This window comes from Hydrogenophaga sp. RWCD_12 (assembly GCF_046604225.1).
Taxonomy (GTDB): domain Bacteria; phylum Pseudomonadota; class Gammaproteobacteria; order Burkholderiales; family Burkholderiaceae_C; genus Hydrogenophaga.
The window spans coordinates 1,118,039-1,174,725 of record NZ_JBKIXC010000001.1; the positions used below are offsets into that span (position 1 = coordinate 1,118,039).

General features: G+C 66.7%; 49 protein-coding genes (1 of these 49 cut by a window edge). 31 read left to right on the forward strand and 18 right to left on the reverse strand.

Annotated features, from left to right (window positions below; genetic code table 11):
- From dapE to dapC, 4 genes are all read right to left on the reverse strand, one after another.
- Positions 1 to 295, reverse strand: the 5' end (the start) of a protein-coding gene (gene dapE / locus ACLIJ1_RS05295; protein ID WP_411364422.1) for a succinyl-diaminopimelate desuccinylase. The gene continues 878 nt to the left of window position 1, outside the view; the window shows 295 of its 1,173 coding nt (coding positions 1–295); it begins with the start codon at positions 293 to 295; the stop codon falls past the left edge of the window.
- Complete coding sequence (locus tag ACLIJ1_RS05300) at positions 295 to 1,455, reverse strand: PilT/PilU family type 4a pilus ATPase (protein WP_411364423.1); 1,161 nt, start codon at positions 1,453 to 1,455, stop codon at positions 295 to 297. The genes dapE and ACLIJ1_RS05300 overlap by 1 nt, the downstream gene beginning before the upstream one ends.
- A 137-nt stretch (positions 1,456 to 1,592) precedes the next feature.
- Complete coding sequence (gene dapD, locus ACLIJ1_RS05305) at positions 1,593 to 2,426, reverse strand: 2,3,4,5-tetrahydropyridine-2,6-dicarboxylate N-succinyltransferase (protein WP_411364424.1); 834 nt, start codon at positions 2,424 to 2,426, stop codon at positions 1,593 to 1,595.
- A 35-nt stretch (positions 2,427 to 2,461) separates the two neighbouring features.
- Entirely contained in the window at positions 2,462 to 3,688 is a 1,227-nt protein-coding gene (gene dapC / locus ACLIJ1_RS05310) for a succinyldiaminopimelate transaminase (RefSeq protein ID WP_411364425.1), read from the reverse strand.
- Between the two features lie 149 nt (positions 3,689 to 3,837).
- Here dapC and smc point away from each other — a divergent pair, with 149 nt between their 5' ends.
- The 7 genes from smc (at position 3,838) to ACLIJ1_RS05345 (ending at position 17,108) form a co-directional block, all read left to right on the forward strand.
- On the forward strand, positions 3,838 to 7,359 hold the full coding sequence (gene smc, locus ACLIJ1_RS05315; protein ID WP_411364426.1) for a chromosome segregation protein SMC: 3,522 nt from the start codon (positions 3,838 to 3,840) through the stop codon (positions 7,357 to 7,359).
- A gap of 39 nt (positions 7,360 to 7,398) precedes the next feature.
- Positions 7,399 to 8,550, forward strand: a complete 1,152-nt coding sequence (locus tag ACLIJ1_RS05320) for a cell division protein FtsZ (RefSeq protein ID WP_411364427.1) — start codon at positions 7,399 to 7,401, stop codon at positions 8,548 to 8,550.
- Positions 8,550 to 10,604: an NAD-dependent DNA ligase LigA gene (gene ligA / locus ACLIJ1_RS05325; protein ID WP_411364428.1), complete on the forward strand. Its 2,055-nt coding sequence runs from the start codon at positions 8,550 to 8,552 to the stop codon at positions 10,602 to 10,604. The genes ACLIJ1_RS05320 and ligA overlap by 1 nt, the downstream gene beginning before the upstream one ends.
- Positions 10,605 to 10,738: 134 nt before the next feature.
- A complete protein-coding gene (gene def, locus ACLIJ1_RS05330; protein WP_411364429.1) occupies positions 10,739 to 11,278 on the forward strand; it encodes a peptide deformylase in 540 nt (179 codons plus the stop codon).
- 85 nt (positions 11,279 to 11,363) lie between these two features.
- Positions 11,364 to 12,794 (forward strand): efflux transporter outer membrane subunit, encoded by a 1,431-nt coding sequence (locus tag ACLIJ1_RS05335; RefSeq protein ID WP_411364430.1) that lies wholly within the window; start codon positions 11,364 to 11,366, stop codon positions 12,792 to 12,794.
- On the forward strand, positions 12,791 to 13,939 hold the full coding sequence (locus tag ACLIJ1_RS05340; protein ID WP_411364431.1) for an efflux RND transporter periplasmic adaptor subunit: 1,149 nt from the start codon (positions 12,791 to 12,793) through the stop codon (positions 13,937 to 13,939). The genes ACLIJ1_RS05335 and ACLIJ1_RS05340 overlap by 4 nt, the downstream gene beginning before the upstream one ends.
- Before the next feature lie 10 nt (positions 13,940 to 13,949).
- Positions 13,950 to 17,108, forward strand: a complete 3,159-nt coding sequence (locus ACLIJ1_RS05345) for an efflux RND transporter permease subunit (protein WP_411364432.1) — start codon at positions 13,950 to 13,952, stop codon at positions 17,106 to 17,108.
- Here the strand turns inward: ACLIJ1_RS05345 and ACLIJ1_RS05350 are convergent.
- Together ACLIJ1_RS05350 and map are read right to left on the reverse strand one after the other, a co-directional pair.
- The gene (locus tag ACLIJ1_RS05350) at positions 17,069 to 19,759 is read right to left on the reverse strand and encodes a [protein-PII] uridylyltransferase (protein ID WP_411364433.1); all 2,691 of its coding nucleotides are present in this window, start codon (positions 19,757 to 19,759) and stop codon (positions 17,069 to 17,071) included. The genes ACLIJ1_RS05345 and ACLIJ1_RS05350 overlap by 40 nt on opposite strands.
- Positions 19,760 to 19,775: 16 nt before the next feature.
- The gene (gene map, locus ACLIJ1_RS05355) at positions 19,776 to 20,597 is read right to left on the reverse strand and encodes a type I methionyl aminopeptidase (RefSeq protein ID WP_411364434.1); all 822 of its coding nucleotides are present in this window, start codon (positions 20,595 to 20,597) and stop codon (positions 19,776 to 19,778) included.
- Between the two features lie 125 nt (positions 20,598 to 20,722).
- On the opposite strand from map, the gene ACLIJ1_RS05360 reads away from it, so the two are divergent.
- The 6 genes from ACLIJ1_RS05360 to ACLIJ1_RS05385 all read left to right on the forward strand — a co-directional run bounded on the left by ACLIJ1_RS05360 (position 20,723) and on the right by ACLIJ1_RS05385 (position 30,041).
- Complete coding sequence (locus ACLIJ1_RS05360) at positions 20,723 to 21,373, forward strand: hypothetical protein (protein ID WP_411364435.1); 651 nt, start codon at positions 20,723 to 20,725, stop codon at positions 21,371 to 21,373.
- Positions 21,374 to 21,466: 93 nt separating this feature from the next.
- A complete protein-coding gene (gene purL, locus ACLIJ1_RS05365) occupies positions 21,467 to 25,474 on the forward strand; it encodes a phosphoribosylformylglycinamidine synthase (protein WP_411364436.1) in 4,008 nt (1,335 codons plus the stop codon).
- A 4-nt stretch (positions 25,475 to 25,478) separates the two neighbouring features.
- Positions 25,479 to 26,303, forward strand: coding sequence for a phytanoyl-CoA dioxygenase family protein (locus ACLIJ1_RS05370; protein ID WP_411364437.1), 825 nt, complete (start codon positions 25,479 to 25,481; stop codon positions 26,301 to 26,303).
- A gap of 9 nt (positions 26,304 to 26,312) precedes the next feature.
- On the forward strand, positions 26,313 to 27,278 hold the full coding sequence (locus ACLIJ1_RS05375; RefSeq protein ID WP_411364438.1) for a DUF808 domain-containing protein: 966 nt from the start codon (positions 26,313 to 26,315) through the stop codon (positions 27,276 to 27,278).
- A gap of 124 nt (positions 27,279 to 27,402) precedes the next feature.
- The gene (locus tag ACLIJ1_RS05380) at positions 27,403 to 27,933 is read left to right on the forward strand and encodes a hemerythrin domain-containing protein (protein WP_411364439.1); all 531 of its coding nucleotides are present in this window, start codon (positions 27,403 to 27,405) and stop codon (positions 27,931 to 27,933) included.
- 149 nt (positions 27,934 to 28,082) lie between these two features.
- Entirely contained in the window at positions 28,083 to 30,041 is a 1,959-nt protein-coding gene (locus ACLIJ1_RS05385) for a M66 family metalloprotease (RefSeq protein ID WP_411364440.1), read from the forward strand.
- Between the two features lie 9 nt (positions 30,042 to 30,050).
- Here the strand turns inward: ACLIJ1_RS05385 and ACLIJ1_RS05390 are convergent, their stop codons facing one another.
- Entirely contained in the window at positions 30,051 to 30,965 is a 915-nt protein-coding gene (locus ACLIJ1_RS05390; protein WP_411364441.1) for a hypothetical protein, read from the reverse strand.
- Positions 30,966 to 31,032: 67 nt separating this feature from the next.
- On the reverse strand, positions 31,033 to 31,404 hold the full coding sequence (locus tag ACLIJ1_RS05395) for a hypothetical protein (protein ID WP_411364442.1): 372 nt from the start codon (positions 31,402 to 31,404) through the stop codon (positions 31,033 to 31,035).
- 40 nt (positions 31,405 to 31,444) lie between these two features.
- Here ACLIJ1_RS05395 and ACLIJ1_RS05400 point away from each other — a divergent pair, with 40 nt between their 5' ends.
- The 4 genes from ACLIJ1_RS05400 to ACLIJ1_RS05415 are packed head-to-tail and all read left to right on the forward strand — an operon-like array spanning position 31,445 to position 34,057.
- Positions 31,445 to 32,227 carry a DUF3011 domain-containing protein gene (locus ACLIJ1_RS05400; protein WP_411364443.1) on the forward strand — a complete coding sequence of 261 codons (783 nt, stop codon included), beginning with the start codon at positions 31,445 to 31,447 and terminating at the stop codon, positions 32,225 to 32,227.
- A gap of 18 nt (positions 32,228 to 32,245) precedes the next feature.
- On the forward strand, positions 32,246 to 33,160 hold the full coding sequence (locus tag ACLIJ1_RS05405) for a transporter substrate-binding domain-containing protein (RefSeq protein WP_411364444.1): 915 nt from the start codon (positions 32,246 to 32,248) through the stop codon (positions 33,158 to 33,160).
- Between the two features lie 4 nt (positions 33,161 to 33,164).
- Positions 33,165 to 33,521, forward strand: a complete 357-nt coding sequence (locus tag ACLIJ1_RS05410; RefSeq protein WP_411364445.1) for a hypothetical protein — start codon at positions 33,165 to 33,167, stop codon at positions 33,519 to 33,521.
- Entirely contained in the window at positions 33,518 to 34,057 is a 540-nt protein-coding gene (locus tag ACLIJ1_RS05415) for a DUF4234 domain-containing protein (protein ID WP_411364446.1), read from the forward strand. The genes ACLIJ1_RS05410 and ACLIJ1_RS05415 overlap by 4 nt, the downstream gene beginning before the upstream one ends.
- Positions 34,058 to 34,066: 9 nt before the next feature.
- Here ACLIJ1_RS05415 and ACLIJ1_RS05420 read toward each other — a convergent pair whose 3' ends face one another.
- The gene (locus tag ACLIJ1_RS05420) at positions 34,067 to 36,064 is read right to left on the reverse strand and encodes a peptidase U32 family protein (protein WP_411364791.1); all 1,998 of its coding nucleotides are present in this window, start codon (positions 36,062 to 36,064) and stop codon (positions 34,067 to 34,069) included.
- A gap of 55 nt (positions 36,065 to 36,119) precedes the next feature.
- On the opposite strand from ACLIJ1_RS05420, the gene ACLIJ1_RS05425 reads away from it, so the two are divergent.
- Together ACLIJ1_RS05425 and ACLIJ1_RS05430 are read left to right on the forward strand one after the other, a co-directional pair.
- The gene (locus ACLIJ1_RS05425; RefSeq protein WP_411364447.1) at positions 36,120 to 36,881 is read left to right on the forward strand and encodes an alpha/beta fold hydrolase; all 762 of its coding nucleotides are present in this window, start codon (positions 36,120 to 36,122) and stop codon (positions 36,879 to 36,881) included.
- A complete protein-coding gene (locus tag ACLIJ1_RS05430; RefSeq protein WP_411364792.1) occupies positions 36,881 to 37,645 on the forward strand; it encodes a DUF1624 domain-containing protein in 765 nt (254 codons plus the stop codon). Before ACLIJ1_RS05425 ends, ACLIJ1_RS05430 begins: the two co-directional genes overlap by 1 nt.
- A 6-nt stretch (positions 37,646 to 37,651) precedes the next feature.
- Here ACLIJ1_RS05430 and ACLIJ1_RS05435 read toward each other — a convergent pair whose 3' ends face one another.
- The 6 genes from ACLIJ1_RS05435 to ACLIJ1_RS05460 all read right to left on the reverse strand — a co-directional run bounded on the left by ACLIJ1_RS05435 (position 37,652) and on the right by ACLIJ1_RS05460 (position 42,815).
- Entirely contained in the window at positions 37,652 to 38,296 is a 645-nt protein-coding gene (locus ACLIJ1_RS05435; RefSeq protein WP_411364448.1) for a GntR family transcriptional regulator, read from the reverse strand.
- Between the two features lie 9 nt (positions 38,297 to 38,305).
- Positions 38,306 to 39,697, reverse strand: a complete 1,392-nt coding sequence (locus ACLIJ1_RS05440) for an aspartate aminotransferase family protein (protein ID WP_411364449.1) — start codon at positions 39,695 to 39,697, stop codon at positions 38,306 to 38,308.
- Positions 39,698 to 39,707: 10 nt separating this feature from the next.
- Positions 39,708 to 41,051 (reverse strand): glutamine synthetase family protein, encoded by a 1,344-nt coding sequence (locus ACLIJ1_RS05445; protein WP_411364450.1) that lies wholly within the window; start codon positions 41,049 to 41,051, stop codon positions 39,708 to 39,710.
- Positions 41,052 to 41,209: 158 nt separating this feature from the next.
- A complete protein-coding gene (locus ACLIJ1_RS05450; RefSeq protein ID WP_411364451.1) occupies positions 41,210 to 41,989 on the reverse strand; it encodes a peptidylprolyl isomerase in 780 nt (259 codons plus the stop codon).
- Complete coding sequence (locus tag ACLIJ1_RS05455) at positions 41,986 to 42,270, reverse strand: BolA family protein (RefSeq protein ID WP_411364452.1); 285 nt, start codon at positions 42,268 to 42,270, stop codon at positions 41,986 to 41,988. The genes ACLIJ1_RS05450 and ACLIJ1_RS05455 overlap by 4 nt, the downstream gene beginning before the upstream one ends.
- The gene (locus tag ACLIJ1_RS05460; RefSeq protein ID WP_411364453.1) at positions 42,267 to 42,815 is read right to left on the reverse strand and encodes a septation protein A; all 549 of its coding nucleotides are present in this window, start codon (positions 42,813 to 42,815) and stop codon (positions 42,267 to 42,269) included. Before ACLIJ1_RS05460 ends, ACLIJ1_RS05455 begins: the two co-directional genes overlap by 4 nt.
- A gap of 160 nt (positions 42,816 to 42,975) precedes the next feature.
- Here ACLIJ1_RS05460 and ACLIJ1_RS05465 point away from each other — a divergent pair, with 160 nt between their 5' ends.
- The gene (locus tag ACLIJ1_RS05465) at positions 42,976 to 43,431 is read left to right on the forward strand and encodes a hypothetical protein (protein WP_411364454.1); all 456 of its coding nucleotides are present in this window, start codon (positions 42,976 to 42,978) and stop codon (positions 43,429 to 43,431) included.
- A gap of 165 nt (positions 43,432 to 43,596) precedes the next feature.
- Entirely contained in the window at positions 43,597 to 44,103 is a 507-nt protein-coding gene (locus tag ACLIJ1_RS05470; protein WP_411364455.1) for a hypothetical protein, read from the forward strand.
- Positions 44,104 to 44,160: 57 nt separating this feature from the next.
- On the opposite strand, the gene ACLIJ1_RS05475 is transcribed toward ACLIJ1_RS05470, so the two are convergent.
- On the reverse strand, positions 44,161 to 45,297 hold the full coding sequence (locus ACLIJ1_RS05475) for an iron-containing alcohol dehydrogenase (RefSeq protein WP_411364456.1): 1,137 nt from the start codon (positions 45,295 to 45,297) through the stop codon (positions 44,161 to 44,163).
- A gap of 120 nt (positions 45,298 to 45,417) precedes the next feature.
- Here ACLIJ1_RS05475 and ACLIJ1_RS05480 point away from each other — a divergent pair, with 120 nt between their 5' ends.
- The 4 genes from ACLIJ1_RS05480 (at position 45,418) to ACLIJ1_RS05495 (ending at position 49,980) form a co-directional block, all read left to right on the forward strand.
- A complete protein-coding gene (locus ACLIJ1_RS05480) occupies positions 45,418 to 46,395 on the forward strand; it encodes an alpha/beta hydrolase (protein WP_411364457.1) in 978 nt (325 codons plus the stop codon).
- A 51-nt stretch (positions 46,396 to 46,446) separates the two neighbouring features.
- Positions 46,447 to 47,166 carry a ZIP family metal transporter gene (locus tag ACLIJ1_RS05485; protein WP_411364458.1) on the forward strand — a complete coding sequence of 240 codons (720 nt, stop codon included), beginning with the start codon at positions 46,447 to 46,449 and terminating at the stop codon, positions 47,164 to 47,166.
- Positions 47,167 to 47,200: 34 nt separating this feature from the next.
- Positions 47,201 to 48,067, forward strand: coding sequence for a YbgC/FadM family acyl-CoA thioesterase (locus ACLIJ1_RS05490; RefSeq protein ID WP_411364459.1), 867 nt, complete (start codon positions 47,201 to 47,203; stop codon positions 48,065 to 48,067).
- Positions 48,068 to 48,216: 149 nt separating this feature from the next.
- A complete protein-coding gene (locus ACLIJ1_RS05495; RefSeq protein WP_411364460.1) occupies positions 48,217 to 49,980 on the forward strand; it encodes a DUF1566 domain-containing protein in 1,764 nt (587 codons plus the stop codon).
- A gap of 5 nt (positions 49,981 to 49,985) precedes the next feature.
- On the opposite strand, the gene ACLIJ1_RS05500 is transcribed toward ACLIJ1_RS05495, so the two are convergent.
- On the reverse strand, positions 49,986 to 50,834 hold the full coding sequence (locus tag ACLIJ1_RS05500) for an NRDE family protein (RefSeq protein ID WP_411364461.1): 849 nt from the start codon (positions 50,832 to 50,834) through the stop codon (positions 49,986 to 49,988).
- 20 nt (positions 50,835 to 50,854) lie between these two features.
- Positions 50,855 to 51,790 carry a YgfZ/GcvT domain-containing protein gene (locus ACLIJ1_RS05505; RefSeq protein ID WP_411364462.1) on the reverse strand — a complete coding sequence of 312 codons (936 nt, stop codon included), beginning with the start codon at positions 51,788 to 51,790 and terminating at the stop codon, positions 50,855 to 50,857.
- Between the two features lie 104 nt (positions 51,791 to 51,894).
- Here ACLIJ1_RS05505 and mltG point away from each other — a divergent pair, with 104 nt between their 5' ends.
- From mltG to ACLIJ1_RS05535, 6 genes are all read left to right on the forward strand, one after another.
- A complete protein-coding gene (gene mltG, locus ACLIJ1_RS05510; RefSeq protein WP_411364463.1) occupies positions 51,895 to 52,905 on the forward strand; it encodes an endolytic transglycosylase MltG in 1,011 nt (336 codons plus the stop codon).
- A gap of 7 nt (positions 52,906 to 52,912) precedes the next feature.
- Positions 52,913 to 53,602 (forward strand): dTMP kinase, encoded by a 690-nt coding sequence (gene tmk / locus ACLIJ1_RS05515; RefSeq protein WP_411364464.1) that lies wholly within the window; start codon positions 52,913 to 52,915, stop codon positions 53,600 to 53,602.
- The gene (locus ACLIJ1_RS05520) at positions 53,599 to 54,633 is read left to right on the forward strand and encodes a DNA polymerase III subunit delta' (protein WP_411364465.1); all 1,035 of its coding nucleotides are present in this window, start codon (positions 53,599 to 53,601) and stop codon (positions 54,631 to 54,633) included. Before tmk ends, ACLIJ1_RS05520 begins: the two co-directional genes overlap by 4 nt.
- 43 nt (positions 54,634 to 54,676) lie before the next feature.
- A complete protein-coding gene (locus tag ACLIJ1_RS05525) occupies positions 54,677 to 55,048 on the forward strand; it encodes a PilZ domain-containing protein (protein ID WP_411364466.1) in 372 nt (123 codons plus the stop codon).
- A 62-nt stretch (positions 55,049 to 55,110) separates the two neighbouring features.
- The gene (locus ACLIJ1_RS05530; RefSeq protein WP_411364467.1) at positions 55,111 to 55,920 is read left to right on the forward strand and encodes a TatD family hydrolase; all 810 of its coding nucleotides are present in this window, start codon (positions 55,111 to 55,113) and stop codon (positions 55,918 to 55,920) included.
- Positions 55,921 to 55,979: 59 nt separating this feature from the next.
- The gene (locus ACLIJ1_RS05535) at positions 55,980 to 56,591 is read left to right on the forward strand and encodes an ankyrin repeat domain-containing protein (protein ID WP_411364468.1); all 612 of its coding nucleotides are present in this window, start codon (positions 55,980 to 55,982) and stop codon (positions 56,589 to 56,591) included.
- Positions 56,592 to 56,687: the final 96 nt, after the last annotated feature.

A 56,687-nucleotide genomic window follows, 5' to 3' on the forward strand; every position in this document is an offset into this window, starting at 1 on the left:
CATAGAGCTTGCCGTTCCGGTGGCTGGGCACAAAGGGGTCGGTGGTCCAGCCGTCCAGCGGACCGGTTGGCACCACGTCGGTGTGGCCGGCCCAGACCAGGGTCGGTCTCTGCCCGCTGCCCAGACGTGCCCAGAGGTTGGCCACGCGGAAGCTGTCGGGGCCGCTGTCCATGCGCTCGCAAGCAAACCCGAGCGGACTCAGGCGGCCGGCAATGACTCCCAGACAGCCGGCGTCGTCCGGCGTCACCGAGGGACGGGCAATCAGTTCTTCGGCGAGGCGCAGCGTGGCAGTCATCAGAATTTGACGTCGAGCGTGAACTCGGTGAAGGTGGCGGCGTCGCTCTGGTCTTCTTCGTTGGGCATCGCCGCCTGATTGGACTTGGATGCGTTGAAGTCGTTTTGCAGGCGCCACATCAGGTTGTTGGGCGAGTCGGCGTGCGACAGGGCTTCGTTGCGCGACACCAGTCCGTCGACCACCAGCCGTGCCAGATCCTGCTCGAAGCTCTGCGAGCCCACCGCCAGCGACTTCTCCATCGCCTCGCGCACGGCGGAGAAATCGGCTTTCTGGATCAGGTCGGCGACCAGGGCGGTGTTGAGCAGCACCTCCATCGCCGGTACGCGGCCACCGGTGTGGGTGCGCAGCAGTCGCTGGGACACCACGGCGCGCAGCGCGGCCGCGAGATCGCCCAGCATGGTCGGGCGCACTTCGACCGGGTAGAAGTTCAGGATCCGGTTGAGCGCCTGGTAGCTGTTGCTGGCGTGCAGTGTGGCCATGCACAGGTGACCCGACTGCGAGTAGGCAATGGCGGCCGACATGGTCTCACGGTCGCGGATTTCACCGATCAGGATCACGTCGGGCGCCTGGCGCAGCGCGTTCTTCAGGCCGATCTGCAGCGACGCGGTGTCGCGGCCCACCTCGCGCTGGTTCACCACCGAGCGCTTGTTGCGGTAGACGTACTCGATCGGCTCCTCGATGGTCAGGATGTGCCCGGTGCTGTGCTCGTTGCGGTGGTCGATCATCGAGGCCATCGTGGTTGACTTGCCCGCGCCGGTCGCGCCCACCATCAGGACCAGCCCCCGCTTTTCCATCACGATGTCGCTCAGGATCGGCGGCACGTTCAGCGAATCCAGGGATGGCACGTCGGCCGGCACGAAACGGATGACCACCGCGTAGTTGCCGCGCTGGCGCATCGCACTGACCCGGAAATTGCCGACGCCGTCCAGCGGCACCGCCATATTCAGCTCGCCGGTCTCGACCAGCTCTTCGATCATGTTGGCCGGAACGATTTCCGAGAGCAGGTTGCGCGGCGCATCCGGCGGCAGCATCTGGCTGTTGATCGGGATCGTCTGGCCGTTGATCTTGATCATCGCCGGCGCGTGTGCCGACAGGTACACGTCCGAGGCCTTCTTTTCGGCCATCAGGCGCAGGATGCGCTCCATCGTTCCGCTGCTCATGCCAAATCCTCACAAGAATTCAGAAACACACATCCCATCGGCGACCGTGCCTTAGTCCAGAACACCGTGGATCTGGCTTTGCCAGTCCGCAGGTGTTGCCCCTTGAGGGGCGGAGCGCAGCGACGGGGGTGGGCCATTCAGTCGCGAAGCAGGTCGTTGATGCTGGTCTTCGAACGCGTCTGGGCGTCGACCCGCTTGACGATGATGGCCGCGTACATGCTGTAGTCGGCGCCATTGGCGGCCTTCTTGGGCAGGTTGCCGCTGACCACCACCGAGCCCGAAGGCACGCGGCCGTACGTGATCTCGCCGGTGGCGCGGTCGAACAGGGGGGTGCTCTGGCCGATGTAGACGCCCATGCCGAGCACGGAGTTTTCTTCCACGATCACGCCTTCGACCACTTCCGAGCGGGCGCCGATGAAGCAGTTGTCCTCGATCACGGTAGGGTTGGCCTGCAGCGGCTCCAGCACGCCGCCAATGCCGACGCCGCCGGAGAGGTGCACGTTCTTGCCGATCTGGGCGCAGGAGCCGACCGTGGCCCATGTGTCGACCATGGTGCCCGAGTCGACGTAGGCGCCGATGTTCACGTAGCTGGGCATCAGGATCGCGCCCGAAGCGATGTAGCTGCCGCGGCGTGCCACTGCCGGCGGCACCACGCGCACGCCGGTGGCCTTGAGTTCGGCGTCGGAAAGGTGCGCGAACTTGGTCTGCACCTTGTCGAAGAAGGCCAGGTCGCCGGCCTTCATGACCGCATTGTCCTTGAGGCGGAACGACAGCAGCACGGCCTTCTTGATCCACTGGTGCACGGTCCACTGGCCCACGCCCTGACGGGTGGCCACGCGCAACTTGCCGCTGTTGAGTTCGGCGATCACGTGTTCGACCGCGTCCAGCACTTCCTTCGGAGCGGAGGCAGGCGAGAAGTCGGCGCGGTGGTCCCAGGCGGTGTCGATCAGGGTTTGCAGTTGTTGGGTCATGATGCTGGTCAGCGTTGGAGTGAAAGAGGGTCGGGTCAGCGGGTCTGTTCGCGACAGAAGCGCACGATGCGTTCGGCGGCTTCCAGGCATTCGGCGGGTTCGGCCACCAGGGCCATGCGCACACGGCCTGCACCAGGGTTGGCGCCACCACTGGCGCGCGCCAGGTAGCTGCCGGGCAAAACCGTCACATTGTATTGAGCCAGCAGCTCACGGGCGAAGGCCTCGTCGGCACTGAGGCCAGCGATTTTCCCCTCGAACGACACTGGCACGCCGGCCCAGAGGTAAAAAGCCGCATCGGGCAGTGCCACGTCCAGCACCTGAGCGAGCAGCGGCGTGACGGCGGCAAACTTCTCGCGGTACTGGCGCCGGTTGTCGATCACGTGCTCTTCGTCGCCCCAGGCCGCCACGCTGGCGGCCTGCACGGCCGGGCTCATGGCGCCGCCATGGTAGGTGCGGTAGAGCAGGAAGCTCTTGATCAGTGCTGAGTCACCCGCCACGAAGCCGCTGCGCAGCCCCGGCACATTGCTGCGCTTGGACAGGCTGGTGAACATCATCAGGTTCCTGAAGTCGGTCCGGCCCAGCTGCACGGCGGCTTCCAGCCCGCCCAGCGGCGGCTCGTCGCGGAAATAGATCTCGCTGTAGCACTCGTCCGAGGCGATCACGAAACCGTGGCGGTCGCTCAGCGCGAACAGTTGTTTCCATTCGGCCAGTGGCATCACTGCGCCGGTCGGGTTGCCCGGCGAGCAGACGTAGATCAGCTGCGTGCGCGACCAGACTTCCTCGGGCACGCTGTCCCAGTCGACCGCGAAGTTGCGCGACGCCACGCTGGGCACGTAGTAAGGCTGCGCGCCACCCAGCAGGGCCGCGCCTTCGTAGATTTGGTAGAACGGGTTCGGAAAGGCCAGCGTGGCGCCGGGCTTCGAGGCGTCCAGCACCGTCTGGGCGAAGGCGAACAGGGCCTCGCGCGAGCCGTTGACCGGCAGCACCTGGTTCGCCGGATTCACGGTGACGCCATAGCGGCGTTGCATCCAGTCGGCACAGGCCTGGCGCAGGGTGGGTTCGCCCGCGGTGGCCGGGTAGCCCGTCAGGCCCGTGTCCAGCGCGGCGGCCAGGGCGTCTTTCAGCATCTGCGGCGTAGCGTGCTTGGGTTCGCCGATGCCCAGGCTGATCGGGCGCAGGGCAGGGTTGGGCGTGACGCCGGCAAACAGCTGGCGCAGCCGCTCGAAGGGGTAGGGCTGCAGGAGGGACAACTTGGGATTCATGGGGGAGGATTATCCCAAGGCCCCGCACCGTGCTCGCCGGTGCGTCTGGCGACAGGTCGACACGGTATCATGCGCGTTGCGGTCCGGCCCCGTGTTGGGGAGGATTTTTCTTATAAATCAACCAGTTAGCTTTCCGAGACCGAGTCACCGTGCGCCTCAATTCGATCAAGCTGTCGGGCTTCAAGTCCTTTGCCGAGCCGACCAACTTCATGCTGCCGGGGCAACTGGTGGGCGTGGTCGGTCCCAATGGCTGCGGCAAGTCCAACATCATGGACGCCGTGCGCTGGGTGCTGGGCGAATCCAAGGCGTCCGAACTGCGTGGCGAGTCCATGCAGGACGTGATCTTCAACGGCACCAACAACCGCAAGCCGGCCAGCCGTTCCAGCGTAGAGCTCGTGTTCGACAACAGCGACCACCGCGCCGGCGGCCAGTGGGGCCAGTTCCTGGAAATCGCGGTCAAGCGCGTGCTGACCCGCGACGGCACCAGCAGCTACTACATCAACAACCAGCCGGTGCGCCGCCGCGACGTGCAGGACGTGTTCCTGGGCACCGGCCTGGGGCCGCGCGCCTACGCCATCATCGGCCAGGGCACGATCAGCCGCATCATCGAATCCAAGCCCGAGGAACTGCGCCTGTTCCTCGAAGAGGCCGCCGGCGTGTCCAAGTACAAGGAACGCCGCCGCGAAACCGCCAACCGCCTGGCCGACACGCGCGAGAACCTGACCCGGGTGGAAGACATCCTGCGCGAACTCGGCGCCAACCTCGACAAGCTGGAGAAGCAGGCCGAGGTCGCTGCGCGCTACAACACGCTGCAGTCGGGCGCCACGCTCAAGCAGCACCAGCTCTGGTTCCTCAAGCGCAGCGAGGCCGAGGCCGACCAGGTCAAGGTCAAGAACGACGCCGCGCAGGCGCTCAACGACCTGGAGTCGCGCACCGCCGACCTGCGCCGCGTGGAATCCGAACTCGAAACCATCCGCCAGGCGCACTATGCCGCCGGCGACCAGGTCAACCAGGCGCAGGGCAAGCTGTACGAAGCCAGCGCCGAGGTCGGCAAGCTCGAGGCCGAGATCCGCTTCGTGGTCGAAGGCCGCCAGCGCGCCGAGCAGCGCCTGGCCCAGCTCAAGGAACAGATCGCCTCGTGGTCAACCCGCAGCCAGGACGCCGGCGTCGAGCTGGAGCAACTGGCGGAATCCATCGTGGCGGCCGAAGAGCGCTCGATCGAGTTGGCGGCGCAAGGTGAAGAACAGGCCGGCAGCCTGCCCGCGCTCGAAGACGCCTTGCGCGCGGCGCAGAACGCCGCCAACGAGCAGCGTGGCAGCGTCAACCAGGTGCAGCAGCAGATTCAGGTGCTGGCCGCCGAGCAGCGCAACATCGAAGAACAGAGCCGCCAGCTCAACCAGCGCCGCGAGCGACTGACTGCCGACCGCAACGCCCTGGCCGCGCCCGACGAAGCCCGCGTGGCGCAGTCGCAGGCGGCGTTCCAGCAGGCCGAACAGGCCGCCGAACTGGCCGAGGTCGTGCTGCACGAACTGCAGGAGAGCGTGCCCGAGCTGGACGAACAACGCCGCACCGCACAGGCCGCAGTCAACCAGGAATCGGCGAAACAGTCCGATCTGTCGGCCCGCCAGGACGCCCTCAAGGCCTTGCAGGAAAAGGTTCGCACCGACGGCAAGCTCAAGCCCTGGCTGGCCAAACACGGGTTGGATGGGCTTCAGGGCCTGTGGAGCCGCATCCATGTCGAGCCTGGCTGGGAAAACGCGCTCGAAGGCGCATTGCGCGAACGCCTGAGTGCGCTGGAAGTGTCCCGGCTGGAAATGGTCAAGGCCTTCGGTCAGGACGCGCCACCGGCCAAGCTCTCGTTCTACAGCCCGCCGGCCGCCGAGGTGCCCGCAGCGGACCGCGCCGGCCTCAAGCCGCTGACCGACTGGCTGCGCCTGAACGACGCGGGCCAGAAGGCGTTGCTGGCCGAGTGGCTGCAAGGCTGCTGGACCGCTGCCAATCTGGACGAAGCCATGGCGCAGCGCAGCCTGCTGCAGGCGGGCGATGCAATCTATGTGCCGGCTGGCCACGTGGTGAGCGCGCACAGCGTCAGCTTCTACGCGCCCGACAGCGAACAGGCCGGCCTGCTGGCCCGTGCGCAGGAAATCGAGAATCTCGACAAGCAGCTCAAGGCCCAGGTGCTGATCGCTGAACAGGCGCGTGCCGCGCTGGTGCGCGCTGAAGCCGCCTACACAGACGCCTCGCAGCGCCTGGTGAGCGCGCGCCGAGAAGGCGCCGAGACCCGCGGCCGGGCCCACGAGTTGCAGGTGGAAATGCTGCGCCTGACGCAGCTGGCTGAACAGACCCGCGCCCGCAGCGAGCAGATCGCCGCCGATCTGGCCGAGGTCGACGGGCAGCTGGACGAATTGCAGGAACGACGCGTCACCGCCGAAGCCCGCTTTGAAGAACTGGACATGCAGCTGGCCGACAGCCAGGAGCGGCATGCGCAACTCGACGACAAGGTGATCTCGGCCGAACGCGGCCTGAACGATGCCCGCGAACAGCAACGCAGCCTGGAACGCCAGGCGCAGGAAGCGACGTTCACGCTTCGCAGCCTGCAGGCGCGCCAGGGCGAACTTCAGCGTTCTCTGGACACCGCCGCGACGCAGGAAAAGTCGCTCGCCGACGAGGCCGAACGCGCCAGCGACGAACTCACCCGATTCACCGCCGCTGCCGCCGAAGCCGGCCTGCAGTCGGCGCTGGCCATGAAGCTGGAGCGCGAGCAGGCGCTGGGCGCGCTGCGCAGCCAGTACGACGACCTGACCGCCAAGCTGCGCGCCAGCGACGAACGCCGCCTGCAGCTGGAGCGTGAGCTCGACCCGCTGCGCCAGCGCATCACCGACTTTCAGCTCAAGGAACAGGCCGCGCGTCTGGGGGTCGAGCAGTACAGCCAGCAACTGGCCGAGGCCCAGGCCGACCTGGCCGCGGTGGCGCAGAGCATCACCGAAGGCAATGTGCGCCTGACCGGGCTGCAGAGCGAGATCGACCGCTTCCACCGCGAAATCCAGTCGCTGGGCGCCGTCAACCTGGCGGCGCTGGACGAACTGACCGCCGCGCGCGAACGCAAGACCTTCCTGGACGCGCAGTCGGCCGACCTGGTCGAGGCGATGAACACGCTGGAAGACGCGATCAAGAAGATCGACGCCGAAACCCGTGACCTGCTGGGCAATACCTTTGCCACGGTCAACCAGCACTTTGGCCAGATGTTCCCCGAGCTGTTCGGCGGCGGCAACGCCAAGCTGGTCATGACCGGCGAAGAAATCCTGGACGCGGGCGTGCAGGTGCTGGCCCAGCCACCGGGCAAGAAGAACCAGACCATCCACCTGCTCTCCGGCGGCGAAAAGGCGCTCACCGCGATTGCCCTGGTGTTCGCCATCTTCCTGCTCAATCCGGCGCCGTTCTGCCTGCTGGACGAGGTGGACGCGCCTCTGGACGATGCCAACACCGAACGTTACGCACGTCTGGTGACCAGCATGAGCAAGAAGGGCACGCAGTTCCTGTTCATCAGCCACAACAAGATCGCCATGGAAATGGCCGAACAGCTGATCGGCGTGACCATGCAGGAGCAGGGCGTTTCCCGCATCGTGGCGGTGGACATGGAGTCCGCCGCCGGCATGCTCGAATCTGCCTGAGAACCCCCACCACAGACCTCTTCGACCGCTTACCACCCCATGAGCACCCTGCAAATCAGCCTGGCCATCGTCGGCGGTCTCGTTCTCGCAGGCGTTGTGGCCTACAACGCCTGGGTCACCCGCCGCAGCGCACCGCGCACCGCGCGTGGATTGCCGGAGGCCGAGGCCGCACCGCAGCCGGATGCCGGTGACACGGAGCCGGTCGGTGCGGTCGATCCGGTGATGGGTGACGACCCCGTCGATGGTGGCGAACGGATCGAACCTGTTCTGCGCGACGAGCCGTTCCAGGCGGTGTCGGTGCGCGAAGACATCCGGCCGGCGCCTGCCGTCGCCGTGACGCTCAGCCATGTGGTGACCACGCCCGAGAAGAAGCCCGGCCTGGATGCGCTGATCGACGTGATCGCGCCGCTGCAGCTGGACGGCCCGGTGTCGGGTGATGCGGTCATTGCGGCGCTGCCCGGTACACGCCGCGTGGGCAGCAAGCCGTTCGCGGTGGAGGGTCTGGTCGACGACGGTGGCGAATGGGAGGCGCCGCGCCTTGGCCAGCGCTACAAGGCGCTGCAGGTGGGCGTGCAGCTGGCCAACCGGGCCGGCGCGCTCAATGACATCGAGTTCTCCGAGTTCGTGATGAAGGCGCAGGGCTTTGCCGACACCATCGGCGCGATGCCCGATTTCCCCGACATGCGGGGTGAAGTGGCGCGAGCCCGCGAGCTGGATGCCTTTGCGAGTGGACACGATGCCCAGCTGGGCCTGACCCTGCGGGCGCGCCGCGCCGCCTGGAGCCCCGGTTATGTGTCGCAGAACGCGGCGCGCTTCGGTTTTGTGGCCGGTGTGTTGCCCGGGCGCATGGTGCTGCCGGGCAGTGTGGTCGGTCAGGCGCCGATCCTGAGCCTGTCTTTTGATCCGCAGGCCGCCATGGCCGAGGATCCGGAGCAGAGCGCCCTGCGCGAAGTTTCGCTGTCGCTGGAAGTGACCCATGTGCCGCGCTCCGAGCAGCCCTACGTCAAGCTGCGCCAGGCGGCCTCGGCTTTGGCCGAAGCCATGGATGGCGTGATCACCGATGACGCCGGTCAGCTGCTGGGCAGCGACACCATGGACCGCATCGGCGCCGACCTGGAGGCGCTCTACGACGCGCTGGACAGCCACGATCTGTCCGCCGGTTCCCCGCAGGCCCGCCGCCTGTTCTCCTGATGAACCAAGACCTGTTTGCCGCCGAGCCCACGCCGGCGGAGCGCGCGGCCGCGTTGCACGCGCAGCTGCACCACCACGCCCACCGCTACTACGTGCTTGATGACCCGGAGGTCCCGGACGCCGAGTACGACCGCCTGTTCCGCGAGCTGCAGGCTATCGAGGCGGACCACCCCGACCTGCTGACCCCCGATTCGCCGACGCAGCGTGTGGGCGGCAAGATCCTCGACGGCCTGACCCCTGTGCGCCATGCGGTGCCCATGCTGTCGATCCAGACCGAGACCGACACGACAGCCGCAGGCGCCGAGGCCTTTGACGCCCGGGTGCGGCGAGAACTGGAGCTGGCGCCGGAAGCGCCGGCCGTGCAGTACGCGGCCGAACTCAAGTTCGACGGTCTGGCGATCAATCTGCGCTACGAGCGCGGCGTGCTGGTGCAGGCGGCCACCCGGGGGGACGGCGAAACCGGCGAGGATGTGACACAGAACATCCGCACCGTCGGTCAGATCCCCTTGAAGCTGCAGGGTGACGCCCCTGAAGTCCTCGAAGTCCGCGGCGAGGTCTACATGCGCCGCGACGACTTCGACCAGCTCAACGAGCGCCAGCGCGGGAAGGGCGAGAAGACCTACATCAACCCACGCAACACCGCCGCCGGCGCGGTGCGCCAGCTCGACCCGTCGGTGACGGCGCAGCGCCCGCTGTCGTTCTTCGCCTACGGACTGGGTGAGGTGCGTGGCTGGACGCTGCCAGAGACGCACAGCGGGCTGCTGGACGCGCTGGCTGCGTTTGGCCTGCCGGTCTGTGCCGACCGCTGCGTGGCCGACGGCGCTGCCGGCCTGGTGGCATTTCACGATGCGATCGAGGCCAAGCGCGATGCGCTGCCCTTCGACATCGATGGTGTGGTCTACAAGGTCAACAGCCTGGAATTGCAGCGCCGCATGGGTTTCAAGACCCGCGAGCCGCGCTGGGCGGTGGCGCACAAGTACCCTGCGCAAGAGCAGCTGACGACGGTGCAGGCGATCGACGTGCAGGTCGGCCGCACCGGCAAGCTCACCCCGGTGGCCAAGCTGGCGCCGGTGTTCGTGGGCAACGTGACGGTGACCAACGCGACGCTTCACAACGAAAACGAAGCGCGCCGCAAGGACGTGCGGGTCGGCGACACGGTGATCGTGCGCCGCGCGGGCGACGTGATTCCCGAGGTGGTCGCGGTGTTGCCCGAAAAGCGGGTCGACGGCGCCGAGCCATTCACCATGCCCGCGCATTGCCCGGTCTGCGGCAGCGTTGCGGTGCGCGAAGAAGGCGAGGTCGACCACCGTTGCACCGGCGGCCTGTTCTGCAGCGCCCAGCGCAAGCAGGCGATCCTGCACTTCGCCCAGCGGCGCGCGGTCGACATCGAAGGTCTGGGCGACAAGCTGGTGGACCAGCTGGTCGACGGGGACGTGGTCAAGACGCTGCCGGACTTGTACCGCATGGGGCTGATGGCGTTGGCGAACCTGGACCGCATGGCCGAAAAGTCGGCGCTGAACGTGCTCGACGCGCTGGAGAAATCCAAGCAGACGACCCTGCCGCGATTCCTGTTCGGTCTGGGTATCCGCCATGTCGGCGAGGCCACGGCCAAGGAGATGGCACGGCATTTCGGCGGGCTGGACGCGATCATGGACGCCAGCGTGGAGCAGTTGCTCGAGGTGCGCGACGTCGGGCCGGTGGTGGCCGAGAGCATCCACACATTTTTCGAGCAGCCGCACAACCGCGAGGTGGTCGAGCAGTTGCGCGCCTGTGGCCTCGTCTGGGAAGAGGGTGCGCCGGTCGAGCGCGCCGCCCAGACGCTGGCGGGCAAGACCTTCGTGCTGACCGGCACCTTCCCGACGCTCAAGCGCGACGAAGCCAAGGAGCTGCTGGAGGCCGCGGGCGCCAAAGTCTCGGGCTCGGTGAGCAAGAAGACCGACTACGTGGTGGCGGGCGAAGAGGCCGGCAGCAAGCTGGACAAGGCGCGCGAGCTGGGCGTGGCGGTGATCGACGAGGCCGGCATGCTGGCGCTGCTGGCGGCGCCGGCAGGCTGATTTCGTCGCCGCAAGCGCCCGGCCGGCGCCGGCACTGCTGACAACGGATTGTCAGGAATGCTGGTGGGGGTTGTGGCAGTCGCGGCAAGTCGGTCGACAATTGCGGATCTGCTGAAAAGCCACCTCCGACTCCCATGGCCATCCGACCCCTTCTCAAAATGGGCGACCCCCGCCTGCTGCGCGTGGCGCAACCGGTGACCGCCTTCGACACGCCCGAGCTGCATGCCCTGATCCAGGACATGGAAGACACCATGGCCGACGCCAACGGCGCCGGGCTGGCGGCGCCGCAGATCGGCGTCGACCTGCAGGTCGTGATCTTTGGCACTGGGGCACCCAACCCGCGTTACCCCGATGCACCGGTCGTGCCGCGCACGGTGCTCATCAATCCCGTGATCGCGCCCCTGGGCGACACGGAAGAAGAGGGCTGGGAGGGTTGCCTTTCGGTGCCGGGGCTGCGAGGTATGGTGCCGCGCTGGCAGCGCATCCGCTACCAGGGGTTCGCCCCCGACGGCGGTAGGGTTGACCGCGAGGCCGAAGGTTTTCATGCTCGTGTGGTTCAGCACGAGTGCGATCACCTGCAGGGGATGCTGTATCCGATGCGGGTGCGCGACTTTTCGCGGTTTGGCTACACCGACGTGATGTTTCCCGAGCTGACCGCAACTGAAAAAAACTGAAACAAAAATCGGCCTGGCCATGCAGTCAGCGTCGATATGCTCTCGGGTTTGCTGCGCCGCAATGCAGCGGGAGTTCCTTGTTCCAATGAAGAATTTATTGATCCTGGCAACCGCCGCGGGCCTGACGGCCTGCGGCAGCATGGGCCCCGCGCCCGCCGCTGCCGTGCGCAGCGCCGACACCGGCGCGCCCGCCGGCTGGTACGCGCCGCCGCTGCCACACAACGGGCAGACCACTTCTCTGGCCGACTGGTGGTCGCGCCTGGGCGATGCGCAGCTGCCCACCCTGATCGCCGAATCCCAGAAGGGCAGCGCCAGTGTGGCTGCTGCGCGGGCGCAGGTCTATGGCGCACGCGCCGCTCTGGCCGGGGCCGACAGCGCCAGCCTGCCGCAGGTTGGCCTGACGGCGGGTGTCTACCGAGGCGTCAGCGCCAGTGCGCCGCTGGGCACCGGGATGAACGCGGGCCTGCAGGCCTCGTGGGCGGTGGACCTCTGGGGCCAGAATGCCTCGTCGGTGCGGCAATCCGCCGCCGAAGCGGCCGCGGCGCAGTCGGGCTGGCACCAGGCCCGGGTGCTGACGGCGGCCGAAACGGCACGCCTCTACCTTGGCTGGCGTTCCTGCCTCGCGCAACGTGCCGTGATCGACAACGACTTCCGGTCTCGCGAAGTCACGGCGCGCAGCGCCGCCGACACCGAACGCGCCGGCCTGCTCGCGCCCGCCACTGCCGCGCTGGCCCGCGCCGGCCAGGCCGACGCGCGAGCCCGCCTGGCGCAGCAGACGCGCAGCTGCGAACAGCAGTTCAAGGCGCTGGTGGCGCTGACCGGGGTGAGCGAACCGCAGTTGCGTGAGCGCTTGGGCAACGGCGCGAACCTGCCCGATCCGGCGCAGGCCGGTTCTTCACTGGCGGTTGCGGCCGTGCCGATGGACGTGTTGCGGCAGCGGCCGGATGTGGCCCGCGCACAGCAGGAACTGATTGCGGCGGCCGAAGGCGTGGGCGTGGCCCGAGCGGCGCTCTGGCCCAGCCTCAGCCTGAGCGGCAACGTGCTGCGCAACCGCTTCACCACCGGCGGTGAAAGCACCAGTTTCAACAGCTGGTCGGTGGGTCCGCTGGCGCTGAACCTGCCCCTGATCGGCCGTGGTGGCCTGAACGCCTCCGCCGACGCGGCGACCGCCCGCTACGAAGCCGCGGCGCTGGCCTATGCCGGTGTGCTGCGCAGCGCGGTGTCGGACGTCGAACAGGCGCTGGTGGCGCTGGACGCGCTGAAGACGCAGCTGTCTGCCAGTCGCCAGGCCGTCGCCGACTACACGCGGTCGTTCGAAGCAACCGAGGCACGCTACCGCGTGGGTCTCGCCAACCTCAACGAACTGGAAGACGCTCGCCGCCTCAAGCTGAACGCCGACAGCGGCGCCGTCGCGCTGCAGCTGGACCACATCAACACCTGGATCGCCCTGTATGTCGCCCTGGGCGGCGGCTTCGATCCCCAGACCGCACCGGAGCCGGTGCGCCAAGCCTCATGAAGACCATGCACCCTTTTCATCTGAACCTGACGGGCCGCACGGCGGCCGCCCTGTTGCTTACCTCGGTGCTTGTGGTCGCGTGCGGCAAGGACGACAAGCACGCTGCCAAGGACGGCAAGGAAGGCGCTGCCCCTGCGGCGACTGCAGGAGCTCCCGCTGCAGCGCCAAAGCCCGCCATGACGGTGACCACGGCCAAGCCCGAGTCGGCCAGCCTGTCGCTGATGCTGCAAGCCAACGGCAACATCGCCGCCTGGCAGGAGGCCAGCGTCGGCGCCGAGGTGCCCGGGCTGCGGCTGGCGACCGTGAACGTCAACATCGGCGATGCGGTGAAGAAGGGACAGGTGCTGGCTACCTTCGCCCGCGAAACCTCTGAGGCCGAAAACCTGCAGGGCAAGGCTGCCCTGATGCAGGCCGAGGCTGGCTTCGAGAACGCCAAGGCCGACGCAGACCGCGCGCGTTCGATCGAGAACACCGGCGCGCTGTCGAAGTCGCAGATCGCGCAGTACCTGACGCAGGAAAAGGTGACCCGGGCGCAGTTCGAAGCGGCCAAGGCCGCCTATGGTGCGAGCCAGATCCGGCTGGGCAACACGCAGGTGCGCGCGCCCGACGACGGCGTGATTTCGGCCCGCACGGCGACGGTCGGCGCCGTGGCAGGCGCGGGGCAGGAACTGTTCCGTCTGGTGCGCCAGAGCCGCATGGAGTGGCGCGCCGAAGTGACGCCGTCCGAAGTCGGCAAGGTCAAGGTCGGGCAGAAGGTCGACGTCACCGCCGCCAGCGGCCTGAAGGTCACCGGTACGGTGCGTGCGATCGCGCCGACCGCCGACCCACAGACCCGCAATGTGCTGGTGTTCGCCGACCTGCCGAAACACGGCGAGCTCAAGGCAGGCACCTTCGCGCGCGGCCAGTTCCAGCTCGGCGCCAGCCAGGCGCTGACCGTGCCAGCCCAGTCCATCGTCGTGCGCGACGGCCACAACTACGTGTTCGTGGTCGGTGCCGACAACAAGGCCTCGCAGCGCAAGATCGAGACCGGCCGCCGCACGGGCGAACGGGTCGAGGTGCTCGACGGCCTCAAGGCCGAGGAGTCGGTGGCGGTGCAGGGCGCGGGCTTCCTCAACGAGGGTGACCTCGTGAAACTGGCCAAGTGAAGGACCCGCGATGAACGTTTCCGCGTGGTCCATCAAGAACCCGATTCCGGCGGCGATGCTGTTCGTCATGCTGACGCTCGCCGGTCTGTTTTCGTTCTCGTCGATGAAGGTGCAGAACTTCCCCGACCTGGACGTGCCCAACATCACCATCGTCGCCAGCCTGCCGGGCGCCGCGCCCAACCAGCTGGAGAACGATGTCGCGCGCAAGCTGGAGAACAGCCTGGCGTCGCTGCAGGGTCTCAAGCACATCTACACCAAGGTGCAGGACGGCACGGTGTCGATCACGGCCGAGTTCCGCATCGAAAAGAGCACGCAGGAAGCGCTGGACGACGTGCGCTCGGCGGTGGCCAAGGTGCGCGGTGACCTGCCGACCGACCTGCGCGAGCCCATCATCAACAAGCTGGAGCTGGCCGGTGGCGCGGTGCTGGCCTACACCGTCCACTCCGACAAGATGGACGACGAGGCGATCTCCTGGTTCGTCGACAACGACGTGGCCAAGCTGCTGCTGTCGGTGCGTGGCGTGGGCGCGGTCAACCGCGTCGGCGGCGTCAACCGTGAGGTGCAGATCCTGCTCGACCCGCTCAAGCTGCAGTCGCTGGGCGCGACCACGGCCGACATCTCGCGCCAGCTGGCGCGGGTGCAGATCGAGAGCGCGGGCGGCCGGGCCGACATCGGCGGCAGCCAGCAGCCGCTGCGCACCCTGTCGTCGATGAAGTCGGCCGAAGAACTGGCCGCGCTCGAACTCTCGCTGTCCGACGGGCGCAGGGTCCGCCTGGACCAGATCGCGACCGTGAAGGACACGATCGCCGAACCCACGGCGGCGGCTTTCCTGGACGGCAAGCCGGTGGTCGGTTTTGAAGTGGCGCGCAGCCGCGGCGCCAGCGAGGTGGAAGTGGGCCACGGCGTGCGCGCCAGGCTCAAGGAGATGCAGGCGGCCCGTCCGGACCTGCAGATCACCGAGTCCTTCGACTTCGTGACGCCGGTCGAGGAGGAATACAACGCCTCGATGACGCTGCTGTACGAGGGCGCGCTGCTGGCGGTGCTGGTGGTCTGGCTGTTCCTGCGCGACTTTCGCGCCACGGTGGTGTCGGCGATTGCGCTGCCGCTGTCGGCGATCCCGGCCTTCATCGGCATGCACTACATGGGCTTCACCATCAACGTGGTGACGCTGCTGGCGATGTCGCTGGTGGTCGGCATCCTGGTGGACGACGCCATCGTCGAGGTGGAAAACATCGTGCGTCACATGCGCATGGGCAAGTCGCCTTACCAGGCCGCGATGGAAGCGGCCGACGAGATCGGCATGGCGGTGATCGCGACCACCTTCTCGCTGATCGCGGTGTTTCTGCCGACGGCCTTCATGGCCGGCATTCCCGGCAAGTTCTTCAAGCAGTTCGGCTGGACGGCGGCGCTGGCGGTGTTCGCCTCGCTGATCGTGGCGCGGGCGCTGACGCCGATGATGGCGGCCTACATCCTCAAGCCGGTCGTGACCGCCAAGGACGAGCCGGGCTGGGCGCGCAACAACCGCGTTCTGGGCGCGATCTGGACCTGGATGACCAACCAGAACGAACCGGGCTGGCTGCACACCTACCAGGGCTGGGCAGCCTGGTGCATCCGCCACCGTTGGATCACCATGATGGGTGCCGGCCTGTTCTTTGCGGGCTCGGTGATGCTGATTCCGCTGTTGCCGCAAGGCTTCGTGCCGGCCGACGACAACTCGCAGACACAGGTCTACCTGGAGCTGCCGCCGGGCAGCACGCTGCAGCAGACCGTGGCCACGGCCGAACACGCGCGGGTGCTGGTCGCGGGCGTGGAGCACGTCAAGTCGGTCTACACCACCATCGGTTCCGGCTCGGCCGGCTCTGACCCGTTCGCCCCGCAGGGCGCGCAGGAGTCGCGCAAGGCGGCGCTGACGATCCAGCTCGATCCGCGCCATCAGCGGCCGCGCAAGCAGGTGATCGAAAACCAGCTCCGGGACGTGATGTCCGGCATCGCCGGGGTGCGATACAAGGTCGGCCTGGGTGGTTCGGGCGAGAAGTACATCCTGACCCTGACCGGCAACGACGCCAACGCGCTGTCGACGGCGGCCCGTGCCATCGAACGTGACCTGCGCACCATACAGGGTGTGGGCAGCATCCAGTCGTCGGCCGCATTGGTGCGCACCGAGATCAACGTGACGCCCGACTTGCAGCGTGCCGCCGATCTGGGCGTGACCAGCTCGGCGATCGCCGAGACGTTGCGCATTGCCACGGTGGGCGACTACGACAGCGCATTGCCCAAGCTGAACCTGCCGCAGCGCCAGGTGCCGATCGTGGTCAAGCTCGACGGCGCCGCGCGCCAGGATCTGGAGGTGCTGGGCCGGCTGTCGGTGCCCGGCGCCAAAGGGCCGGTCATGCTGAGCCAGGTCGCGACGCTGAGCTTCGGCGGTGGCCCGGCCGTGATCGACCGTTACGACCGTGCGCGCAACATCAACTTCGAAGTTGAACTCGCCGGCATTGCCCTGGGCGACATGAAGACGGCGGTCGAGCAGCTGCCGAGCATCCGCAACCTGCCGCCGGGCGTGCAGGTGCTGGAGATTGGGGACGCGGAAGTGCAGGGTGAGCTGTTCGCCAGCTTCGGCCTGGCGATGCTGACCGGCGTGCTGTGCATCTACATCGTGCTGGTGCTGCTGTTCAAGGCCTTCCTGCACCCGTTCACCATCCTGACCGCGCTGCCGCTGTCGCTGGGCGGCGCCTTCGTGGCGCTGCTGCTGACCAACAAGGCGTTCTCGATGCCTTCGCTGATCGGCCTGATCATGCTGATGGGAGTGGCGACCAAGAACTCGATCCTGCTGGTCGAGTACGCCATCGAGGCGCGGCGCGTGCACGGCCTGAACCGGCTGGACGCGATCCTGGACGCCTGCCACAAACGGGCGCGCCCGATCGTGATGACGACCATCGCCATGGGTGCGGGCATGTTGCCCATCGCTGCGGGATGGGGCGAGTCCGATGGCAGCTTCCGCTCGCCGATGGCGATTGCCGTGATCGGCGGCCTGATCACCTCGACTTTCCTGAGCCTGCTGGTGATCCCGGCCGTGTTCACGATCGTCGACGACGTGTCGCTGTTTTTCGGGCGGCTGTTCAGGCGGCGCGCTCAGCCCTCCAGCGTCTCCAGCAGCTCGGTCTCGATCTGAATCTGGCGCTTGTTGACCTGCAGCTCGGGGCCACTGATCAGGAAGGTGTCCTCCACGCGCTCGCCCAGCGTGGTCACCTTGGCCAGCTGCACACTGAGTTCGTGGCGTGCGAGCACGCGCGAAATGCAGTAGAGCAGGCCGGCGCGGTCGCTGGCGGAGACACTGAGCAGCCAGCGCTGCGCCTTTTCGTCGGGGCGCAGGTCCACGCGGGGCGTGATCGGGAAGCTCTTGACCCGGCGTGAGAGGCGGCCCTTGCTCGGTGGTGGCAACGGGCCGCGCTCGTCGATCGTCGCGGCCAGATCGTTTTCCACCATGGCCGTCAGCTCGCGGTAGTGGTCCGAGAGCGTGGGCGCGACGACCTGGAAGGTATCCAGCGCGTGGCGAGTCAGGGTGGTGTGGATGCGGGCGTCCAGGATCGAGAAGCCGGCGTTGTCGAAGTAGCCGCAGATGCGGGCAAACAGGTCGCTCTGGTCCGGCGCGTAGACCAGCACCTGCAGGCCTTCGCCTTCCGGAGACAGCCGGGCGCGCACGATGGCGGCGTCGGGCGCGGTGGCCTCACCGGCCGGCGCGGCGGCCACGCCGGTTTCGCTGCGGGCGTTGATCGCCAGCTGGCGCGTCAGCACCCGCGTGTGCCAGGCGATCTCGTCGGCCTGGTGGCGCATGAAATAGCCCACGTCGAGTGTGTCCCACAGCGTCTTGTGCGCCAGGTGGGGCAGGGCGTGCAGGGCCAGCATCGACAGCGCCTCGCGCTTGCGGGCTTCGACGACGGCGTCCGGATCGGGTGCGCGGCCGCCCAGCGCGCGCAGGGTGTAGCGGTACAGGTCTTCGAGCAGCTTGCCTTTCCAGGCGTTCCAGACCTTGGGGCTGGTGCCTCGGATGTCGGCCACCGTCAGCAGGTACAGCGCGGTCAGGCGGCGCTCGTCGCCCACCCGTTTGGCGAATGCTCCGATCACGTCCGGGTCGCTGAGGTCTTCCTTCTGCGCGATGCGGCTCATGGTCAGGTGTTCCGAGACCAGGAACTCGATCAGGCGGCTGTCTTCGCGCTCGATGCCGTGCTGGCGGCAGAAGCGGCGCACGTCCTTGGCGCCCAGCTCGGAGTGGTCGCCGCCGCGGCCCTTGGCGATGTCGTGGAACAGCGCGGCGACGTAGAAGATCCAGGGCTTGTCCCAGCCGGCGGCCAGCTGCGAGCAGAACGGGTATTCGTGCGAGTGTTCGGCGATGAAGAAGCGCCGCACGTTGCGCAGCACCATCAGGATGTGCTGGTCCACGGTGTAGACGTGGAACAGGTCGTGCTGCATCTGTCCGACGATGTGGCGGAACACCCAGAGGTAGCGGCCCAGCACCGAGGTCTGGTTCATCAGCCGCATGGCGTGCGTGATGCCGTCGTTCTCCTGCAGGATCTGCAGGAAGGTGGTGCGGTTGACCGGGTCGGCGCGAAAGGCGCCGTTCATGATCGGCCGCGCGTTGTAGAGCGCTCGCAGCGTGCGCGCCGACAGGCCCTTGATGCCCAGCGTGGTCTGGTAGAGCAGGAAGGTTTCCAGGATCGCGTGCGGCTGGCGGATGTAGAGGTTGTCGCTGGCGACCTCCAGCATGCCGGCCTTGTCGAAGAAGCGCTCGTTGATCGGGCGCAGGGCTTCCGGCCCGATTTCGTCGCTGTTCAGACGCTCTTCGATGTTGAGCAGCAGGATCTGGTTGAGCTGGGTCACCGCCTTCGCGGCCCAGTAGTAGCGGCGCATCAGCTCTTCGCTGGCGCGCCGGGTGGTGCGGGCGGCTTTCGACGGCCGGGTGTCCGGGGCAGGCAGTTGCGACTTGTAGCCGAACGACTCGGCCACGGCGGTCTGCAGGTCGAACACCAGCCGGTCTTCACGGCGGTGCGCCAGCAGGTGCAGGCGTGCCCGGATCAGGCTGAGCAGGGCTTCGTTGGCCTTGATCTGGCGCACCTCCAGCGGAGTCGCGAGACCCTTGCGCGCCAGCTCGTCCCAGCTGCGTCCCAGGCCAGCGGCCTTCGAGACCCAGAGAATGACCTGCAGGTCTCGCAACCCGCCGGGTGACTCCTTGCAGTTGGGTTCGAGCGAGTAGGGCGTGTTTTCGTACTTGGTGTGGCGCTGGCGCATCTCCAGCGTCTTGGCGACGAAGAAGGCCTTGGGGTCCATCACCTCGCCAAGCTGGCGCACCAGGGCCGAGAACTGCTGCCGTGCGCCGACGATCTGCCGGCATTCGAGCAACGAGGTCTGCACCGTCACATCGCGCACGGCCTCCTCGACGCATTCGGCGATGGTGCGCACGCTCGACCCGATCTCCAGGCCCACGTCCCAGCAGGAGCCGATGAAGGCTTCGAGCCGGGCCTTGAGCGCTTCGTCCGTGTCGGGCGTGACGCCGTCGGGCAGCAGCACCAGCACGTCGACATCCGAATGCGGGAACAGCTCGCCGCGGCCGTAGCCGCCGACCGCGATCAGCGCGAACCCGGGGCCGAAACCGGCGAAGGTCCAGAGCTGACGCAGCGTGTCGTCGGTCAGGCGGGCCAGCTGCTGCAGGGCATGCCGCACACCGCGCATGGATGCGCCCTGCTGGTTGATCCGCTCCAGCAGGGAGGTCTTGTCTTGCTTGTAGCGCTGGCGCAGCGCGACGACGTCGCCGGGAACTTCACCCATGCGCAGGCTCCCGGATTCAGCAGGACGTGGTGGTGACGAACGAAGGCAGCGGCGGGCTGCCGGCTGAGAGGGTCAGCACCTCGTAGCCCGTCGGCGTGACCAGCACGGTGTGTTCCCACTGGGCCGAGAGCGAGCGATCGCGCGTGACGATGGTCCAGCCGTCGCCCATCTCCTTGATGTCGCGCTTGCCGGCGTTGATCATGGGCTCGATGGTGAAGGTCATGCCGGGCTTGAGTTCTTCCAGCGTGCCGGGGCGGCCGTAGTGCAGCACCTGCGGGTCTTCGTGGAAACGCTGGCCGATGCCATGTCCGCAGAACTCGCGCACCACCGTGTAGCCGTTCCCTTCGGCAAAGGTCTGGATCGCGTGGCCGATGTCGCCCAGGCGAACGCCGGGCTTGACCATCACGATGCCCTTCCACATGGCTTCGAACGTCACCTGGGTCAGACGGCGGGCCTGCACGCTGCAGGCGGCTTCGCCACCGATCAGGAACATGCGGCTGTTGTCGCCGTACCAGCCCTCGGGCGTGATGACGGTGACGTCGACGTTGAGGATGTCGCCCTTCTTCAGCGGCTTCTCGTTGGGAATGCCGTGGCAGACCACGTGGTTGATCGAGGTGCAGAGGTGGCCGGGGTAGGGCGGGTAGCCGGCGGGCTGGTAGCCGACCGTGGCCGAGCGCGTGCCCTGCTGCTTCATGTACTCGGCCGACAGGCGGTCGATTTCCAGCGTGGTCACGCCGGGCTGGATGTGGGGGGTCAGGAAGTCCAGGACCTCGGAGGCCAGTCGGCAGGCGGTGCGCATGCCGGCGATCCCGGCCTCGTCTTTGAAAGTGATGCTCATGGGGCAGGATTATCCCGTGACCCGCAACCGTTTGAAACGAAGGGTGAAATCGCCACTTCTTGCTCTGGGCCACTTCTATACTGCGCCGCTCTCCCTTCCCACGATTGAATGAAAGAGGCGTTTGCATGAAGAAGCTGCATGTCGCGGGCCTGAGCCTGCTGGTCCTGTCCGGTTCCGCCATGGCGCAGGGTGTTGGTGTGTACGGCGTCGCCGGCTCCGGCGGTCTGGGCGTGGGTGTGAACCTGCCGGTCGGCCCGGCGGTTGCGCTGCGTGGCGAGATCGCCCAGCTCAAGCAGTCCGACACCTACACCGAGGACCAGATCACCTACAAGGGCGACGTCAAGCTCAAGGGCAATGGCGTGTTTGTCGACTTCCGCCCGTTCCTGGGGGCGTTCCGCCTGGTCGGCGGCGCGACCTTCGGCGGTACCTCGGCCTCGCTGCAGGCGCAGGCCACCGACGGCACCGTGACGATCGACGGTCAGCGCTTCAACGCCGCCGGCAACGCGCTGCGCGCCGACATCAAGTACCCGAGCACCATGCCTTACCTGGGCGTCGGCTGGGGCCACGGCCGATTCAACGAACGCGGTCTGACCCTTGCATTGGACCTGGGCGTGAGCATCGGCAAGCCCAAGGTCACGCTCACCGGCTCCGGCGGCCTGCTGGCGCAGCCCGGCGCGCAGTCGGCGATCGCCGCCGAGCAGAGCAAGGTGCAGGACGACCTGAACGGCACCAAGGTGCTGCCAGTGATCAAGTTCACCGTCGGATATCAGTTCTGACCGGTCGGTGCGCCGCAGGGCGGCGGGTAAAATCGCGGGTTTCCCCCATCCCCGGGACGCGCCCCGCGCCCGCCAGCCCCAAGGCCACCCACCGTGACCCTGCATCTGCGCTTTTTTGACGGCGGCAATGCCGTCAGCGACTTCAAAGTCCAGCAAATCCTGCCCCGTCTGCAGGGCATCTCCGACAAGATCACCGGCCTCTCGGCCCGCTTCGTGCACCTGGCGTCATTCGACGCCGCGCCCGACGCCGCCACGGTGGACCGCCTCGCTCAGCTGATGAGCTACGGTGCACCTGCCACCGAAGCACACTTGGCCGCCGAGAAGGCAGGAGCTCCCGCGCTGCTGGTCATGCCGCGTCTGGGCACCGTCTCGCCCTGGGCCTCCAAGGCCACCGACATCGCGCACAACTGCGGCCTGACGCTGCACCGCGTCGAGCGCCTGGTCGAATTCCGCATCGGTCTGAAGAGTGGCCTGCTGGGCAAGGCCAGCCTGGCGGACGAGCAACTGCGCGCAGTGGCCGACTTGTTGCACGACCGCATGACCGAGGCCGTGACCACCGAGCGCGGCCAGGCCGAAGCGCTGTTCACCGAACTGCACCCCGCGCCGATGGAGCATGTGGACGTGCTGGGTGGTGGGCGCGCGGCGCTCGAAAAGGCCAACGTGGACTGGGGCCTGGCCCTGGCCGACGACGAGATCGACTACCTGGTCAACGCATTCAATGGTCTGAAGCGCAACCCGACCGACGTCGAGCTGATGATGTTCGCGCAGGCCAACAGCGAACACTGCCGCCACAAGATCTTCAACGCGCAGTTCACCATCGACGGCGTGGCGCAGGACAAGAGCCTGTTCGGCATGATCCGCCACACGCACCAGACGAGCCCGCAGCACACCATCGTGGCGTACTCGGACAACGCGTCCATCATGGAAGGCCACCAGCTCGAGCGCTTCGTGGCCCGTGCGGATGTGAAGGCGTCGCCCGCCTACCAGGCCGAGGCCGCGACACACCACATCCTGATGAAGGTGGAAACCCACAATCACCCGACCGCGATTTCCCCATTCCCCGGCGCCTCCACCGGCGCGGGCGGCGAGATCCGCGACGAGGGCGCGACCGGCCGCGGCTCCAAGCCCAAGGCCGGCCTGACCGGCTTCACCGTGTCCAAGCTCTGGGGCGGCATGAGCGACCAGCCGGGAGGCAAGCCCGAGCACATCGCCAGCCCGCTGCAGATCATGACCGAGGGGCCGCTGGGCGGTGCCGCGTTCAACAACGAGTTCGGCCGCCCGAACCTGCTGGGCTATTTCCGCGAATACGAGCAGGAAGTGGGCGGCGTGACCCGCGGCTACCACAAGCCCATCATGATCGCGGGCGGCCTGGGGCAGATCGACGCCACCCAGACCAAGAAGATCGATTTCCCGGCCGGCACGCTGCTGATCCAGCTGGGCGGCCCGGGCATGAAGATCGGCATGGGCGGCGGCGCCGCCAGCTCCATGGCTACCGGCACCAACGCCGCGTCGCTGGACTTTGACAGCGTGCAGCGCGGCAACCCGGAGATCGAGCGCCGCGCGCAGGAGGTCATCAACCACTGCTGGGCGCAGGGTGACAAGAATCCCGTGCTGTTCATCCACGACGTGGGTGCGGGCGGTCTGTCCAACGCCTTCCCCGAACTGACCAACGACGCCGGCCGCGGCGCGCGTTTCGACCTGCGCGCCGTGCCGCTGGAAGAGAGCGGCCTGGCACCCAAGGAAATCTGGTGCAACGAGAGCCAGGAACGCTACGTGCTGGCCATCGCGCCCGAGTCGCTGGAACAGTTCAAGGCCTTCTGCGAGCGCGAGCGCTGTCCGTTCTCGGTCGTCGGTGTGGCGACCGAAGAGCGCCACCTGTCGCTGGTCGATGAGGGCAATGAGAGCCCGGTTGACATGCCCATGGACGTGCTTCTGGGCAAGCCGCCCAAGATGCACCGCGACGTCAAGACCGTGCAGCGCCAGTTCCAGCCGATGGACATGACCGGCGTGTCGCTGGAAAAGGCCGTCATCGACGTGCTCAGCCACCCGACCGTCGCCTCCAAGCGCTTCCTGGTCACCATCGGCGACCGCACCGTGGGTGGCCTGTCGCACCGCGACCAGATGGTCGGCCCCTGGCAGGTGCCGGTGGCGGACTGCGCCGTGACCCTGGCCGACTACGCCGGCTTCGCCGGTGAAGCCATGTCCATGGGCGAGCGCACGCCGCTGGCGGCGATCAACGCCGCCGCTTCAGGTCGCATGGCGGTGGCCGAAGCCATCACCAACCTGCTCGCCGCACCGATCGAGCTGCCGCGCGTCAAGCTGTCCGCCAACTGGATGGCCGCCTGCGGCGAACCCGGTGAAGACGCCGACCTCTACGCCACGGTCAAGGCCATCGGCATGGAACTGTGCCCCGCCCTGGACGTGTCGGTGCCGGTGGGCAAGGACAGCCTGTCCATGCGCACACAGTGGACCGCCGAGGGCGAAAAGAAGAAAGTCACCTCGCCGGTGAGCCTGATCGTGACCGCCTTCGCGACGCTGGCCGACGTGCGCGGCACGCTCACGCCGCGGCTCAACCGAGACATCGACGACACCACCCTGGTGTTGGTGGACCTGGGCAAGGGCCGCAACCGCCTGGGCGGCAGCGTGCTGGGCCTGACGTTGGGCCAGCCGGGCGACGAAGTGCCCGACCTGGACAGCCCACAGGACCTGATCAACCTCGTCAACGCGGTGAACGCGCTGCGCGCCCAGGGCCAGATCCTGGCCTACCACGACCGCTCGGACGGCGGCCTGCTGGCCGCCGCGGCCGAAATGGCCTTTGCCGGTCACGTGGGCGTGTCGCTGAACGTGGACATGCTGGTCACCGAAGGCGACGGCATTTCCGACAGCCGCATGGACACGGGCGATGCCAAGAACTGGGCACAGCAGGTCAGCGCGCGCCGCGAGGAACTGACCCTCAAGGCCTTGTTCAGCGAAGAGCTGGGCGTGGTGCTGCAGGTGAAGACCGCCGAGCGCAACGCCGTCATGCAGACCCTGCGCGAGCACGGCCTGAGCAAGCACAGCCACTTCGTCGGCAAGACCCGTCCGGCGTCCTCGTCCATCGACGTGGGCAAGGGCGAACTGCAGGTCTGGCGCGACACCAAGGCCGTGTTCAGCGCCTCGCTGTTCGACCTGCAGCAGGTCTGGGACAGCGTGAGCTGGAAGATCAACCAGCAGCGCGACAACCCGGCCTGCGCCGACAGCGAACATGCGGCCGCCGGCCTGGCCCAAGACCCGGGCATGCACGTCAGCCTGAGTTTCGACCCGTCTGACAACGTGGCTGCGCCGTTCCTGAACCTGAGCCGTCCCAAGGTCGCGATCCTGCGCGAGCAGGGCGTGAACTCGCACGTGGAAATGGCCTACGCCTTCACGCAGGCCGGCTTCGAGGCCTACGACGTGCACATGACCGACCTGCAGTCGGGCCGCGCGAAGCTGGCCGACTTCAAGGGCGTGGTCGCCTGTGGCGGTTTCAGCTACGGCGACACGCTGGGCGCCGGCATCGGCTGGGCGCGCAGCATCACCTTCAATCCGGTGCTGTCCGAACAGTTCCAGGGCTTCTTCGGCCGCGCCGACACCTTCGGACTGGGCGTGTGCAACGGCTGCCAGATGTTTGCCGAGCTGGCCGACATCATCCCCGGCGCCGAGGCCTGGCCGCGCTTCACCACCAACCAGAGCGAGCGCTTCGAGGCCCGCCTGTCGATGGTGGAAGTGCTCGAATCGCCCAGCCTGTTCCTGCAAGGCATGGCCGGCAGCCGCCTGCCGATCGCGGTGGCGCACGGCGAAGGCTTTGCCAACTTCAAGCACCGCGGCAACCCGGCGCAGGCGATTGCCGCCATGCGCTTCGTGGACAACACCGGCGCCGCCACGGAGCAGTACCCGTTCAACCCGAACGGCAGCCCGGGCGGCCTGACGGCGGTGACCACGGCCGACGGCCGCTTCACGGCCATGATGCCGCACCCCGAGCGCGTGTTCCGCAACATCCAGATGAGCTGGACCAGCGGCGACCTCAACGCCCACAGCCCGTGGATGCGGATCTGGGGCAACGCCAGGAAGTTCGTCGGCTGACCACATGGCCCGCCGACATGAGCTGACCGCCGACACCGTGCAGGCCTACGCCCGCGACGGGGCGGTGGTGCTTCGAGGCGTGATGAACGCTGACGAGCTGCGCACCCTGGAGTCCGGCATCGAGCACAACCTGGCCCACCTGAGCCCGCTCGCTCTGGTGGCCAGCGAGCCCGACGACCCGGGCCGTTTTGTCGAAGACTTCTGCACGTGGCCGTGCAACCCGGACTACCAACGCACCCTGAAGGACTCGGCCCTGCCGCATCTGGCGGCGCAGCTGATGCAGAGCCAGGCGGTGCGCCTGTACCACGACCACCTGCTGGTCAAGGAGGCCGGCACCCGCCAGCCAACACCATGGCACCAGGACCAGCCCTACTACAACGTCGGCGGGACGCAGAACGTGAGCTTCTGGATTCCGGTGGATCCGGTGCCGCTGGCCAGCACGCTGCGCTTTGTGGCCGGCTCGCACAGTGGCACCTGGTACATGCCGCGCACCTTCCGTGACCAGCAGGCGAAGTGGTTCCCGGATGGAACACTGGCCGAGTTGCCGCCCATCGACGCCGAGCCCGCCACCTACCGGCAGCTGGCCTGGGCCCTGGAGCCCGGCGACTGCGTGGCGTTTCACATGCTCAGCCTGCACGCCAGCAGCGGCACCGGCCCCGGCCTGCGGCGGCGTGTGTTTTCGGCCCGCTACCTGGGGGACGACGCTGTGCACGCCCTGCGCCGCTGGCGCACCTCGCCGCCGTTCCCCGGACTCGATCAACGCCTGCCCGACGGTGCGCCGATGGTCGATCCACTGTTCCCCGCCGTCTGGCCCACAAACCGACCCTGACCAATCACCATGGCCTCCAGCCTTTTTGTTCTGCTTGACGACATAGCCACGATCCTTGACGACGTGGCGGCGATGACCAAGGTCGCGGCCCGCCAGGGCATGGCCGCCGCCGACGACGTGAGCGCCATGACGGGGCTCGCGGCCAAGAAGACCGCGGGGGTGCTGGGCGATGACCTGGCGCTCAATGCGCAGCAGGTGACCGGCGTCAGCGCCGAACGCGAACTGCCGGTGGTCTGGGCGGTGGCCAAGGGCTCGCTGCTGAACAAGGCGATCCTGGTGCCGGCGGCCCTGGCGATCAGCGCGGTCGCGCCCTGGGCGATCACGCCGCTGCTGATGCTGGGCGGCCTGTTCCTGTGCTTCGAAGGCGCCGAGAAGCTGCTGCATGCCTTCCTGCACAAGAAGAGTGAAGACGACGCGCACCACGCCGAGCTGGTCAAGGCGGTGGCCGACGAGAAGGTCGATCTGGTCGCCTTCGAGAAGGACAAGGTCAAAGGCGCGATCCGCACCGACTTCGTGCTGTCGGCCGAAATCATCGTCATCACGCTCGGGACGGTGGCCGACGCGCCATTCGCGCGGCAGGTCGCCGTGCTGGTCGGCATCTCGATCATCATGACCATCGGCGTCTACGGTCTGGTCGGTGGCATCGTCAAGCTCGACGATCTGGGCCTGCACCTGACCCGCAAGGCCTCTTCGGCGGCACAGTCGTTCGGGCGTGCGATTCTGGTGTTCGCGCCCTGGCTGATGAAGGCACTGTCCGTGGTCGGTACGGCCGCCATGTTCCTGGTCGGCGGCGGCATCCTGCTGCACGGCGTGCCGGCCCTGGGCCACGCGATCGAGCACTTCGCCGAAAGCCTGGGTGCCCTGGGCGGGGTGGTGAACAGCCTGGCCGGCGGCCTGGCGGGGCTGCTGGCGGGCGCCGTGTGCGTGCTGCTGTTCAACCTGTTCAACCGCATGCGGGGTCAATCCGCACACTGAATGATCGCGAGGCCTTGACCTGAATCAAGGCCATTCCTGCACTGGTGTCTAGACTGGCCCTCAGATCGTGAGTGTGCTGAAGAAGTCCTTCGGCGGGCTCACGGGAACCCCCGAGAGGAGCACCATGAACAAGACCGACACCAACGCGCCGATCAGCAACTTCACCAACTGCCACAGCGGCATCATCAAGCGCCTGGGCGCGCTGGACGAACTGCCCGCGCTGCTGGAGCCCGCGGCCCGCGCCCGCCAGATCGCTGAGGAGTCGCTGGAGTTTTTCCGCGAAGCGATCTTTGAACACCACCTGGAAGAAGAGCGCGAGCTGTTTCCTGCGGTGATCGCCAGCGCGCAGCCCGGCGATGAGCTGGAACGCGTCAAGGCCATGACCAGGCGCCTGACCGAAGAACACCGCATGGTCGAGGCGCTGTGGAAGCGACTCGAAAAGGGCCTCAAGCAGGTGTCCAAGGGCCAGAGCACCGATCTGGACATCGGCGAAGTGCAGCGGCTGGTGACCGAATACACCGCCCATGCCCGCTACGAGGAAGCCGAATTCCTGCCGCTGTCCGAACAGATCCTCGGTCGCAACAGCAACCACATGGCGGCGTTGGGCCTGAGCCTGCACATGCGCCACGCCAAACCGGTCGCTGCCTACATCTGACCGCCCGGTTGCCGCTGGCGACCACTCATCCACCCGTGTGCCGAAAGGCCACGGGTTTTTGTCGTGTCGTGACGGAGTACCGCCGGCAGGGGTGCCAGCCGCGGCTACCATCCGCGCCTGCGATGGACACACTCCGCGGACGACGCCTCATGTTTGACCGGCCTTTCAAGCCCCTGGGATGGGGGGCGCTGCTCCTGACGCTGGCTGCGTGCGGCGGGGGCGAAACCGATTCCCCGACCGACAAGTCCGGCGACGGCGCGCGCCTTGCAGCCACGGCCGACGCTGGAACGGAAAAGCTCGGTCAGGCCATGGTCGCCCGGAACCTGCACAAGCCCTACAGCATGGTGCGTGTGCAGTCCATGGAACTGGCGCAGACCCACGTGCTGCCCCTGAGCGGCAAGAGCTGGGTGATGACCGGGGCCTCCGAGTCGATCCACTTCGTCGGTCAGCGCTCGGCGCTGGCCCTGGTCAAGCTCACTACACCCTACCCGGCATCGCCCGTGCTGCAAGGCTGGCTCAACGGAGCGCTGGTCGGCGAGGTGGCGCTCAATGCACCGGCTTTGTTGCCCCGCACGGAGGCCAGTGGCCCCGCCTACGCCACCGACCGCCACAGCGCGGTGGTGCCGGCGGCCTGGATGAGCAGCGGATTGCAACTCAGTGTGCGCGCGGCCAACCTGGGCTCCAGCCGCCTGCAGGCGGTGTCGGTGGGGGCCGACATGACCGTCAACCTGCGCATCCTGCCGTTCTATCTCTATGGCGCCGACGACACCGACATGCCGTTTGCGCAGGCCAGCGGCCCCAACGCGGCCACCGTCAACGAGCTGTTCGCCAAGTGGCCGGTGTCAACGCTCAACGTCAACCTCCATCCGGCACAGCGCGTGAACTGGCCCTACCTGGTGCTGCCCCCTGACGGCACCAACGCGGCCTACATTGCCAACAACAAGGACGAAGAGAAGGTCCAGAGCTCGCCGGCCGTCTCGCTGGGCACCGTGCTGGGCACGCTGGGCGACGTGATGCGGGCCAATGGCGAGAGCGGCCAGAACGTGCAGTACTACGCGCCGACCATCATGCAGAACAGCGCGGGCGCCTACAAAGGGCCGGCGGGTGGTCTGGGCTCCGTGGGCGGGGATACGGGTGCGGGCGATTCGTCCTACACCGGCGTGTTTGTGCACGAGCAGGGCCACGCCATGGACCTGAGCCATGTCGGTGAAGCCTACGATGGCAACAGATACCCTTACCTCTGGGGCAGCCTGGCGGGCTCGGCCTGGGGCTACGACGCGGTCCGCAACGAGTTCCTGCCGCCGTTCATGCCGACCACGTCGTCGCGCTACAGCGGCTGCGCCAGCCACACCTTCGGCGGCCACGCGCGCGCCATCGACGCCCAGGGCCGCTGCGTCAAGCAGGACCCGATGCAAAGCGGCGCGGGCGACCAGGACCCTTCGTACAAGTTCGCCACCTTCTCCGACGCCAGCACCGGCATCATGCAGCGGCACATGGAGGCCACCTACGTGGTGCCCGATGCCGCGCGCGCCAGCGGCTACAAGGTCTGGGACCGGACGGCAATGCGCTGGACCGACTACACGCCCGCGACCACGTCCTATGCGCAGGACGGTCTGCTGGGCAACTTCCCGGTGCAGAAAAACGTGCCGGTCACCACCATTGCACTGACCATCAGCAAGGCCGGCACAGCCGGCGCAACCCAGATCTACCCGTCGTTTTCGTACACCGGCAACCTGATCCAGCAGATCGACCCGACCGACGCTGCCCAGCGCACCAACATCAACCCGCTGGCGTCCTGGAGCCAGAACGTGCCGTGGCGCTGGTACTGCGTCAACTCCGGCTGCGACTACACCGTGAAGGTGACTTACGCGGGTGGAACGGTGCGGCACGTCCTGCTGCAGGGCAGCTTCCGCGCCTTCAACGATCCGGACGGCGCCTTCAGGACAGGCGCCACCGATCCGCTGCAATCGGCCAGCTTCCGCCGCTTCGTGATCAACGTGCCCGGCGAGGTGGCGATCTCCAGGGTCGAGCTGCTGGACACGCCGTCGGCCTGGAAGGGCTTGCCGGTGAGCCCAGTGGTGCTGGCTTGCCGGGGCACGGGCTGCTGAGGCTGCGGCTCAGCGGGCGGCCGCGGCCAGTGGCGGTGTTTCCGGCTGCGGCGCCATCTGCTGTTGCGGCGCGTCCTGCGAAGCGACCGCAGCCGAAGGCGCTTCCTTCTGGCGGTTCAGTGCATCCTGCACACCGATCTCGCTGATCCCGAATTCCTGCTTGATGCCGATCGTGTGACCATCCTTGCTCAGGAACACGCCCTGGACGGCACCGCGCGCGGGGTTGTCTGACGCGGTCAGGGCGGCCGAGCGGGCGAGGGCGTCGACCTGTTCCGGGGAGTGGGAGCCGACCAGCTGTCGCCCCAGCGAATCGGTGGCCATCTGGTGGACCCGCTGCTGTTCGGGTGTCAGGGGGGTGGTACCGGCGTCGGCGCGTGGCTGTGTGCGTGTGACGGTGCCCGGCTGAAATCCCTCGACCTTTTTCATGCCGTCGAGCAGGGCACTGAACTCCTTGTCGTTCAGGTCGCTGATCTTCTTGCCGCGCAGGTCGACACCCTGGCGGTCGCCTTCGGCATAGACCGACTTGGCATAGGCGTCGGTGTTGGCCTTGCCGCTGTAGTCATCGATCGCGTAGCCCTTGAGCATTTCCGGGATCGTTTTGTCGCCATGGCTTTCGCGCAGCAGTTGCGCCTTGGCGGCGCGGCCGGCGGCTTCGGTTTCGAACACCGCGTTGCCCCACTGGTCCAGTGCGACCACGCCCTGGTACCTCTTTTGTGCCGCGGCCAGCGCCTCGTCCTTGGTACGGGTGGTGTGCACCGTCTTGTCGGCGCTGTTGGCGTAGCCGAACTTGAGGTTGCCCGGATTGTTGTTGCGCCAGGAGACTGTGCCTCCTTCGCGCGTTTCGACCGAGCCGTCGTCCATCTGGTAGACGCGGGTCGTGCCTTCGGTCCTGATGAGGCCAGTGATCTTGTTGGGGTCACCCATGTTTTTGCTCCCTGTGAAATGCAGTGCTTCAGGCGCACTGCCCGCCTTGGGACGCCAGGCGTCGCGTTCAGCGGACGGTCACGTCCTTGAGGTGGTACTTGCCGGAGCGGCTGACGCGGCAGTAGGGCGTGCCCTTGAGCACCACGGTCTTGCCGACATGGGGAGCCATCAAAGTGCTTTCCACCGGGATGACGAGGGTGGTCTGTTCCCCGCAGTCGGCCTTGTCGTCAAGCTTCAACGGTGTGGCGAGCTCCAGACCGTAGGCCTTGAGGCCGGCGCCCTCGCCGGGCTGGCCGAACTCGACAGGGCCGACGATCTTGCCGGTGAACTCGCCGGACTGGTTGACGGCCGGCCCGCCGGTGGCGGCACAGGCGGTCAGGGCAATGAAGAGGGTGCTGGCGGAGGCGGCCAGCGTCAAAGAACGTGCAAGTCTAGGCATCGAAATCTCCCTGAAAAAAGACGAAGTTGAGTATACGTAGGTGCTGGTACTGGTGCGTTTTGGCAACTCTCGCACTGGGTTTCGTGAAGAAAATCCTTCTGCATTGAGGCATCATCTCCATTGGGCGACCGCGGCGGAAACCCTGTGGTACGCGTTTTCGAGTCCGCAATCATTTATGGAGGATCACATGCCAGGTTTCAACTTTCAACGCGCGCTCAGCGCCACGATGTGCGTGGTCCTGGCCGTCGGACCGTTGGCCGCACAGGCCCAGTCAACCATTCGCTGTGAGAGCGAAAGCTATCGCTACCGCTATTGCCCCATCCGGACCGACAGCCGCGTCAACCTGATTCAGCAGCTTTCGAAGACTGGCTGCCGGGAAAACCGCACATGGGGTTACGACCGTGGTGGTGTCTGGGTGGACCAGGGATGCGCCGCGGAGTTCAGGGTCGGAGGCGGGGGAGGTGGCCTGTCGCATGGCGAGAAAACGGCACTCGGCGCCATCGCGGGGATTGCCATTCTTGGCGCCATTGCCAACAGCAAGAACAATTCGAGCCAGCAGGGAGATGTCTCTTCCTGGGCAGTCGGCAACTTCAGTGGCTACGACAGTTACGAGGGTTCCAACGTGCAGGTCAATATCCTGCCAGGCGGCAATCTCTCGGGCTACGCCGGCAACAACAGCTTCAGCGGCTATGTGCGCGGCAACCGCATGGAGGCAGGGCGCCACGTGTTCTACATCTCGCGCCAAGGCAACGGCTTTGAAGCCGTCGACGACCGCGATTCCAGCCATCGGGTCATTTTTCAGCGCACCGGTGGCGGTTACTGATCAGGAGGGAGCAAACACATGACCAAGACAAATCACCCCAATTTCGGCCAGCGCCTGATGCAGGTCGCGCTGGCAGCCTCACTGGCCCTGGGCGGAGCCAGCGCCTTCGCACAGGCACAGACCAAGACACCCCGCGCCAGTGGATACGTACCGACCGAGACGGATGTCGTTGCACGTCCGGCGCGCCCCGATGTGGCGCCGGTCTACCGCGGCCCGAGCGAAGACACCCTGGCCACCATCCGCCAGCGCGGCACGATCCGCATCGGCGTCGTGCCCGACGCTCCCATGGTCAACGTCAATGCCAAGGGCGAACTCAGTGGCTACAGCGTCGATCTGGCGCGCCGCCTGGCCAATGATCTGGGCGTCGACATCGAGTTCGTGCAGACCTCCTGGCCGCAGGTCGTTCCCGATCTGCTGGGGCACCAGTTCGACGTGATCATCTCGGGTCTCTGGGTCACCGTGCCGCGCGCGCTGGTCGTCAACTTCACCCAGCCCACCGTGGTCGAAGGTGTGCACCTGGTCGCGAGCCAGAAGCTGACCCCGAACGCGCGCTCCCTGGGAGACTTCAACAAGCCGGACGTGCGCATCGCGGTCGATGCCAACACGGTGCAGGCCCAGCTGGCCAAGCGCATCTTCCCCAAGGCCACGCTGGTAACCGATGTCGCCGACCCGCTCGAAGCCGTGCGCGCCGGCAAGGCCCATGCCACGCTGCTGCCGACGATCGCACCGGCGATGGTCGAAGAAAAGGGCGCCGGTCAGTTGCGTCTGCCGCTGGACAAGCCTCTGGCCACCACGCAGGCCGCCATGGCGATCCGCAAGGGCGACGCCGATTTCCTGAACCTGCTCAACACCTGGCTCTCGCTGCAGCGCGACGACGGCTGGCTCGACGATCGCGCCAACCACTGGAGCACGCAGGGCGAAGCGGCGAAGTGACACGGTGAGCAAAGGGAGCGCCCCCGAGCACTGGCGCGTCGAGGGCAGCGACAGTGTCGCTGTCCTGAACATCCCCGGCCTCAACGGCCGGGGACGTGTTTTTGACGTCGACGTCAGCCTGCTGGTGAACGTGCCGGCGGCGGTGATCGATGGCGCCTGGCTGGAACTGACCGTGGAGTTCGACGGCCGGCGCCAGTGGTCACGCCGCATCCCCGCCCACAACCCCGGCCAGACCGACGGTCTGGACTACCACCAGCGCCTTCGCCTCGAAGCGGAAGAGGGCATTCGCATCCGTGCGCTGGCGGCGGTCAAGGGCGTGGGCGTGAAGGAACTGGTGGTGGAAGCGCGGGAGGAGGGATGAGTGAGTCCCTTGTCAGTGAGGGCCTTGGCGCAACGTCTCATGAGGTCAAGGCCCAGCCCGTCTTCTTCGCGGTGTCGGCGCGCAAGCTGGTGGTGCTTTCGATCTGCACTTTGGGCATCTATCAGACCTACTGGATGTACCGGAACTGGAAGCTTGTCCGGGATCAGGGAAGTGAGTCCCTTTCGCCGGCACGTCGCACCGTGCTGGCGGTTTTCTTCGCCTTTCCGCTGTTCCGGCGCATCCTGAGACACCAGTCGGCGCCCGATGCCAGCCGTTGGGCGGCCGGGCCGATCGCCACCGGGTGGATCGTTCTATGTCTGCTGGGGTGGTTGCCCGCTCCCTACGGATTGCTCACATACTTCCTCGCGATGTTCATCGTCGTACCGGTGCAGAACGCCGCGAACACAGTCAATCGCGCCCTCGCGCCTGACCACGCGCCAAATGCGCGCATTGCGGGGCTGGACTGGCTGGTCGTCGTCCCCGGCGGCCTGCTGCTGGCGCTCGGGTTGGTCGGGTCGCTGCTGCCGCCGGCCTGACGCCCTGGCTCAGGCCGACTGTTGTGGCCGTGTCCGGTAGAACTTCACCGGGCTTTCAGGCACCGCGTTCAACACACTGCGCTTGATCTTGCCGACCACGTGCATCTCGCAAGGCTTGCAGTCGAAGCGCAGCGTCAGTTTCTCTTTGCCGTTGATCAGCTGCATGGGTTCGGCGCGCACCGTGCCCTGCACGCCGGTCACGCCCTTGGCCTGTTTGGGGCAGAGGCTGAGGCTGAAGCGCACGCAGTGCTTGGTGATCATCAGGCTGACTTCGCCTTCTTCCTCGTGGCTTTCGTAGGCCGCGGCGATCACCTTCACACCGTGCTTTGCGTAGAAGTCGCGCGCCTTGTGGTTGAACACGTTGGCCAGATAGGTGAGCGTGTCTTCCGGGTAGTTCACCGGCGGCTCGACCGGCTTGGCGCGCGGCAGGCGGTGCCAGGCCGCGGCGCGCGCGCCTTCGAGGCGTTCCACCGCATCGCGGCGCAGGGCGTTGAGCTGCGAGGCCGGCACGAAACGCGGGCCCTGGAGGTTCAGCGTCACGTCCAGCGGCTGGAACAGGGTATCGCCCAGGCGGGAGAGGTTCTCGCGCAGCTTGGCGTCGGCCTGGTTGGGGTCCTTGGCGTCCTGCAGCGGGCCGGGCAGGGTGGCTTTGCCGCTGTGGCCGTCTTCGTCGGTCACGGTCAGGCTCAGGCCCTGGGCGGTTTCATCCAGCGTGAGCCAGGCGCCGATGCGGCGTTCGGATGACTTGCGCTCCAGTCCGCGCACCCAGTCCATGTCGCGGTTGCGGTTGACTTGCACGCCCTTGCGCAGGTCCTTGAAGCCTTCCATCGGGTCTTTGGGAAACACCTTCCAGAGGCCCTTTTTGTTCACGGCCTCAGCCCGGTTGATCTGCAGGCCCACCAGTTCCTTCTGCAAGTCCAGGTAACACAGGCCGTCGCCGTTGTGGATGACCGTGTCCTTGTCATCGGTCTGCAGTTCGACGAAGTTGGGACCGGTGGCGGTCACGTGGCCGATCGGTCGGCCGGGGTTCTTGGGGGTGTCGAAGGCGCCGATGTCTTCCTTGCGGCCCTGCACGAAGTAGTCGGTGAACTCGCGGTTGAAGTTCTGGTCGGGGTCGGGCTGGAAGTGGAAGGTGCATTCGCCGCTGCTGGCGCGGGCCAGCGGGCTTGATGAGTTCTGGCGTTCTTCCAGGATGTCATCGAGCAGCACGCGGTAGTGCGCGGTGATGTTCTTGACGTAGGCCATGTCCTTGTAACGGCCTTCGATCTTGAAGCTGCGCACGCCAGCTTCGATGATCTCGCGCAGGTTGTCGCTCTGGTTGTTGTCCTTCATCGAGAGCACGTGCTTGTCGTGCGCCACGATGCGGCCCTGGCTGTCTTTCACCTCATAAGGAAGGCGGCAGGCCTGCGAGCAGTCGCCGCGGTTGGCGCTGCGGCCGGTGTGGGCGTGGCTGATGAAGCACTGGCCGCTGTAGGCCACGCAGAGCGCGCCGTGCACGAAAAATTCGAGGATGGCGCGGCCCGGTGCGACCTTCGGCCCGAGCGCGGCGTCGATGGCGGCGATCTGCTGCAGCGTCAGTTCCCGCGCCAGCACGATCTGCGACAGGCCTGCGTCCTGCAAAAAGCGGGCTTTTTCAGGCGTGCGGATGTCGGTCTGGGTGCTGGCGTGCAGCTGGATCGGCGGCAGGTCGATTTCCAGCAGGCCCATGTCCTGGATGATCAGCGCGTCCACGCCGGCGTCGTACAGCTGCCAGGCCAGCTTGCGCGCCTGCTCCAGCTCATCGTCCCGCAGGATCGTGTTCATCGTCACGAAAATGCGGCTGTTGTAGCGGTGCGCGTGCTGCACCAGGCGGGCGATGTCTTTGACCTCGTTGTCGGCGGTGGCGCGGGCGCCGAAACCGGGGCCCCCGATGTAGACCGCGTCGGCCCCGTGGTTCACGGCCTCGATGCCGATGTCGGCGTCGCGGGCGGGGGCAAGCAGTTCGAGTTGGTGGGGCAGCATGGGCAGGAGCAGGCAGAATCAGGGCCAAACGACGAACCCGATATTTTCCCGGAGATCGCCCATGTCTGCACCCCTAGACCTTTCCCGCACCAGCATCGTTCTCGTCCACGGTTCCTGGCATGGCGCCTGGTGCTGGAAGCGCGTGCTGCCGCTGCTGCGGGGTGCCGGGGTCGATGCCCACGCCGTGACGCTCACCGGTGTTGGCGAGCGGGCGCACCTGCTGAGCCCCAACGTCGGCATCAAGACCCATATCCAGGATGTGACTGGCCTGATTGAGGCCGAAGAACTGGAGCGCGTGGTGCTGGTCGGCCACAGCTACGCCGGCAACCTGATCACCTGCGTGGCCGACCGGCTGCAGCGCTCGCACCCTGGCCTGCTCAAGCACCTGGTCTATCTCGACGCCGGCATCCCCGATCCGGGCAACAGCTGGAGCTCACCGCACTCGCCCGAGACCGTGGCCAAGCGCGCGGCCGAGGCGCAGGACACCAGCGGCGGACTGAGCTTTCCGCCGCCAGACGCCAGCGTGTTTGGCCTGAGCGGCGCCGACCGCGATTGGGTCAACCGCCGCCAGACGCCGCAGCCTTACCGTCTGTACCACGAGACCCTGCTGTTCGACCCGGCCCTGGTCTGGGCAGTGCCGCACAGCTTCATCGACTGCACCAACCCGCCGCTGCCGACCATCGACGCCGCGCGCAAGCGCGTGCGCAGCGAGCCCGGCTGGAGGGTGTACGAACTGGCGACCGGCCACGACCCGATGGTCAGCGCGCCGCGGGAGCTGGCGCAGCTGCTGCTGTCGATCCACCATCAGTCGTGCCTGGACTGATGTCGGCCGCGCAGCGCGCTCCGACGCCGCGGCTGGACCGCATCGACTTCCTGCGCGCGGTGGCGATGCTGTGGATGACGGTGTTCCATTTCTGCTTCGACCTGACCTACTTCGGGTTCACCGAGCAGAACTTCTACGACGACCCGTTCTGGACCTGGCAGCGCACCTGCATCGTGAGCCTGTTCCTGTTCACCGCCGGTTTGTCGCAGGCGGTGGCGGTGGAGCAGGGGCAGCGCTGGCCCCGGTTCTGGAGGCGCTGGGCGCAGGTCGCGGGCGGGGCGCTGCTGGTGAGCCTCGGCTCGTGGCTGATGTTCCCGGACACCTTCATCTACTTCGGCATCCTGCACGGCATCGCTGCCATGCTGATCCTGGTGCGGCTGACGGCGGGCTGGGGCGTCTGGCTCTGGCCGCTGGGGGCGCTGGCGATCTCGATGAAATGGGTCGCCCCGCTGGTGATCGCTGCGCTGCCATCGCTGGCCTTTCTCAACCACCCCGGCTTCAACGCTCTCGGGTTCATCAGCCGGTTGCCTGTGACGGAAGACTACGCGCCGGTGCTACCCTGGCTGGGCGTGATGTGGTGGGGGTTGGCGGCCGGGCGCTGGATGCTTAGGAACCGCCCGCAGTGGCTGGGCGCGGACGACGCCCGGGCGGTCGGGCCCAAGCGCACGCTGGTGGTGCTGGGACGCTGGAGCCTGTCGTATTACCTGCTGCACCAGCCGGTGATGATCGGTCTGCTGAGCGCCGTGGTCTGGTGGCGAGGCTGAGCCGGATCAGGCGCAAAACGGTCGCAGAAACTGCGCCGCCACGAACAGGTCCTTCTCGATCGCGCGCCGCACGCCGGCGCTGTCGCGCAGCCGCAGCGCCATGACGGCGTCTTCGTGAGCGTCGTTGATCACACGCAGCGATGCCGGCACTTCAAAGAGCTTGTTGGACAGCGGCCCGACCTTGAGCCAGACGGTCTCGATCAGAGCGAGCAGGGTGGGCGAGGCGGCGGCCTGGTACAGACGCAGGTGGAACAGTTCGTTGGCGTCGAGGTAGCCCTTGGCGTCGTTGGTCCGGAGCGCGTCGCGCATCTGCTGCTCCAGCGCCAGCAGTTCGGTCACGCCGGCGGCGTCCAGACGGTGCGCGCCGCGTTCGGCGGCCTCGCCTTCGAGCAGCATCCGGGTCTGAAGCACATCGTCAAACTCGGCCAGCGAGAGCCGGGGCACCTGCATGCCGGCGTGCGGCACGTTGACCAGCGCACCCTCTGCCGCCAGCCGCTGCAGGGCAGCGCGCACCGGCATGACGCCTGCCCCCAGTTGCTGGGCGATGGCGTGGATCTTGAGGCGCTCACCCGGGAGGAACTTGCCCACCGTGACCCATTGCCGCAGTTGCGCGTAGGTCTGGTCCTGCTGGGTCGGGGCGGGCGTTTTCATGTCAGCGTGTCAACGTTCGGGCGTGATGGCGGCCAGAACCTCATCAAGTGCACCGAGCAACTGGGCCACATCGTCCACGGTCGTCCCCGGGCAGACCAGCATCATGTTGTGGAAGGGAGTGATCATGACGCCGCGGTTGAGCAGGCCGAGGTGGATCAGGTGCTCCAGCTCGCCGTCGAGGATGCGGTCGGCCTCGCTGCCGTTCTTCGGTGGCGCGGGGCAGAACTGGAACTCGGTGCGCGCGCCGACCTGGGTCACGCACCAGGGCAGGCCGTGGTGGCCGATCACGGTGCGAAGGCCGGCGGCCAGGTGTTCGGCCAGCGCCAGCATCTGGCCGTAGGCCTCGGGTGTCATGACTTCGGTGAGGGCGGCGCGCATCGCGGCCATGGCCAGCATGTTGCCGGTGAGCGTGGTGCCGATGCCGCTGTGGCCGGGCGGGGCATCCCGTTTGGCTTTCTCCGCACGGGCTGCGAGGTCGGCGCTCATGCCGTAGACCGCACATGGCACGCCGCCGCCGACCGGTTTGCCCAGCACCAGGGCGTCGGCCTCGATGCCGTGCGCGCGGGCATAGCCGCCAGGGCCGGTGCTGATGGTGTGGGTCTCGTCCATCACCAGCAGCGTGCCGTGGCGGCGGATGATTTTCTGCGCCGCGTCCCAGAACCCGGGCTCGGGCAGCACCATGCCGATGTTGGTCATCACCGGTTCGGCCAGCACGCAGGCGACGTCGCCCGTCGACAGAGCAGCGTCAAGGGCGGCGAGGTCGTTGAACTCGACCACCGCCGTGTGGTCCAGCAGGTTGTGCACCTGCCCGAGCAGGCTGTCGCGTTGCACCGGTTGGCCGTTGACCAGGTCGACGAAGACGTCTTCGATGGTGCCGTGGTAGCAGCCGTTGAACACCAGGATCTTCTGGCGCCCTGTGGCGGCACGGATCCAGCGCACGATGTAGCGGTTGGCGTCGGTGGCGCTCATCGCGAACTGCCATACCGGCAGGCCGAAGCGCTGCGCCAGCTGTTCGCCGACCACGGCAGCGTCTTCGGTCGCCAGCATGGTGGTGTAGCCGCGGGTCGCCTGCCGCGAGACGGCGGCTGCCACCGGCGCGGGGGAATGCCCGAACATGGCACCGGTGTCGCCCAGGCAGAAGTCGGTCAGGACGTGGCCATCGACGTCGGTGACCATGGCGCCGCTGGCGTGGTCAACGTGCAGGGCAAACGGCGTGCCCCAGTCGTTCATCCAGTGCAGCGGCACGCCGAACAACAGGTGTTCGCGGGCCCGGTCGGCCAGGCGGGAGGACTGCGGGTTGGCGTCGGCGAAGCGTTCGCGTTCTTTCGAGAGGAAGTCGAGCGCGCGCAGCCAGTCCAGGCCTAACCGGCCAGGACGTTGGGTGGTGGTCGGGCTGTTCATTGGCGCCTCCTCAGACCAGCAGCAGCAGGTGTTCGCGCTCCCAGGAGCTGATCACGCGGTTGTACGTCGAGTACTCCACCTCCTTGACGGCGAGGAAGGCGTCAATGAAGGCCCCGCCCAGCACGTCGCGCAGCGCCTCGCACTCGCGCATGCGGCGGATCGAGTCTTCCATGTGGCCGGGCAGCTCCTGGTCGCGGTCCCAGGCGCTGGTTTTCATGGGCTCGGTCGGCTGGCGCTTCTCGACCATGCCCAGATAGCCGGCGGCCAGCGTGGCGGCCATGGCGAGATAGGGGTTCACGTCGACGCCCGGCACGCGGTTCTCCAGCCGGCGGTTGGCGGCGTCGGACTCGGGCACGCGAATGCCGCAGGTGCGGTTGTCGTAACCCCACTGCACATTGATCGGCGCCGACATGTAGCGCGAGAGGCGGCGGTAGGAGTTGACGTAGGGCGCCAGCATCGGCATCACCTGCGGCACATAGCGCTGCAGGCCGGCGATGTAGTGGCGGAAGGCTGGGGTCACCGCGCCGTCGTCGTCGCTGAAGATGTTGCGGCCGGTGGCCCGGTCGAGGATGCTCTGGTGGATGTGCATCGCGCTGCCGGGCTCGGCCTCCATCGGCTTGGCCATGAAGGTGGCGAAGATGCCGTGGCGCAGGGCGGTTTCGCGCACCGTGCGCTTGAACAGGAACACCCGGTCGGCGAGGTCCATCGCGTCGCCGTGGGTGAAGTTGATCTCCATCTGGCCGGCGCCGGCTTCGTGGATCAGGGTCTCGACGCCCAGGCGGTGCACCTCGCAGAAGCGCGAAAGCTCCAGGAAGAAGGGGTCGAAGTCGTTGACCGCGTCGATCGAGTACGACTGGCGGCCGGCCTCGGGCTTGCCGGTGCGGCCCAGCGGCGGCTGCAGCGGCTCGTGCGGGTTCTGGTGCCGCGCGACCAGATAGAACTCCATTTCGGGGGCAACGACCGGCTGCCAGCCCTGTGCGTCGTACAACGCCAGCACCCGGCGCAGCACACAGCGTGGCGACAGCGCGACCGGTGAACCGTCGAACTCCTCACAGTCGTGGATGATCACCGCGACCTGTTCGGCCGCCCACGGCACCATGCGCGCGGTCGACATGTCGGGCACGCAGACCATGTCCGGGTCTGTATCGCCGACAAACGCGGCGTTGTCGGGTTGCTGCCCGTTGACAGTGTTTAGCAGCACGCTCTTGGGCAGGCGCATGTGCCCGGAGTTGAGGAACAGGTCCTTGGGCAGGATCTTGCCGCGCGCGATCCCGGTCATGTCAGGGATCACGCACTCAACCTCGTGAATGCGGTGCTCGGCCAGAAAGGCGCGAATGTCGGTGGGGTCGTTCATGGTTAGATTTGATCAAATAGATGTCGCATTGTGGCATCCAAGAGATTTATTTGGAATATTTGATCAAATCCAATTAACCGCGCACGGACAGATCCATTGCCGTTGGGCCAAAAAAAAGCGCGGACGGTGCCGCGCTTTTTGCCGGTAAGAAGCGACCCTTACTGGATCTTGGCCTTCTCGCGCAGGCTCTTCTGGAACTCGGCCAGCTTCTGCTGCTGCATCTGCTGGGCGATCTGCGGCTTGAGTTCTTCGAAGCTGGGCAGCTTGGCCTGGCGCACATCGTCGACGCGGATGATGTGGTAGCCGAACTGGCTCTTGACCGGGGCCTCGGTCATCTGGCCCTTGTCCAGCTTGATCATGGCTTCGGAGAACTCGGTCACGTAGCTGGCGGCATTGGCCCAGTCGAGGTCGCCACCGTTGGCGCCGGATCCGGGGTCCTTGGACTTGGCCTTGGCCTGGTCTTCGAACTTGGCGCCGCCCTTGATGGCCGCGATGATGGCCTTGGCTTCGTCTTCCTTCTCGACCAGGATGTGGCGGGCGCGGTATTCCTTGCCACCGTTGGCCGCCGTGAACTTGTCGTATTCGGCCTTGAGCACCGCGTCGGAGACGGGGTTCTTCTTCTGGTAGTCGGCAAACAGCGCGCGGATCAGGATGGTCTGGCGAGCCAGTTCCATCTGGTTCTTGTAGTCGTCGGTGGCAGCAATGCCGCGCTTCTGGGCTTCCTGCACGAACACTTCACGCAGGATGACTTCTTCCTTGATCTGGGCACGGGTCGCGTCGTCGACCGGGCGGCCGGAGGCGGCGATCTGCTGTTCCAGCACGGTCAGGCGCGAGGTGGGCACGGCCTTGCCGTTGACGATGGCGACGTTCTGCGCGAAAGCCAGCGGGGCGGCTGCAATCAGGGTGGCTGCGGTCAGTGCCGACAGGGAGAACTTCATGGTGTGTTTCCGTGGTGGATTTCGATGGCCAGCGCATGGAGGCCGGCGTCGGTGAAATGGCGCAGCGCATCATACACAAGGCGATGCTGCGCCACGCGGCTTTTGCCCGCGAAGGAAGGGGCGGCGATGCGGACCCGGAAATGGGTGCCAAAACCCTGGCCGTTGGCCCCGGCGTGACCGGCGTGGGCCGCACTTTCGTCGAGCACTTCGAGGTGGCTGGGCGTCAGCGCGGTCTGCAGGGCCTCGCGCAGCGCATCGGCGGTCGCAACCACCGCGCTCACGAGCCGGCTCCCGGTTCGCTGTCGCCCTTGAGGTACCGGGCGATGTACAGGCCTTGGCCGACGATGAAGACCACCGGGAAGATGTAACCCCAGAGCTTGAAGTTGACCCAGTCTTCGGTCGAGTAGTTGGCCGCGACGTAGCCGTTGATGGTGGCCATGAAGGCGAAGTAGGCGACCCAGATCACGGTCAGCCGCGCCCAGACGGCTTCGGGCAGGCTGAGCTGGCTTCCCAGCAGGATCTGCAGGAAATTCTTCTTCCAGATCCAGAGCGCGGCGGCCAGCACGATGGCCATGCTCGCGTACAGCACCGTGGGCTTCCACTTGATGAAGCGCTCGTCGTGCAACGCCAGGGTCAGGGCGCCGAAGATCAGGATCAGTGCCAGCGTGGCCTTCTGCATGGTCTGCAGCTTGCGGTCGATGGCGTAAATGATCCCGGTCTGCACCACGGTGGCTGCCATCAGCACGGCGGTGGCGGTGTAGATGTCGCCGAGCTTGTAGGAGCCGACAAAGAGCGCGATGGGGAAAAAATCGATCAGGAAACGCATGGGGACGGATTATCGGCGGTGTTGTGCAGACGGTCTGAGGCAGGTCGGGTATCAAGGTTCCCGGCGTACTTGCCGATATCCCTTTGATGCGTCGTCTGCGTGCTGGCACCAGCCGAGCAGGCCCTGTACCGAACTTCCTCAGCCCATCCAGGTGAACACCATGAACGACGACGAACAGTTTGAGAGCTTCAAAGTGTCTTTGGCAGATTTCATCGGTCAGACCAGTGCGCTGGTGGACCGCGTGCTGACGGACGAGACACACAAATCTCACCTGGCGCCACTGGTGCCCTGGATCAGTGAGGTCATGACAGCGTCGATGGACCGGGCGCTGATCGAGCAGGTCGGACTGGCGTACTGGTCGCGCATGGGCATGACCTCGACCTCGACGCCCGCCCGGCTGAAGATTCTGGAGATGGACGGGCTCTCGGAAGCGATCCGCAACAGTCTGCAGCAGGACGATGAGGCCGACAGCGAAGCCAGCTTTGCGCAAACCCATCTGCTCAGCGTGTGCAGCCTGGCCGTGGGCAGTCTGCTGGATGCGATCGGAGAAATGTTCCCGCTGGTGCGAGGCATCCTGCGTTCGACCCAAGACGCCATCGACGTGGCACGAAGCTGATCACGGAAGGGCGGCGGATTCGCCCGCAATCCGAAATATCTCTGTAACAGTCATTGACGCCTGCGCTGCTCAGGCAAAATCGCTCCCCGAGCCAGGCCGCCAGACTCAGGCGACCTTTTCACCGCCAGTTGGCTTTTCAAACCGCCCTTTGAAGGAAACCCTCCGATGACGATGCTTCCCCGATTCAAGCTGATGGCCGCGACCCTCGCCGTGGCAGCCCTGGCCACCGCCTGCGGTGGCAGTGACGGTGGTCCCGCCCTGGCCGGAGACACCTCCGGCGACGTCGTGGCACGCTACATCGGTACCTGGGAATCGGACTGCTATTCGGACAGCGGCGCTTCGGCCAAGCTGCGCGCCGACTTCACCAAGACCTCGCCCACCAGCTTCACCGGCAACGTGATCGCCTACGGCTACCTCGGCACTTCGTGCTCCGGCCCCGTGGTCAAGGACAAGAAGGTCCTGACCAACATGTCGATGAACCACGACGGCACCAAGGACATTGCCGGTGTGACCGCCGACAAGTTCTCAGGCGCTTCCGACCAGGGCAACGGCAAGGTCTTGCTGTACGCCGCTGGCGACGTGCTGCAGATCGGTGATCCCGACGCAGCCAAGGACGGCGAGGGCTACCCGGAAGCCTTCCTGGACAGCAAGTACACGGTCAAGCGCAAGTAAGCGGCCAGCCTGTTTGCACAAAGAGCCCGTCCGGTCCGCCGGTCGGGCTCTTTTTCTTTACATCGAGGCCAGCAGCATGGCGCGGTAGTCGTCCGGCGTGGCGATGCGCGGGTTGGTCTTGTGGCAATGGTCGGCCATGGCGCCCGCGATCATCTTGTCGAACAGGTCTTCGGTCACGCCCATGGCCGCCAGCCCGGTTGGCAGGCCCAGCCGGGCGTTCATGTCCTTGATGGCTTCGGGCAGGTCGCTGCCACCGGCCAGCCCCATGGCCTGCGCCATACGCTCCAGCCGCCGCTCCTTCTTCATGGAGTCGGCTTCCGCGTTGAAGCGGATCACCGCGGGCAGGAACATGGCGTTGAGGGTGCCGTGGTGCAGCCGCGGGTTGACGCCTCCCAGGCTGTGGCTGAGCGAGTGCACGCAGCCCAGACCTTTCTGGAACGCCATCGCACCCTGCATCGAGGCGCTCATCATGTTCAGGCGTGCCTCGCGGTCGCTGCCGTCGCGGGTGGCGCGCTCGATGTGTGCCCAGCCACGCTGCAGGCCGTCCAGCGCAATGCCATCGGCCGGCGGGTTGAACGGCGGCGCCATGAAGGTTTCCATGCAGTGCGCGATCGCGTCCATGCCCGTCGCGGCGGTCAGCATCGGTGGCAGGCCCAGGGTCAGCTCGGGGTCGAGGATGGCGGTCTTGGGCACCAGGTGCCAGCTGTGGAAGCCCAGCTTGCGGCCGTCGTCGACGATCACGATGGCACCGCGCGCGACTTCGCTGCCGGTGCCGGCGGTGGTCGGGATGGCGATCAGCGGTGGCACGGCGGTCGTGATCTTGGGCGAGCCGCCCTCGATGGTGGCGTAGGTCTTGAGCGGACCTTCGTGCGTGGCAGCGATGGCGACGCCCTTGGCACAGTCGATGGCGCTGCCGCCGCCCAGCGCGATCAGGCCGTCGCAGTCTTGTGCTTTGTAGATGCCGACAGCGGCGCGGACGGCGGCTTCGGTCGGGTTGGACGGCGTCTGGTCGAACACCGCCGGATGCAGGCCGAGCAGGGCGGCCAGCGCCTTGTCCAGCAGACCGACCGCCTTGACGCCCGCGTCGGTCACGATCAGCGGGCGGCGGATGCCGACCCGTTCGCACTCGGCCGGCAGTTGCGCGAGTGCGCCGAAGTCGATCAGGATGTTGGTGATGTAGAGAATCTGGGCCATGGCTTGTCTCGTTCTGGTGGGGGTGGGTTCCGGCTGGAAAACTATACGGCCCGCGGTGGCAACGGCCTATGTCGCCGCCATGTCCAAGGGTCGCCCAAAAGACAGCCACAATCCCGCTCCATGTCGCACCACCCGAATCCCCGTTCCCTGCTGACGACCCAGATGCGCGGCGTGCTCGACCGCATCGCGCGCGCCGGGCATCCGCCCATGCACGCGCTGTCCCCCGACCAGGCCAAGCGCGCCTACGAGGCCGGCGCCGGGGTGCTGGACATGGCGCCACACAAGCTGGCGCGGGTCGAGGATCTGTTGATTCCCGCACGCGACGGTTTTCAGATTCCGGCCCGCTTGTACGCGCCGGCGTCGGAGCAGCCGTTGCCGGTGCTGATGTATCTGCACGGCGGAGGCTTCACGGTCGGCAGCGTCGCCACGCACGAGCCGCTTTGCCGCCACCTGGCCCATCTGTCGCATTGCGCCGTGGTTTCGGTCGACTACCGGCTGGCGCCCGAATGGAAGTTTCCGACCGCGGTGCACGACGCCTGGGACAGCCTGGTGTGGCTCGGCGAACAGGCCAGCGCGCTGCGGCTGGACGGCACGCGGCTGGCGGTCGGCGGCGACAGTGCTGGCGGCACCCTGGCCTCGGTCACGGCCATCGCCGCGCGCGACGCAGGACTACCCCTGTCGTTGCAACTGTTGTTCTATCCCGGCACCGCCGGTCACCAGGACACGCCCTCGCACAAGACCTTCGCCGACGGCTTCCTGCTCGAAGAACCGCACATCAGCTACTTCTTCGGCCAGTACCTGCGCAGCGCCGCCGACCGCGACGACTGGCGCTTTGCACCGCTGGACGGGGTCGACGAGAGCGGCCACGTGCGCGAACTCGACGGTGTGGCACCGGCCTGGATCGGGCTTGCCGAGTGCGACTGCCTGACCGACGAAGGCGTGATGTACGCCGACCGGCTGCGCATGGCCGGTGTGCCGGTCGACCTGGAAATCTATGCGGGCGTGGTGCACGGCTTCATCCAGTTCGGCCGCGCGATCCCGCAGGCGATGACGGCCCACAACGACGCGGCGCGGGCGCTGCGCCACGCCTTCGGGTGATCAGGCCGCTGGCTAAGGCGCGGTTAATGCCGCGCGGCTAGGGTGTCCGGGATGAACAGCCACCAACTCCTGACCATGACCGTCCCTGCGGTGGTTGCCACTGTGGGTGGCGTGATCGCCGCCCTCTGGAACCCTTCGCACCAGTTTCGCAGCCTTGTCCAGCACTTCGCGGCCGGCGTGATCCTGGCGGCGCTCGCGGTGGAGCTGCTGCCCGACATCGCCAGCGAACATGCGAGCGCTGGCGTCGTGATTGGCTCGTTCGCCCTGGGCAGCCTGTTCATGTACGGGCTCAAGCTCTGGACCCTGCGGCTGGAACACGCCTCGGAAGCGGGCCACGCGGCGCAAGGCCTCGGCATGGGCCTGCTGCTGGCGACCTTCATCGATGTGGCGACCGACGGCTTCATCATTGGCGCCGGTTTTGCCGCCAATGGCGAGGCCGGGACCATCCTGGCGCTGGGCCTGTCGGTCGAGCTGCTTTTCCTGGGGCTGGCGCTTGCCTCGGACACGGTCAAGGGTTGGCGGGTGATCGGCCTGTCGGCCGCGCTCGGACTTACCGTGCTGCTGTTCGCGGCGCTGGGCAGCGTGTGGCTGGCGGGCGCATCGCAGCAGTTGATCGGTGGCGTGCTCGCGTTCAGTGCGGCAGCGTTGCTGTATCTGGTCACCGAAGAGTTGCTGATGGAAGCGCACACGGTGGAAGAAAAGCCGATCTCTACCCTGGTGCTGTTTGCCGGCTTCCTGGCCTTCTGGAGCATCCAGCTGGCCGCGAAATAATCCGGGCTTTGCCGCCCACGACGGAGCACAAGACATGACGCTCAAGCGATCCGACTTCCGTTTCTTCCACCGCCTGCGCGTGCGCTGGGCCGAGGTGGACATGCAGAAGATCGTCTTCAACGCCCACTACCTGATGTACTTCGACACCGCGATCGCCGACTACTGGCGCGCGATGGCGCTGCCCTACGAGCAGGCGATGCACCAGCTCGACGGTGACCTGTATGTGGTCAAGGCGACGGTCGAGTTCCATGCGTCGGCACGGGTCGACGACCAGATCGAGGTGGCGATGAAATGCAGCCGCATCGGCACCTCGTCCATGACCTTCACCGGCGCGATCTTCCGGGGCGACGAACACCTGATTTCCGGCGAGATCGTCTACGTTTTCGCCGATCCGGCCACGCAGACCTCGCGCCCGGTGCCGCAGGCCTTGCGCGACATCGTGCAGGGCTACGAGGCCGGCGAGTCGATGGCCATGGTGCAGGTCGGCGACTGGGCCACTCTGGGCGCGGACGCCAGCAATGTGCGCACGGCCGTGTTTGTCGAAGAGCAGCGCATCCCCAAGGACCTGGAACACGATGCGGCCGACCTGGACGCCGTGCACGCCATGGCGCGCAACCGGCTGCGACAGCCGGTGGCCACCGGTCGTCTGATTCCGACTGGCACACCGGGCGTGTCGCAGATCGGCCGGCTGGCGGTGAATCGCGTGTTGCGGGGCGGATCGCTGGGTACCCAGGTCTTGCAGGCCCTGGTCGACGCCGCCCGTGCCAGGGGCGACCATGAGGTCATGCTGCACGCGCAGCGAAGCGCGATCGGTTTCTATGACCGGCTGGGCTGGCAACGCCGCGGCGAAGCGTTCGAGGAAGCCGGCATTTCCCACCAGGAGCTGTTCCTCGCGATTTGATTCAAACGGCGTTCTTTCCCCGATGCGGGAAAAGCCATTGGGGATGGCGAATTCAGATCGGCAACGGATGGAATTTCTTCTGACATTTGCTTGAGACACTCCGCCAGGAGTTCGGGACTTGTATGCGCCATACAATTTCCCTCAGAACAATGAAACTCAAGGGCGGAAACATGCGGATGAAAGAATCTTGGCGCCTGCTGGTGTTGGTCGGTGCGGCGCTTGTGAGCGGATGCGGTGGGAGCGACAGAGCAACCACCGAAACACCTGCCAACGGATCCACTACAACGGCCTTCTCCGCAAAAGCGCCCGCCGACCTGGAACATGCAGGCGCCCAGCTGAACCTTGCGGAGTTGACCCGGGCCTCCCAGCGAGCGGCTCCTGGGAACGCCAGAAGTTTTGGACATGCGAAGGCGTTCTCAAGCCCGACGGTCAATGTCTTCCGGTTCTTCAATCGGACTACTGGCGCACATTTCTACACCAGCAGCGAGTCGGAAAAAGCCACGGTACAGGCAACCAATCCCCTGTTTGCCTACGAAGGGGTGGCCTTCGTTGCGGGAACCACCAACGCCGGTGGCCTGAGTCCGGTTTACCGCTTTTACAACCAGCTTACCGGGGTGCATTTCTACACCATCAGCGAAGATGAGAAGTCCTTTGTTCAAGCCAATCGGCCTGAGATGCTGTTCGAGGGGGTCGCGTATTACGCGAGCATGGTCGGCGGCAAGGGACTGGTGCCGCTGAACCGCTTCTACCAGTCCAGCAAAGGGTTTCACTTCTACACGAACAGCGAAGCCGAGACTGCGCGTGTGCGGAAATCGCTCCCGCAGTATCACTACGAGGGGGCCAGCTACTACGTGTCCGGGCCCGAGGTGGCAGTGACCCATACTGCAATGACCGAGGACGACTGCTACGAAGCCGGAAGTGACACCTTGGTGAGTTGCTCCAGCGCGGGAGCCCTGGCGCTCAGCCCCCATCAGGACGGGCATCGTTCCAACTACAACCGGATGGCGTTCAGCGAGTTGACACCAGGGGGCGATGGCGCCGGATACCTTCCACGCGATTGCATCACAGACGAAGTCACGGGTCTTGTCTGGGAAGGTTTCGGTGCCCACGGCGATGTCGAGTGGGCGGTGTACACCAACTTCCTGAATCCTTTGCTGGGCGACGTCAACGCCTACAACAACGCCGCCGCCTATGTGGGCCGCATCAATGCCTTAGCCCTCTGTGGCTATAGCGACTGGCGCATGCCTGACATCAACGAGGTGGGCAACCTCGTCTCGCACAACGGAGCGGTGGCCCGTCAGCCGGAGCCCTACGGCTGGACTTCCGTCCCTTTTGCGCCCGACACCCGCCAGGCTTGGGCGTTCACCGGTTCTGATGGGGGCATGGTGGCTCAGCCTTTTGGGCAGGACAATTTGCGATACGTTGCCCCGCTGGTTCGGGGAGCGCCTGCTGCTGCACGAAGCCAGTCGTGCCCCTCATCGACAAGCAGGTTCGTGCCGAACGGATCTGAAGCGCTGGACACCGAAAGCGGCCTGACGTGGTCGCGCTGCAGCGTCGGGCAGACGTGGAGCGGCAGTACCTGTGTCGGGGACGCGAGCCTGTTGACGCACGAAGAGGCTCTCGCCATGGCGCCGGACGGGTGGCGCTTGCCCAACGCGAAGGAACTGGCCAGCCTGGTGGACTGGGGCTGCAGCGTTCCGGCCATCGACAGAACCGTCTTTCCCGCGACCACTCCAGCTCCTTATTGGTCCAGCACCCCCTGGAAGGTCTATCCGCACACGGGTCATTTCAGCCCCCCGGCCCCGGTCAATACGAGCACCGCACTGGCGGTGGACTTCTACTACGGGGCGACAGACTCCTACCCACGCGCTACCCGCAGGCTGCCGCTGCGGTGGGTGCGTCTGGGAAGCTGAGCCTGTCAGATGCGCATCGTCGCAAGCTCGCGGCGATGCCCCTGTGAACCCCATCGCTGCGGCAAGGCCTCGCTGCAGCCATGGGTCCATTCGTCGATGAAGACCTGCAGCAGTCCGGAGCTGCTTTGCGGGAAGATCTGAATCACCGAACTGCTTCGGGTTCCATATCCCCTGGAGACCATGTCCACAAACGGGCTGGACAGGGCTGCCTCGATATCCCTTGGAACGCCTGTTGACGGAAGGTGTTCGTCGCTCGCAATGTCGCTGGAGCGCAGCGCGCTCGTCAGGTGGTACATCCGGCGATCAGTGTCCACGCATCCAAGTGCTTTCGCCATCGCCGCCTTGAGGTGCTCTGTCTTTGGCCAAGGTGTGTCCATTGCTGCATTCGACAGCCCGTAGACGCCGGGCAACAGGCGCTGGCTGTACAACGGCATGGCGGTTTCGGCGTGGGGTTGCGCCGGGTTGCGGTTGGTGATCCACGCCCAGAAACCGGTGCTGATGTCCCCGACCACGAGGTTGAAACCACCGTAGTCGGCAGGATCAATCCCTGCCAGCAAACCTGTCCAGTCGGTGCCTGCTGAAAGCCAGCGCGTCGTCAGCTCACCGCGGCTGCGTCGGCCTGGGCCCAGGTGGGCGCTGCGCACATTGGTCAACATCGCCACCCTACCGCCTTCGCTCACGCCGAGCCACGTGCCTCCATCGCGCAGGTCGCGGCCCGCGAACACGGCTGTGCCGTCCGGGAGAGCCCAGCGGTGCAGTGGCGCGGTCGGCCGTTCAAAGAACTCGTCGCGGTTGGCGGCCAGCAGAAGCGGGCAGTGTGGATCGGCGCCAATGGCAAAGGCGATCAGGCACATGCCGACCAGCGCCTCTGCGCTCAGACATCCGCAAGGAGGGTGTAGGGCAGGGGCTGCAGCGTCAGCTGCGGACCATCGCCAGCACCCAGGTGCAGGTTGCCACCCTCGGTCGCACTGATCTGCATCGAAACCATGGCGTTCCAGCCCCCATGGGGCGAGGCCGCGGCGGCCACGACGGTGCCGCAAGGCTGCGTCGGATCGCTGTCATGGAACACTTCCTGTCCGGCCTGCATCGGCGCATCGCCTTGCACCGGGAAGGCGCGGCGCTTGAGCGTGCCACGGAACTGGCTGCGCGCCACGACTTCCTGGCCGGGGTAGCAGCCTTTCTTGAAATTGACGCCGCCGACCGACTCCAGGTTGATCATCTGCGGCACGAAGGCTTCGACCACCGGCTGGCTCAGCAGCGGCACACCAGCAACCACGTCCAGCCAGTCCCAGGTCGCGGTATCCAGTGCAGGGCCGGAAGGCAGTGCGGCGTCGGCCGGCGCCACCCACAGCGCACGGGCCACGCCGCCCGCCGGGTACAGGCGCACGACCTGTGCACCGTCGGCGTCGAGCTTGGCCCAGGGGCCAGCTGGCAGTGCGGCCGGGACCGCGTCACCCACCAGGCCACGCAACTGGAACTCGGCGCTGGCGTCGCTGAGCTTGGCCTTGGCGCGCAACACGAACATGGACAGGCGCTTGAGCGTGGCGGGCAGCAGGTCGGCGTGGCAGACCAGCAGGATCTCGTCGTGCGAGCGCTTGAAGCCGATGAAGCTGGCCAGCAGCCGGCCCTTGGCCGAGCAGAAGCCGGCCAACCGCGCTTCCGACAGGCCCAGCAGCGAAAAGTCCTGCGTGAGCTGACCGTGCAGAAACTTCGCGGCCTCCTCGCCCTGCGCGCGGATCACGCCCAGGCGGGGCAGGGCGGCGACGCCATGGAGGGTGTTCGGATCGGTGGGTGCGAAGATGGTTGGCATGGTCGGAGGCAGGGGTCGGGGGCGCCTGGGTGGGGGTGTTCGGTCGATTATCATGCGCCGTCCCTCGACGCGTACCCCGCGTTGCCAAGTCCTACCCTCCCGCTGTGAAACGTCTTTTTTCCTGGCTCCTGCTGGTTTCCCTGTTGCTGGCCGGCCTGGGTGGCGCAGGGGTTTGGTGGTGGCTCGACCAGCCGCTGGGCCTGCCGGCGCAGACCACGGCCGAGGCGCCATTGGAAGTGCAGATCCCCGCAGGTTCTTCGGCCAGAGGCGTCGCTGCGGCATTCACCGGCGCCGGCGTGCAGACCCCGCCGCTGCTGCTGCAGGCCTGGTTCCGTTTCTCTGGCCGTGCCCGCGAAATCAAGGCAGGCACTTACGCTCTCAAGCCCGGCGCCACGCCGCGCAGCCTGCTGGAGCAACTGGTCAAGGGAGAGCAGGCGCTGCGCAGCCTGACCCTGCTCGAAGGGTGGAATTTCCGCGAACTGATGGCGGCGGTGCGCGCCTCGCCCAATCTGACCCAGGACCTCGAAGGCCTGGATGGGCCGGCCGTGATGGCGCGCATCGGTTTCGCCGGCCAACACCCCGAAGGGCGGTTTTTCCCTGATACCTACCGCATGGTGCGCCAGGCCACGGCCTCCAGCGTGCTGCGGCAGGCGGCGCTGGCAATGGAGCAACGGCTGGCGCTGGCATGGTCGCAGCGCGATCCGTCGACGCCGCTACGGTCGGCCGACGAGGCCCTGGTCCTGGCCAGCATTGTCGAAAAGGAAACGGGCGCGGAAGCCGATCGGGCGATGGTGGGCGGCGTGTTCGCCAACCGGCTGCGCATCGGCATGCGCCTGCAAACCGATCCGACCGTGATCTACGGCCTGGGCGAACGCTTCGACGGCAACCTGCGCCGCGCCGACCTGCTGGCCGACACGCCCTACAACAGCTACACCCGCGCCGGCCTGCCGCCGACGCCGATCGCCATGCCAGGCTGGGCCTCGCTGATGGCGGCGGTGCGGCCAGCCGACACCCGGGCGCTGTATTTCGTGGCGCGCGGCGACGGCAGCAGCCAGTTCAGCGCCACGCTGGACGAGCACAATGCGGCGGTGCGGCGGTTCCAGCTGCAGAAATGATCTCCCCATGAGCGACACCAGCGTTTCCCGCGGACTCTTCATCAGCTTTGAAGGCATCGACGGCGCCGGCAAGTCGACCCACATCGAGGGCCTGGCCAAGGCCTTCCGCGAGCAGGGTCGCACCGTGACGCTGACGCGCGAACCCGGCGGCACACCGCTGGCCGAGAAGCTGCGGGCGATGGTGCTGGGCGATGCCATGGATCCGCTGACCGAGTCGCTGCTGGTGTTTGCGGCTCGCCGCGACCACCTGACGACGGTGATCGAGCCGGCCCTGGCGCGTGGCGAGGTGGTGCTCTGCGACCGCTTCACCGACGCGACTTTCGCGTACCAGGGCGGCGGGCGCGGCTTCAACCTCGACATCCTCTCGACGCTGGAGGCTTGGGTGCAGTCCACACCCGCTGTCGCCAGCGACGCTCTGCGCCAGCCCGACCTGACGGTCTGGTTCGACCTGGCGCCCGAGACCGCAGCCGCGCGCCTGGCCGATGCGCGTGCGCCCGACCGCTTCGAAGCCCAGCCGCTGGAATTTTTCCGCCGCGTGGTGGGCGGTTATGCCGCCCGGGCAGCCGCTGATCCACAGCGCTTTGCCCGCATTCAGGCCGACCAGAGCCGGCACCAGGTCTGGCAGCAGCTGACGGCGACCTTCGTGCGTCGCGGCTGGCTGTCGATCATGGTCGCCGCCAACAGCGGACCGAAATGAGCGATACCCCCATCGAAGCCCCCTGGCTGGCCCGCCAGCGCGAGCGCCTGCTGGCGCAACGTGGTCACGCCTGGCTGCTGCAGGGTCCCAGCGGGCTCGGTCAATACATACTGGGCCTGTCGCTGGCGCAAGCCTGGCTGTGTCAGCAACCCACCGCGCAGGGCGCCTGCGGCGTCTGCGACAGCTGCCACCTCATCGGCAGCCGCTCGCACCCCGACCTGGTCGTGCTGATGCCCGAGACCGAGATGCTCGAACGCGGCTGGCCGCTGTCCGAATCAGCCCAGAAGGAAGTGGACGACAAAAAGCGCAAGCCCAGCAAGGAAATCCGGGTAGAGGCCATGCGCGACATGGTCGGCTTCGCGCAGCGCACCAGCGCCCGCGGTCGTGGCACGGCGGTGCTTGTCTATCCGGCCGAGCGCATGAACACGGTGACCGCCAACGCCCTGCTCAAGACGCTGGAAGAACCGGCGGGCGACACCCGCTTCGTGCTCGCCAGCGAGTCGGCCCACCAACTGCTGCCGACCATCCGCAGCCGTTGCCAGTCGCATGTGCTGACCTGGCCGTCGGAAGACGAAGCGCTGGCCTGGCTCCAGAACAGTGCACGCGCAGCGGGCCTGCGCGATTCCGGTGCCGACGAAGCAAGGGTCTGGCTGCAGGCTGCCGGCGGGCGACCAGAAGATGCGCTGGACTGGGCGCGCGCCGGACTGACCGCCGCGCGCTGGTCGCAGCTGCCGCAGGCCTTGGTCAAGGGCGACTGGTCGATGCTGGACGGCTGGCCGGCGGCGGCACAGCTGGCCACGCTGCAGAAGCTTTGTCACGACCTGATGGCGGTGGCTGCCGGCGCTTCGCCGCGCTTCTTCAGCGCCGCCAGTCTGCCGCCGGCGCCCCGCTGGGGTGTGCTGGCGCGCTGGTCCAAGGCGCTGATGGAAGCGGCGCGCACGGTCGAGCATCCTTACAACGCCGGCCTGATGCAGGAAGCCTGGGTCGCTGCGACGCGACAGGTGCTCACGCGCACGGCCGCACGGGGCTGATTGGCCCCATGCGCCTCCACGTTTGCCGCTAAACTTGCCGGCCATGAGTACCAGCCCCGCCGCTTCACCTGCTTCGTCACGCCCGAGCGTGATCCAGCTCTCCATCAAGGAAAAAGCGGCGCTTTACGCGGCCTACATCCCCCTGTTCACCGAAGGCGGCATCTTCATCCCGTCGTCGCGCGACTACCGCATCGGCGACGATGTCTATGTGCTGCTGAGCCTGCCCGACGACCCGCAGCGTTATCCGGTGGCCGGCAAGGTCGCCTGGGTCACCCCGGCCAAGGCACAGGGCGGCCGCACGCAGGGCGTGGGCATCCGGTTCCCGGCGGACGAGAAGTCCAAACAGCTCAAGCACAAGATCGAAGAGATCCTGGGTTCCGCGCTGGCCTCCGACAAGCCGACCCAGACCATCTGACCGCATCGTCGGTCTGACACGGCGCAGGGCCTTGTTGCATTGCGCCGTTTTTCTTCTTTCGCATGTTCACCGACTCCCACTGCCACCTGAGTTTTCCCGAGCTGTCGGCCAACCTGCCCGACATCCTGAACGCCATGTCGCAGGCGCAGGTCGACCGTGCGCTGTGCATCTGCACCACGCTGGAAGAATTCGAGGCGGTGCATGCGCTGTCCCGTGACCATGCCAATCTCTGGTCGACGGTGGGTGTGCATCCCGACAACGAGGGGGTGACCGAGCCTTCGATGGACGACCTGCTGCAGCGTGCAGCGCTGCCCCGCGTGGTCGGCATCGGCGAGACCGGGCTGGACTACTACCGTCTCAACGGGCGCAGCGTCGCCGACATGGAATGGCAGCGCGAGCGTTTCCGCGTCCACATCCGCGCCGGTCGCCAGACCGACCTTCCGCTGGTGATTCACACCCGCAGTGCTTCCGACGACACACTGGCGATCCTGAAGGAAGAGGGCGGATTCGCCGGTGGTGGCGCCCAGGTCGTGTCGCGCGGCGTGTTCCATTGCTTCACCGAGACCGAAGCGGTGGCCCGGGCAGCGCTGGATCTGGACTTCATGATCTCGTTTTCGGGCATCCTGACCTTCCGTAATGCGGCCGACCTGCGTGAGGTGGCGCGTTTTGTGCCGTTGGACCGGATGCTCATCGAGACGGACAGCCCCTATCTGGCCCCGGTGCCTTATCGTGGCAAAACCAACAACCCGTCGTTCGTGCCGTTCGTGGCCAGGCAGATCGCCGAGATCAAGGGTCTGGCGGTGGAAGCCGTGGCGAAGGCCACAAGCGAGAACTTCGACAGGCTGTTCAACAGGGTGGTTTCAAGTTCATGAAAAACCTTAAAAACTTCAAAAACCATATTGTTTTCAGTATGGTTTTTCTTTTTTGTGGCTTGAGCAACGCAGGTTCGTTCGACGACTACTTCAAGGCGGCCAAGCTGGACGACGAGTCGGCGATGGTGGGGCTGGCACTGCGGGGGTTTGACCTCAACACCCGCGACGAAAGCGGGGACCCGGGCCTGACCATCGCCCTGCGCGAGGGCTCGCTCAAGGTCGCCAGCTTTCTGCTGACCCAACGATCGGTCAAGGTGGAGCTGCGCAATGAAGCGGGCGAAAGTCCATTGATGATCGCGGCCATCAAGGGGCACCTGGAGATTGCGAAGAGCCTGATCCGGCGCGGTGCTGAGGTCAACAAGCCGGGCTGGACGCCGCTGCACTACGCGGCCTCACGGCCGGAGCCCGACAGCCTGGAGATGGTGCGTCTGCTGCTGGAGCGCCACGCCTACATCGATGCCGAGTCGCCGAACAAGACGACGCCGCTGATGATGGCCGCCATGTATGGACACCCCGATGTGGTGCGCCTGCTGGTGGAAGAGGGGGCCGATCCGTCGCTGCGCAACCAGCAGGGACTGACTGCGGTCGACTTCGCTCGCCGCGCCGACCGGCAGGATCTGGCCGACCTGATCGCTGCGCGGCTGCGCAACGTGCGCCCCGGATCGCGCTGACACCGCTGTGGTGCCGCCACGCCGCAGCGTAGGTGTAACCCACATGAATTACGTGCGGAATGACACGCAGAATCCCCAGTGTTCCAACAATGAGGA

Bases quoted from the DNA above. Each gene is read 5' to 3' on its own strand.
- ACLIJ1_RS05300 (WP_411364423.1), bottom strand. From the start codon at position 1,455: ATGAGCAGCGGAACGATGGAGCGCATCCTGCGCCTGATGGCCGAAAAG.
- dapD (WP_411364424.1), bottom strand. From the start codon at position 2,426: ATGACCCAACAACTGCAAACCCTGATCGACACCGCCTGGGACCACCGC.
- dapC (WP_411364425.1), bottom strand. From the start codon at position 3,688: ATGAATCCCAAGTTGTCCCTCCTGCAGCCCTACCCCTTCGAGCGGCTG.
- ACLIJ1_RS05320 (WP_411364427.1), top strand. From the start codon at position 7,399: ATGAGCACCCTGCAAATCAGCCTGGCCATCGTCGGCGGTCTCGTTCTC.
- ligA (WP_411364428.1), top strand. From the start codon at position 8,550: ATGAACCAAGACCTGTTTGCCGCCGAGCCCACGCCGGCGGAGCGCGCG.
- def (WP_411364429.1), top strand. From the start codon at position 10,739: ATGGCCATCCGACCCCTTCTCAAAATGGGCGACCCCCGCCTGCTGCGC.
- ACLIJ1_RS05335 (WP_411364430.1), top strand. From the start codon at position 11,364: ATGAAGAATTTATTGATCCTGGCAACCGCCGCGGGCCTGACGGCCTGC.
- ACLIJ1_RS05340 (WP_411364431.1), top strand. From the start codon at position 12,791: ATGAAGACCATGCACCCTTTTCATCTGAACCTGACGGGCCGCACGGCG.
- ACLIJ1_RS05345 (WP_411364432.1), top strand. From the start codon at position 13,950: ATGAACGTTTCCGCGTGGTCCATCAAGAACCCGATTCCGGCGGCGATG.
- ACLIJ1_RS05350 (WP_411364433.1), bottom strand. From the start codon at position 19,759: ATGGGTGAAGTTCCCGGCGACGTCGTCGCGCTGCGCCAGCGCTACAAG.
- map (WP_411364434.1), bottom strand. From the start codon at position 20,597: ATGAGCATCACTTTCAAAGACGAGGCCGGGATCGCCGGCATGCGCACC.
- ACLIJ1_RS05360 (WP_411364435.1), top strand. From the start codon at position 20,723: ATGAAGAAGCTGCATGTCGCGGGCCTGAGCCTGCTGGTCCTGTCCGGT.
- ACLIJ1_RS05370 (WP_411364437.1), top strand. From the start codon at position 25,479: ATGGCCCGCCGACATGAGCTGACCGCCGACACCGTGCAGGCCTACGCC.
- ACLIJ1_RS05375 (WP_411364438.1), top strand. From the start codon at position 26,313: ATGGCCTCCAGCCTTTTTGTTCTGCTTGACGACATAGCCACGATCCTT.
- ACLIJ1_RS05380 (WP_411364439.1), top strand. From the start codon at position 27,403: ATGAACAAGACCGACACCAACGCGCCGATCAGCAACTTCACCAACTGC.
- ACLIJ1_RS05385 (WP_411364440.1), top strand. From the start codon at position 28,083: ATGTTTGACCGGCCTTTCAAGCCCCTGGGATGGGGGGCGCTGCTCCTG.
- ACLIJ1_RS05390 (WP_411364441.1), bottom strand. From the start codon at position 30,965: ATGGGTGACCCCAACAAGATCACTGGCCTCATCAGGACCGAAGGCACG.
- ACLIJ1_RS05395 (WP_411364442.1), bottom strand. From the start codon at position 31,404: ATGCCTAGACTTGCACGTTCTTTGACGCTGGCCGCCTCCGCCAGCACC.
- ACLIJ1_RS05405 (WP_411364444.1), top strand. From the start codon at position 32,246: ATGACCAAGACAAATCACCCCAATTTCGGCCAGCGCCTGATGCAGGTC.
- ACLIJ1_RS05415 (WP_411364446.1), top strand. From the start codon at position 33,518: ATGAGTGAGTCCCTTGTCAGTGAGGGCCTTGGCGCAACGTCTCATGAG.
- ACLIJ1_RS05425 (WP_411364447.1), top strand. From the start codon at position 36,120: ATGTCTGCACCCCTAGACCTTTCCCGCACCAGCATCGTTCTCGTCCAC.
- ACLIJ1_RS05430 (WP_411364792.1), top strand. From the start codon at position 36,881: ATGTCGGCCGCGCAGCGCGCTCCGACGCCGCGGCTGGACCGCATCGAC.
- ACLIJ1_RS05435 (WP_411364448.1), bottom strand. From the start codon at position 38,296: ATGAAAACGCCCGCCCCGACCCAGCAGGACCAGACCTACGCGCAACTG.
- ACLIJ1_RS05440 (WP_411364449.1), bottom strand. From the start codon at position 39,697: ATGAACAGCCCGACCACCACCCAACGTCCTGGCCGGTTAGGCCTGGAC.
- ACLIJ1_RS05445 (WP_411364450.1), bottom strand. From the start codon at position 41,051: ATGAACGACCCCACCGACATTCGCGCCTTTCTGGCCGAGCACCGCATT.
- ACLIJ1_RS05450 (WP_411364451.1), bottom strand. From the start codon at position 41,989: ATGAAGTTCTCCCTGTCGGCACTGACCGCAGCCACCCTGATTGCAGCC.
- ACLIJ1_RS05460 (WP_411364453.1), bottom strand. From the start codon at position 42,815: ATGCGTTTCCTGATCGATTTTTTCCCCATCGCGCTCTTTGTCGGCTCC.
- ACLIJ1_RS05465 (WP_411364454.1), top strand. From the start codon at position 42,976: ATGAACGACGACGAACAGTTTGAGAGCTTCAAAGTGTCTTTGGCAGAT.
- ACLIJ1_RS05470 (WP_411364455.1), top strand. From the start codon at position 43,597: ATGACGATGCTTCCCCGATTCAAGCTGATGGCCGCGACCCTCGCCGTG.
- ACLIJ1_RS05475 (WP_411364456.1), bottom strand. From the start codon at position 45,297: ATGGCCCAGATTCTCTACATCACCAACATCCTGATCGACTTCGGCGCA.
- ACLIJ1_RS05480 (WP_411364457.1), top strand. From the start codon at position 45,418: ATGTCGCACCACCCGAATCCCCGTTCCCTGCTGACGACCCAGATGCGC.
- ACLIJ1_RS05485 (WP_411364458.1), top strand. From the start codon at position 46,447: ATGAACAGCCACCAACTCCTGACCATGACCGTCCCTGCGGTGGTTGCC.
- ACLIJ1_RS05490 (WP_411364459.1), top strand. From the start codon at position 47,201: ATGACGCTCAAGCGATCCGACTTCCGTTTCTTCCACCGCCTGCGCGTG.
- ACLIJ1_RS05495 (WP_411364460.1), top strand. From the start codon at position 48,217: ATGAAACTCAAGGGCGGAAACATGCGGATGAAAGAATCTTGGCGCCTG.
- ACLIJ1_RS05500 (WP_411364461.1), bottom strand. From the start codon at position 50,834: ATGTGCCTGATCGCCTTTGCCATTGGCGCCGATCCACACTGCCCGCTT.
- ACLIJ1_RS05505 (WP_411364462.1), bottom strand. From the start codon at position 51,790: ATGCCAACCATCTTCGCACCCACCGATCCGAACACCCTCCATGGCGTC.
- tmk (WP_411364464.1), top strand. From the start codon at position 52,913: ATGAGCGACACCAGCGTTTCCCGCGGACTCTTCATCAGCTTTGAAGGC.
- ACLIJ1_RS05520 (WP_411364465.1), top strand. From the start codon at position 53,599: ATGAGCGATACCCCCATCGAAGCCCCCTGGCTGGCCCGCCAGCGCGAG.
- ACLIJ1_RS05525 (WP_411364466.1), top strand. From the start codon at position 54,677: ATGAGTACCAGCCCCGCCGCTTCACCTGCTTCGTCACGCCCGAGCGTG.
- ACLIJ1_RS05530 (WP_411364467.1), top strand. From the start codon at position 55,111: ATGTTCACCGACTCCCACTGCCACCTGAGTTTTCCCGAGCTGTCGGCC.